This is a genomic window from Natronomonas salinimetallica (assembly GCF_013839515.1).
Classification (GTDB): Archaea; Halobacteriota; Halobacteria; order Halobacteriales; family Haloarculaceae; genus Natronomonas.
In genome coordinates, this window is record NZ_JACDNQ010000003.1 from 110689 (window position 1) to 155936 (window position 45248).

49 protein-coding genes, 1 tRNA gene and 1 pseudogene are annotated in these 45248 nt (G+C 65.7%); 24 read left to right on the forward strand and 27 right to left on the reverse strand.

Going from position 1 to position 45248, the window contains the following annotated elements; genetic code table 11:
- Window positions 1–23 precede the first annotated feature (23 nt).
- The 6 genes and pseudogenes from HZR14_RS03130 to HZR14_RS03155 form a co-directional block, all read left to right on the forward strand.
- Window positions 24–314: a hypothetical protein gene (locus HZR14_RS03130; RefSeq protein ID WP_181691413.1), complete on the forward strand. Its 291-nt coding sequence runs from the start codon at window positions 24–26 to the stop codon at window positions 312–314.
- A 212-nt stretch (window positions 315–526) separates the two neighbouring features.
- Window positions 527–2353 carry a cation:proton antiporter domain-containing protein gene (locus HZR14_RS03135; protein WP_181691535.1) on the forward strand — a complete coding sequence of 609 codons (1827 nt, stop codon included), beginning with the start codon at window positions 527–529 and terminating at the stop codon, window positions 2351–2353.
- Between the two features lie 206 nt (window positions 2354–2559).
- Complete coding sequence (locus HZR14_RS03140) at window positions 2560–2853, forward strand: DUF433 domain-containing protein (protein ID WP_181691414.1); 294 nt, start codon at window positions 2560–2562, stop codon at window positions 2851–2853.
- Window positions 2840–3178, forward strand: a complete 339-nt coding sequence (locus HZR14_RS03145) for a DUF5615 family PIN-like protein (RefSeq protein WP_181691415.1) — start codon at window positions 2840–2842, stop codon at window positions 3176–3178. The genes HZR14_RS03140 and HZR14_RS03145 overlap by 14 nt, the downstream gene beginning before the upstream one ends.
- Window positions 3179–3204: 26 nt before the next feature.
- Complete coding sequence (locus HZR14_RS03150; protein ID WP_181691416.1) at window positions 3205–3366, forward strand: hypothetical protein; 162 nt, start codon at window positions 3205–3207, stop codon at window positions 3364–3366.
- A gap of 107 nt (window positions 3367–3473) precedes the next feature.
- Window positions 3474–3806: pseudogene (locus tag HZR14_RS03155) on the forward strand (hypothetical protein); the annotation flags it as partial.
- Window positions 3807–4505: 699 nt separating this feature from the next.
- On the opposite strand, the gene HZR14_RS03160 reads toward HZR14_RS03155, so the two are convergent.
- The 6 genes from HZR14_RS03160 to HZR14_RS03185 all read right to left on the reverse strand — a co-directional run bounded on the left by HZR14_RS03160 (window position 4506) and on the right by HZR14_RS03185 (window position 8421).
- Complete coding sequence (locus tag HZR14_RS03160; RefSeq protein WP_220132421.1) at window positions 4506–4727, reverse strand: PadR family transcriptional regulator; 222 nt, start codon at window positions 4725–4727, stop codon at window positions 4506–4508.
- Between the two features lie 86 nt (window positions 4728–4813).
- Entirely contained in the window at window positions 4814–5908 is a 1095-nt protein-coding gene (locus tag HZR14_RS03165) for a restriction endonuclease, SacI family (protein ID WP_181691418.1), read from the reverse strand.
- Between the two features lie 75 nt (window positions 5909–5983).
- Complete coding sequence (locus HZR14_RS03170) at window positions 5984–6868, reverse strand: DNA adenine methylase (RefSeq protein WP_181691419.1); 885 nt, start codon at window positions 6866–6868, stop codon at window positions 5984–5986.
- A 342-nt stretch (window positions 6869–7210) separates the two neighbouring features.
- The gene (locus HZR14_RS03175; protein ID WP_181691420.1) at window positions 7211–7504 is read right to left on the reverse strand and encodes a hypothetical protein; all 294 of its coding nucleotides are present in this window, start codon (window positions 7502–7504) and stop codon (window positions 7211–7213) included.
- Window positions 7497–7658, reverse strand: coding sequence for a hypothetical protein (locus HZR14_RS03180; RefSeq protein ID WP_181691421.1), 162 nt, complete (start codon window positions 7656–7658; stop codon window positions 7497–7499). The genes HZR14_RS03175 and HZR14_RS03180 overlap by 8 nt, the downstream gene beginning before the upstream one ends.
- A gap of 689 nt (window positions 7659–8347) precedes the next feature.
- A tRNA-Tyr gene (locus tag HZR14_RS03185) sits at window positions 8348–8421 on the reverse strand.
- Between the two features lie 130 nt (window positions 8422–8551).
- Here HZR14_RS03185 and HZR14_RS03190 point away from each other — a divergent pair.
- The 3 genes from HZR14_RS03190 (at window position 8552) to ftsZ (ending at window position 10715) form a co-directional block, all read left to right on the forward strand.
- The gene (locus HZR14_RS03190) at window positions 8552–9112 is read left to right on the forward strand and encodes a double zinc ribbon domain-containing protein (RefSeq protein WP_181691422.1); all 561 of its coding nucleotides are present in this window, start codon (window positions 8552–8554) and stop codon (window positions 9110–9112) included.
- A gap of 226 nt (window positions 9113–9338) precedes the next feature.
- Window positions 9339–9512 carry a transcriptional regulator CdrS gene (gene cdrS, locus HZR14_RS03195; RefSeq protein WP_181691423.1) on the forward strand — a complete coding sequence of 58 codons (174 nt, stop codon included), beginning with the start codon at window positions 9339–9341 and terminating at the stop codon, window positions 9510–9512.
- Window positions 9513–9515: 3 nt separating this feature from the next.
- Window positions 9516–10715: a cell division protein FtsZ gene (gene ftsZ, locus HZR14_RS03200; protein ID WP_181691424.1), complete on the forward strand. Its 1200-nt coding sequence runs from the start codon at window positions 9516–9518 to the stop codon at window positions 10713–10715.
- A gap of 197 nt (window positions 10716–10912) precedes the next feature.
- Here ftsZ and ncsA read toward each other — a convergent pair whose 3' ends face one another.
- Window positions 10913–11896: a tRNA 2-thiolation protein NcsA gene (gene ncsA / locus HZR14_RS03205; RefSeq protein WP_181691425.1), complete on the reverse strand. Its 984-nt coding sequence runs from the start codon at window positions 11894–11896 to the stop codon at window positions 10913–10915.
- Window positions 11897–12033: 137 nt separating this feature from the next.
- Here ncsA and HZR14_RS03210 point away from each other — a divergent pair, with 137 nt between their 5' ends.
- Window positions 12034–12693, forward strand: coding sequence for a DUF7095 family protein (locus HZR14_RS03210; protein ID WP_181691426.1), 660 nt, complete (start codon window positions 12034–12036; stop codon window positions 12691–12693).
- 52 nt (window positions 12694–12745) lie between these two features.
- Here the strand turns inward: HZR14_RS03210 and HZR14_RS03215 are convergent, their stop codons facing one another.
- On the reverse strand, window positions 12746–12886 hold the full coding sequence (locus tag HZR14_RS03215; protein WP_181691427.1) for a hypothetical protein: 141 nt from the start codon (window positions 12884–12886) through the stop codon (window positions 12746–12748).
- Between the two features lie 123 nt (window positions 12887–13009).
- Between HZR14_RS03215 and HZR14_RS03220 the strand changes: the two genes are divergently transcribed.
- Window positions 13010–13774: a nucleotide-binding protein gene (locus tag HZR14_RS03220; protein ID WP_181691428.1), complete on the forward strand. Its 765-nt coding sequence runs from the start codon at window positions 13010–13012 to the stop codon at window positions 13772–13774.
- Window positions 13771–14301, forward strand: coding sequence for a DUF8054 family protein (locus tag HZR14_RS03225; protein WP_181691429.1), 531 nt, complete (start codon window positions 13771–13773; stop codon window positions 14299–14301). The genes HZR14_RS03220 and HZR14_RS03225 overlap by 4 nt, the downstream gene beginning before the upstream one ends.
- A gap of 54 nt (window positions 14302–14355) precedes the next feature.
- Here HZR14_RS03225 and HZR14_RS03230 read toward each other — a convergent pair whose 3' ends face one another.
- Window positions 14356–15306, reverse strand: a complete 951-nt coding sequence (locus HZR14_RS03230) for an alpha/beta hydrolase (protein WP_181691430.1) — start codon at window positions 15304–15306, stop codon at window positions 14356–14358.
- A gap of 86 nt (window positions 15307–15392) precedes the next feature.
- On the reverse strand, window positions 15393–15752 hold the full coding sequence (locus HZR14_RS03235) for a response regulator (RefSeq protein WP_181691431.1): 360 nt from the start codon (window positions 15750–15752) through the stop codon (window positions 15393–15395).
- A gap of 176 nt (window positions 15753–15928) precedes the next feature.
- Here HZR14_RS03235 and HZR14_RS03240 point away from each other — a divergent pair, with 176 nt between their 5' ends.
- Window positions 15929–16339 (forward strand): DUF8159 domain-containing protein, encoded by a 411-nt coding sequence (locus tag HZR14_RS03240; protein ID WP_181691432.1) that lies wholly within the window; start codon window positions 15929–15931, stop codon window positions 16337–16339.
- A gap of 99 nt (window positions 16340–16438) precedes the next feature.
- Here the strand turns inward: HZR14_RS03240 and HZR14_RS03245 are convergent, their stop codons facing one another.
- Entirely contained in the window at window positions 16439–16609 is a 171-nt protein-coding gene (locus HZR14_RS03245) for a DUF5786 family protein (RefSeq protein ID WP_181691433.1), read from the reverse strand.
- A gap of 390 nt (window positions 16610–16999) precedes the next feature.
- On the opposite strand from HZR14_RS03245, the gene HZR14_RS03250 reads away from it, so the two are divergent.
- From HZR14_RS03250 to HZR14_RS03260, 3 genes are all read left to right on the forward strand, one after another.
- Window positions 17000–17995, forward strand: coding sequence for a DUF5784 family protein (locus HZR14_RS03250; RefSeq protein ID WP_181691434.1), 996 nt, complete (start codon window positions 17000–17002; stop codon window positions 17993–17995).
- 135 nt (window positions 17996–18130) lie between these two features.
- Window positions 18131–19645 (forward strand): phenylalanine--tRNA ligase subunit alpha, encoded by a 1515-nt coding sequence (gene pheS / locus HZR14_RS03255; RefSeq protein ID WP_181691435.1) that lies wholly within the window; start codon window positions 18131–18133, stop codon window positions 19643–19645.
- The gene (locus tag HZR14_RS03260; RefSeq protein ID WP_181691436.1) at window positions 19645–21465 is read left to right on the forward strand and encodes a tRNA ligase subunit PheS family protein; all 1821 of its coding nucleotides are present in this window, start codon (window positions 19645–19647) and stop codon (window positions 21463–21465) included. The genes pheS and HZR14_RS03260 overlap by 1 nt, the downstream gene beginning before the upstream one ends.
- A 20-nt stretch (window positions 21466–21485) precedes the next feature.
- On the opposite strand, the gene HZR14_RS03265 is transcribed toward HZR14_RS03260, so the two are convergent.
- The 6 genes from HZR14_RS03265 to HZR14_RS03290 form a co-directional block, all read right to left on the reverse strand.
- Window positions 21486–22997, reverse strand: coding sequence for an MATE family efflux transporter (locus tag HZR14_RS03265; protein ID WP_181691437.1), 1512 nt, complete (start codon window positions 22995–22997; stop codon window positions 21486–21488).
- 154 nt (window positions 22998–23151) lie between these two features.
- Window positions 23152–25182, reverse strand: coding sequence for a DNA mismatch repair endonuclease MutL (gene mutL, locus HZR14_RS03270; protein ID WP_181691438.1), 2031 nt, complete (start codon window positions 25180–25182; stop codon window positions 23152–23154).
- Window positions 25183–25228: 46 nt separating this feature from the next.
- Complete coding sequence (gene mutS / locus HZR14_RS03275; protein WP_181691439.1) at window positions 25229–27985, reverse strand: DNA mismatch repair protein MutS; 2757 nt, start codon at window positions 27983–27985, stop codon at window positions 25229–25231.
- A 229-nt stretch (window positions 27986–28214) separates the two neighbouring features.
- Complete coding sequence (locus HZR14_RS03280; protein WP_181691440.1) at window positions 28215–28598, reverse strand: VOC family protein; 384 nt, start codon at window positions 28596–28598, stop codon at window positions 28215–28217.
- A 104-nt stretch (window positions 28599–28702) separates the two neighbouring features.
- Window positions 28703–29965 carry a bifunctional hydroxymethylpyrimidine kinase/phosphomethylpyrimidine kinase gene (thiD, locus tag HZR14_RS03285; protein WP_181691441.1) on the reverse strand — a complete coding sequence of 421 codons (1263 nt, stop codon included), beginning with the start codon at window positions 29963–29965 and terminating at the stop codon, window positions 28703–28705.
- Window positions 29966–30143: 178 nt separating this feature from the next.
- Window positions 30144–30431, reverse strand: coding sequence for a DUF5789 family protein (locus HZR14_RS03290; protein ID WP_181691442.1), 288 nt, complete (start codon window positions 30429–30431; stop codon window positions 30144–30146).
- Between the two features lie 151 nt (window positions 30432–30582).
- Here HZR14_RS03290 and HZR14_RS03295 point away from each other — a divergent pair, with 151 nt between their 5' ends.
- A complete protein-coding gene (locus tag HZR14_RS03295) occupies window positions 30583–31512 on the forward strand; it encodes a sulfide-dependent adenosine diphosphate thiazole synthase (RefSeq protein WP_181691443.1) in 930 nt (309 codons plus the stop codon).
- A gap of 13 nt (window positions 31513–31525) precedes the next feature.
- On the opposite strand, the gene HZR14_RS03300 is transcribed toward HZR14_RS03295, so the two are convergent.
- Genes HZR14_RS03300 through dcd form a run of 3 tightly spaced genes read right to left on the reverse strand, consistent with a single transcriptional unit; the run spans window position 31526 to window position 33701 of the window.
- On the reverse strand, window positions 31526–32224 hold the full coding sequence (locus tag HZR14_RS03300; protein WP_255479153.1) for a class I SAM-dependent methyltransferase: 699 nt from the start codon (window positions 32222–32224) through the stop codon (window positions 31526–31528).
- On the reverse strand, window positions 32209–33108 hold the full coding sequence (locus HZR14_RS03305; protein ID WP_181691444.1) for a thiamine-phosphate synthase family protein: 900 nt from the start codon (window positions 33106–33108) through the stop codon (window positions 32209–32211). The genes HZR14_RS03300 and HZR14_RS03305 overlap by 16 nt, the downstream gene beginning before the upstream one ends.
- The gene (gene dcd / locus HZR14_RS03310) at window positions 33105–33701 is read right to left on the reverse strand and encodes a dCTP deaminase (protein ID WP_181691445.1); all 597 of its coding nucleotides are present in this window, start codon (window positions 33699–33701) and stop codon (window positions 33105–33107) included. Before dcd ends, HZR14_RS03305 begins: the two co-directional genes overlap by 4 nt.
- A gap of 120 nt (window positions 33702–33821) precedes the next feature.
- Here dcd and HZR14_RS03315 point away from each other — a divergent pair, with 120 nt between their 5' ends.
- Together HZR14_RS03315 and HZR14_RS03320 are read left to right on the forward strand one after the other, a co-directional pair.
- Window positions 33822–34286 (forward strand): DUF7109 family protein, encoded by a 465-nt coding sequence (locus HZR14_RS03315; RefSeq protein WP_181691446.1) that lies wholly within the window; start codon window positions 33822–33824, stop codon window positions 34284–34286.
- 21 nt (window positions 34287–34307) lie between these two features.
- Entirely contained in the window at window positions 34308–34907 is a 600-nt protein-coding gene (locus HZR14_RS03320) for an NUDIX hydrolase (protein ID WP_181691447.1), read from the forward strand.
- 88 nt (window positions 34908–34995) lie between these two features.
- Here the strand turns inward: HZR14_RS03320 and HZR14_RS03325 are convergent, their stop codons facing one another.
- Window positions 34996–35703, reverse strand: a complete 708-nt coding sequence (locus HZR14_RS03325; RefSeq protein WP_181691448.1) for an HNH endonuclease — start codon at window positions 35701–35703, stop codon at window positions 34996–34998.
- A 34-nt stretch (window positions 35704–35737) separates the two neighbouring features.
- On the reverse strand, window positions 35738–37906 hold the full coding sequence (locus tag HZR14_RS03330) for an ATP-dependent DNA helicase (RefSeq protein ID WP_181691449.1): 2169 nt from the start codon (window positions 37904–37906) through the stop codon (window positions 35738–35740).
- A gap of 228 nt (window positions 37907–38134) precedes the next feature.
- Between HZR14_RS03330 and arcS the strand changes: the two genes are divergently transcribed.
- Genes arcS through HZR14_RS03355 form a run of 5 tightly spaced genes read left to right on the forward strand, consistent with a single transcriptional unit; the run spans window position 38135 to window position 41251 of the window.
- The gene (arcS, locus tag HZR14_RS03335) at window positions 38135–39886 is read left to right on the forward strand and encodes an archaeosine synthase subunit alpha (RefSeq protein WP_181691450.1); all 1752 of its coding nucleotides are present in this window, start codon (window positions 38135–38137) and stop codon (window positions 39884–39886) included.
- 43 nt (window positions 39887–39929) lie between these two features.
- Entirely contained in the window at window positions 39930–40316 is a 387-nt protein-coding gene (locus HZR14_RS03340) for a DUF7971 family protein (RefSeq protein WP_181691451.1), read from the forward strand.
- Window positions 40313–40630 carry a ubiquitin-like small modifier protein 1 gene (locus tag HZR14_RS03345; protein WP_181691452.1) on the forward strand — a complete coding sequence of 106 codons (318 nt, stop codon included), beginning with the start codon at window positions 40313–40315 and terminating at the stop codon, window positions 40628–40630. Before HZR14_RS03340 ends, HZR14_RS03345 begins: the two co-directional genes overlap by 4 nt.
- The gene (locus HZR14_RS03350) at window positions 40630–40890 is read left to right on the forward strand and encodes a MoaD-like domain-containing protein (protein WP_181691538.1); all 261 of its coding nucleotides are present in this window, start codon (window positions 40630–40632) and stop codon (window positions 40888–40890) included. Before HZR14_RS03345 ends, HZR14_RS03350 begins: the two co-directional genes overlap by 1 nt.
- Before the next feature lies 1 nt (window position 40891).
- The gene (locus tag HZR14_RS03355) at window positions 40892–41251 is read left to right on the forward strand and encodes a DUF8048 family protein (protein ID WP_181691453.1); all 360 of its coding nucleotides are present in this window, start codon (window positions 40892–40894) and stop codon (window positions 41249–41251) included.
- A gap of 162 nt (window positions 41252–41413) precedes the next feature.
- Here HZR14_RS03355 and gatD read toward each other — a convergent pair whose 3' ends face one another.
- The 5 genes from gatD to rimI form a co-directional block, all read right to left on the reverse strand.
- The gene (gatD, locus tag HZR14_RS03360) at window positions 41414–42658 is read right to left on the reverse strand and encodes a Glu-tRNA(Gln) amidotransferase subunit GatD (protein ID WP_181691454.1); all 1245 of its coding nucleotides are present in this window, start codon (window positions 42656–42658) and stop codon (window positions 41414–41416) included.
- A 61-nt stretch (window positions 42659–42719) separates the two neighbouring features.
- On the reverse strand, window positions 42720–43313 hold the full coding sequence (locus tag HZR14_RS03365) for an NUDIX hydrolase (RefSeq protein ID WP_181691539.1): 594 nt from the start codon (window positions 43311–43313) through the stop codon (window positions 42720–42722).
- A gap of 44 nt (window positions 43314–43357) precedes the next feature.
- Complete coding sequence (locus HZR14_RS03370) at window positions 43358–43888, reverse strand: DUF5809 family protein (protein ID WP_220132422.1); 531 nt, start codon at window positions 43886–43888, stop codon at window positions 43358–43360.
- On the reverse strand, window positions 43875–44489 hold the full coding sequence (locus HZR14_RS03375) for a DUF5810 domain-containing protein (protein ID WP_181691455.1): 615 nt from the start codon (window positions 44487–44489) through the stop codon (window positions 43875–43877). The genes HZR14_RS03370 and HZR14_RS03375 overlap by 14 nt, the downstream gene beginning before the upstream one ends.
- A 46-nt stretch (window positions 44490–44535) precedes the next feature.
- The gene (rimI, locus tag HZR14_RS03380; protein ID WP_181691456.1) at window positions 44536–45000 is read right to left on the reverse strand and encodes a ribosomal protein S18-alanine N-acetyltransferase; all 465 of its coding nucleotides are present in this window, start codon (window positions 44998–45000) and stop codon (window positions 44536–44538) included.
- Window positions 45001–45248 lie beyond the last annotated feature (248 nt).

Sequence of the window (45248 nt, forward strand, 5' to 3'; positions counted from 1 at the left end):
CCCCGCCCCTCAACCGTCTCTCAATGGCGGAGCGAAACGGGAGCCGATTCGATACGCGGATCGAGACGAACCGCTGGGAGTCGTTCACCCGATTGACGTTCACCTACTTCGCCGACGAGGGCTACGACGTCGAACAGTCCCTCGAGGACGGCCACTATCGACTCGTCTTCGAGGACGACGATCGGGACGAACGCGCCGTCTTCGTCTACGAGGGGGGGCCACCGGATATGGCCCAAGAGAGCCTCCAGGGGATGCGGGCGCTGTTGGAGGGAACGGACGAGATGGCGCAGTTCTGGGCGAACGTCCTGGAGTGATCCGGCCCCCGCCGGAGCACCCCTCCGTCAGGGATAGCCACCTGAGCCGAATCCGGTCGTCTTCGTCGGGGACGTCTCCGACCGCAGCCACGACACGCTTTGCTGTGGTGTCCTGTGCGTTGTGAGCGGACGCATTCCGTGGGTTTATTCGTTCGTTCTCCGAAGCCGACCGCAGTGGACGGTCGAACGTGACAAGCCAGTTGATCCCCCTCGTGGCGGCGATCATCGCTATCGGGATTCTCGCGCAGTTGCTTGCCGATCGCTTCGAGGTCCCGAGTATCGTGTTCCTGCTGATTGCGGGGATCATACTCGGCCCGGAAGGACTCGGTGTCATCACCTCGGACACCTTCGCGTCACTTCCGGCTATCGTCGGCCTCTCGGTTGCCATCATCGTCTTCGAGGGGGCCTTTCACCTCCGGATAGAGAACATCCGGCAGGCCACGAAGGTGAGCCTTCGTCTCGTCTCGGTCGGGGCGGCCATCTCGCTTCTGGGAACGGCGTTCGTCGTTCGGTTCGCGCTCGCTACCGACTGGGACGTGGCATTTCTCATCGGCGCGTTGCTGGTCGCGACCGGCCCGACCGTCATCACGCCGATCCTCGACGTCGTTCCGGTCCGTGATCGGGTGGCGACGGCGCTGGAGACGGAGGGCATCGTCAACGACGTGACCGCGGCCATCCTCGCCGTCGTGGTCTTCAAGATCATGCAGTTGGAGGAACCGACGGTGACAGCGTTCCTCGAGCTGTTCATCGAACGGATCGGGACGGGGGTCGGAATCGGCACCATCGTCGCCGTCATCATCTGGCTCGTCCTCCGACATATCGACCTCTCGCCGGGTGACGCACCGCGGAACGCCCGGCTCGTCGTTCTGGCCGGCGCACTCGTTGCGTTCGGCGCTGCCGACACCGTTGCCAGCGAGGCTGGCGTCGCCGCCGTCGCGACGGCCGGCATTCTGCTCGGCAACGCCGACATCCCGTACGAGGAACAGATCGCGGATTTCAAAGGCGATATCACACTCATCGTACTCTCGTTCGTGTTTATCGCCCTGGCGGCGCTACTCGAATTCAGTGACCTGCTTGCCCTCGGTGTCGGCGGGCTGGTCGTCGCCGCATCGGTCATCTTCCTCATCCGCCCGCTGGACGTGCTCGTTTCGACCAGGGGGGGCAACTTCACCGCCGCCGAGCGGCTGTTCGTCGGTTTCGTCGGGCCGCGCGGCATCATTCCGGCCTCGGTCGCGACGCTGTTCGCGGTGGAATTACAGAACGCGGGCGAGTCGGAGGCCGCCACGCTCTTGGTCGGGACCGTCTTTCTCGTCATCGTTTCAACCGTCGCGCTGCAGGGTGGGTTCGCCCGCCGAATCGCGGAATACCTCGACGTGATACCAATGCGTGTACTCATCATCGGAAGCGGGCAGGTCGGCCGCGAGGTCGCTGCTCGACTCGAAGACAGGGGAGAGAACGTCGTCGTGATCGAGAACGACGAAGCAGCCATCGAACAGGCTCGAAGCGAGGGGCTCACCGTACACATCGGTGATGGGACCAACGTAGACGTTCTCCACACGGCCGGCATCGAGAACGCCAAGACCGTCATCGCGACAACGGGTGACGATGAGGTGAACCTGTTCGTCGGTCAGCAGGCCACCACGAACTTCGACGTCGAGCAGGTGGTCTGTCGTGCCAACGACCCCAGCAACCTCGAGGCGTTCAAAGACCTCGGCGTCGACACCATCTCCTCGACCTACGCAACGGCTCAGGCCATCGACGACTTCATCGAGCGTCCGTCGATGGCTCGGTGGACCGATATGCTCGGCGAGGAGGGGGACGTCCAGGAAGTGACACTCGAAAACGAGGCGTTCACGAACCAGCCGCTCAACGAGGTCGGCCCCAAACTCCCCGGACGTTGTCTCATCGCCCTCGTCACGCACGACGGGGAAACGTTCGTGCCGGAGGCGACCTACACCCTCGAACGGGACGACCGTCTTACGCTCATCGGCGAACACCAGGCCGTCCGGTCGGCGATGTCGCTCATGCGCGGCGAGTGACCGGGGTCCCGACGAGCGGATGGTACAGGTAGCAGACTACCCCCGGTCATCCGCCGGGTTTCTGCACCGGTACCGATTGCGGCATCTGAGTGTTGTATCTGAATCTAGAAAAGTCCAACGCCGAGCACCTGCCGCAGCCGAATCCGCACGCAGTTTGAAAGAAACGGGCAAGGGATTCAAGTCGTTTCCAGACAGATATTCCGTTGATGTCGAAGACTGAGTATCGGATCGTCTCCGGCGAAGAATCGGAGATACACGACGAGCCACACATCGAGGGGCGGCGTCTGACTGTCCGATTCGTTCACGATCGCGTCGAAGGGCGGGGGCTGGATCCGGGGACGGTCGCGGACCGGCACGACCTCGACGTCGCCGACGTCTACCAGGCGTTGGCGTACTACCACGACCATCCGGAGGAGATGTCGAAGGTGGAACGTCGACGTCGCGAGGCGATCGAGCAGCACGAGGATGAGTTAGTCGATCCTGAAGATGTCGAGTCGTAGCTACCGTATTCTGGCCGACGAGAACGTCGAGCGAAAGGCCGCACGCTATCTGGAGAAGCGCGGCCACGACGTGGAGATGGTCGTCGACGTCCTCGAGCCGGGCGTGACGGACGAAACGGTTGTCGAGTACGCGACCGAGACGAATCGCTTGGTACTCACGGGCGATGACGACTTTCTGTCGAAGGGGTTCCCGACGCTGTTTCAGGAGGACGGCCAGATGTCCGCGTTCGAAGTCGCCGAAATCGTCGACGCCGTCGCGGACGCGATGTCGCAGTCGGATCTCGAACAGACTGGCGGGACGAAGCTCGTCGAAGGGTGGATCTAGAGGCCACCCGACTTTCTGGCGCTCTCGTGTCTGCACGGAAGGGTGCGGTTCCTGAGACAGTAGTATGTATAAACAGCTATCAAGAGTACGACACGGTCGTCGTTCGCGAGCTGTCACGGTTCGGTCGGGATCCGCTGACCGTCCTCCAGGACGTCGAGGAGATCGTCGATTCATACTGTCGGACGTAATTTCGTGAATACCTGAATCGTTCAGATAGACGAAACCGTACTGTGACACGACGCTCAGAGATTTTCGATTCAAGTAGTTACGTCCGACAGTATCAGACACGGAGTTCGTTTCGATCACCGAGGACTTCGACACGTCCTCGGCGATGGGCAAGGCCTTCGTCCGGATCGTCGCCGTCATCAACGGGATGTACGCCGATCTTCGCCGCGAGCAGGCAGTGCGGGCTGCTGAACGTCGACGGGAGAACGGCGAACCGGTCGGCCGTCCCAAGAAACTGAACGATGAACTGCGGGCTGAGGCCTTCGACCTCCGGCGGAAAGGCGTCAGCTACCAAGCTATCGCCCGTGTCGTCGAGTCGAAGCCGAACGCGCCAGAATCGATCAGTCGTGAGACGATCCGGCGGTACTGTAATGAAGCCGATGTGACGCCGACAGAAAACTAAATCTGTTCACCCACCTCGGGGATCCGTTCGGCGACGAGACAGCCGGTCATCTCCTCGCGGTTCGGACCGAAGTGGTACGTCCCAGTTCGACGGCACTCGACGCAGCGGTACACCTCCCAGTGCTGCCGCTGTCCGGATCGCTGCCTTCCTCGATCTCAACCGGCGCACCGCACTCACAGCGGAGCGTCATCGGCACCCCTCCGTTTCAACTACAACTTTCGCCCGAGGGCGTCGACCCCCGACTTGTTCCAAGCTCCACCCCGGTTTTTCGGCCCCGTATCGGAAACGACGAATCGGCGAAAAACGCGAAGCTCGGGGCTGTTTACCGGGTCGTTTTTCGATACTTGTAACTTCTGCATTGAGCGATACAGAGGGTTAGAAGATGGGTGTGCCAACCGTTCTATGACACCCTGGCTGCATTCAAGAACTCGTCGACCGAAGTTACGTTCTGCAGGGCTTTGGAGCTGGTGGACACAGTTTCCAAACCCTGCCGCTTCGTACGTGACGCTTTCTATGACAGGCTCCTCAAGGCTTGTACCCGAGGAATCAGGGACAATCTGTCACATCGAAGTACCCATAGATGTGATTAAAAACCGCTTGTATCCTCACATATGTTATCAGAACATAGGTGCTGGTCTTCTGGTGACAGACTGCCTCTGATTCCTTGGGCACGAGGTTTGTGGAGTTCCAGAATCTACTTCACTCGTCTTCTGAAAGAAGCTCAAGCAATTGATGGCCTTTCTCAGTAATGCGGTATTCCGTCCGATTGCGAGTATCGCCTTCGACTAAACTGGATTCTACCATACCTGCTTCTTCAAGTTCGTCAAGATGTTGATATATTGTTGACGTAGTAACGCCAACCTCCTTGTGCATCTTATACCCGTGGGATGGAGATTCATCAAGAAGACGGAGAACCTGCATCTTAGTATCACCAATTAGAGACACGCTATCTATACGGTTCAGGCGTATCCCCTATTTGCATTATATCGGCTAAAACCGACATATGCTCACTTGATGGATTCAACCATCTCTGTGAAGGCGGTCTTATTGGACTGATTGGCCCGCATATCGTTCAAGAACTTGCCAACGGCTTCGAGGAAGAAGACTCGCTCGACGTCGTCAACAAGTTTCAGAGAGCTAATGAGTTCATCGGGAGTAATGAATATGAGTTCGATAGGTGCATCTTCCGCTTCTTGATGAGCATCACCTTCCTCTCCCGGTTTGAATCCTGCACCAAGGACGTACAGATATTCACCAAGTTCGTTTATACGCCCCTTCTCGATAGCGTGTTGAACTGAACTCTGGGTGGCTGGTTTGTCCTTAACTTCCATCGCCTTGTGCAACTCATCATTGTAGAAGATTTCAACGTCACCTGCCGCCTTCGAGAACTCGTCAGAGACATTAGCGTGTTCGCAGTCTACTCGCCAATCGCCTTCGCCCGCGTGTTCGTAGTAGGTCTGCATAATACCTGCAACGACAGCAGGTAGACGCTCCCCGTTACCTGACTCTCGCAAATACTCTCTGATTTTGAGAGCGATTACGTCGTATGGTGCGTCAGATGGTGACTCGAACTCGACCGTCTTCGATTCCAATTCTGAGACTGCTTGCAGGGTCTGCCGAAGAATGTCGGTTGGGTCGAGTTCTCCCTCTTCGACTTGTTCTTGCATCCGTTGTAACAATTTGTAGAGCCGTTCTTGCTTCTGACTTGAGCGGGCGCGATTGCTGGTATCAACCTCAGGATGACGAGCAGGATTGTTCACGAAGGGTTCAGGGCTTCCCCCAAGACGCTCACCGTGCCCTTTTTCCCAAGGAACCAGAGCATCGTGTGCGACAGAACGTGCATCGTATGCCCCACCAAGTGAAGAGCCTGCCTGCAAAGCCCGGTAGTGGATGTTTGGGTTAACCGCCTTCGAGAGTGCGGCATTCACCAAGATGTAACGATACGTCTTGTTGGAGTCGGTTAGAACTTCCTTGATTTTCGTCCGAACAAGGTCGTTGTCTATGTATTTTGTTTGGTCATCAGATTGAACGTTTTTCCATTCTCGGTTCAGAATCTTCGAGGCTTCCTCAGAACTGACATTCTCTTCCGCCAAGTTAGACACCGAGACGTACTTCTAATATAACGCATAAATGTCATATATCGCAAAAAAGCGATATGAAGGGAAAAACCGATATGATTACTCGTCTGACGCCTCGGAAAGCGTTTGTTGATTAGCGTCTTTGTCGAGACCGGGATTTACGTCACGGTTCGGAGGTTCGTAATTCAACCAGAGACTCTCCTGCCGCTTGTCTTTCGTCGTGTGCATCGTCTTCTCCTCGGCGTCAACACGGTTCCAACCGTAATCCTCGAAGACTTCTTCATACAGGTCACACTTGTATCCCGAGACAGCAACTTTCCCCTCTGCGTTCCGAAGAACCTCGGCTAATTCCCGGTGTTCCTCATCACTCATCTCGTGACCATACGAGTTAGTGTCTCCTCTTGTTCCGTGCGGATATGGTGGGTCGCAGTAGAACAAGGCGTCTTCATCATCGTGGCGCTCAATAACCTCAATAGCCGGTTTGTTCTCGATTTGAACTCGACGGAGCCGGTCTGCAACGTCGTATAGTTGTTCGAGTCTTCCGTGCCACCGTGAAACTGCACCGGACATATCTCGACGCGAGGTTGATTTGCAGTATGCCCATCGTCCGGGCGTTGCTTCTTGGGCCAATCCAGAGCGCGTCTGACCTGCACGGACGAAGAACAACCGAGCCTGCTCCATATCGCTTAGTTCATCGTTGTCCTTCTGCTCGACTGCGTGAGCGAGTTCTTCACGGCTAAATGGAGTGAGTGCTATCTTTTCGAGAAGTTCATCTCGGTTCTCACGGAGAACCTTGAAGAACGTCACCACGTCCCCGTCTAAATCGTTGTACGTCTCTACGGGGCTTGGTTCTCGGTTGATTAGAACTGCGGCGCTTCCGCCAAATGGCTCTATGTATTGGTGAGTCTTCGGGAGCTGTGCCAGTATAAAGTCAAGATGACTGTATTTACCACCGTACCAGCGGAATGGAAGCGCCTTACCCATACGTGGAGTAGATGGTTCGCTATCGCTTATAAGGATTCACTTCTCGCTGAATTAGCGACTACGACAAGGGATTGAGCCTACTCGAACCGCTTTCCGGTTGTCGAACCTCAATCTCACCAGACGGAAGGGGAATCACTTCCGTATCTTCCGTAACCTCGTACCCCTGCTGTCGTGCATATTCCCGTAGTGCCAACTCCAGAATCGCTTGACTCTCGAAGGTGCGATTAAGCGAGTAGCGACGAGAATCCAATTCACGGCGTTCCTCACCTGATAGGTCTTGCCGAATCTCTGCGATTACGTCCGCAGGAACGTGAATGGTCACATCCTCACTACGCGCCATATTCACTTACTCCCGTGAATCTTCGAGCGTAGTTCCTCACGCTTCAATTCGGCTTCGGAAAGCCCCCTGTCGACGTCGTCGGGTTCGACGGCTTCCGACTCGCGCGAGTTGCCGGTTATGTTCTCGCGCAATTCCTCCTGCTTCGCTCGAATCTCCTCCTCCGAGGCAGAAGCCTCCTCGACGTCGAGGCGTTCGCGTAGGACGGATTCAATCACTTCGACAAGGGAATCACCTTCCTCGAAGTTGCCGGAGCCTCGAACCTTCTGAGCAAGGCTAATCCAATCGTCGTTACTCATCGCTGGAGCCTCCGAGATAGTCGTCTGCCATCATCGAGACGAGCGTTCCGAGGGGAACCCCGCTTGCCTCTGCGCCAAGGGCTTCATCTCCCACTTGGCGAATCTTCTGCTTAGTCGACTGCGTTACCATAATATATTTGTCACGTTCTGTCATCATATTCACCGCGCGATTTGAGATATAAATTCATCGCGCAAATCCCGAAGTGAGGAAAGCCCCCACATTCGAGGTAGGGTTATGTCGGGTAGTTACCCGAAGTTGGGAAAGTGAATTGAACTTCTCAAAGTACGACGCCCCAACTTGGACGCAAGTAGGAATCTCAACCCCTTGCGATTAATATGTTTATTCTCCAACTATTTAAAACTTTCGGTTTTCTGACAGTTTGACTTGCTACTTCTCCAAGTGCCGGAGAAACCGTAATGACAGAAGTTCACCTTCATAGACTATTTTCTATATATGCACATACTTGTATGAAATCGCATTTATCCCCACAATATATTGAACATATTTTCAATCGCCGGTGGGAGGCTGAGGAGAGCGCATATATGACCGTTTTTAATAAAAACTACGCTCTCCGAATTGTACGTGGTGACGAGCCTTGCTTGCTGGCGCAGGAATCCCCTCCCGACTCTGCGATTGTCTCCTCTAATGGGAAATTCTCGCGGTAGATGGCTCAATACGGCAGAAATCCCAAGATTTACTTCCACCGAGAACGTTCAACTATACGCGAATCAACGGACGGCGTTGACCCGAACAAGGGGACCAATTCAACTCACACGGGCGCGGGCAAAATCGCACGACGGCGTCTATCCCGTCAACCTCAAAGCGTTATGCGAGAAACTGAGTCCGCCCTCCCCGATTTGAACGGGGGACAAGTCGATCTACAGTCGACTGCTCTACCAGTCTGAGCTAAGGGCGGTCGTACTTGAACGGAGAGGGCTGTCCGACTTAACGGTTTTGACCTTCGGCCGTCAGGCCGCGTCAGACAGGCGGCTGTCAGACGGCGCGCGAAGATTGAAATACTGTCACACACAACTGTCGGACAGTCAATGAGCAAGATTACCTTCCGGGCGGACGACGAACTCATCCACCAGCTCGAGGAGTTCGACGCCTCGAAAAGTGAGGTGATGCGGGAGGCGCTCCGGAGGTACCTCGACGAGAACAGTGATACCTCCGTAAACGCGGCTAAGAGCGGATCGAGCGGTGAATCGGACGGTCGGATCGCCGGCGAGTCGCTCGATGACCTCATCGCCGACCGCGTCGACGCCCTCGTCTCGGATCGCCTGGAACGGGCGTATACGCCCCGAGAACCCCAGGACGTGAACGTAAACATCACGCTCGATGGTGATTCCGGCGACGTGTCACACGCTTCCGGGGACGATCGTAAGACACCGACCGCCGAACGTGAAAACGCGTCCGACGAGTCGGGGCATACGTGTAAACAGTGCGGGGAAACCCTCCCGCAGTCCGCCGTTTACTGCTCCAACTGCGGCGAGAAAGCGAGCCACCGTGTCTTCTGTGAATGCGGCGATGAGATCCGATCGGACTGGGGATTCTGCCCGAGCTGTGGCCGCCGGACGCCTGCCGCCGACGTCCTTCGGGATACGTAAACGCCGAAAACAGACGCTTTGAGCCGTTAAACACGGTCGGGAGCCATGTGTCTTACAAACGGGGGAAGATTTAAGTATACTGCATTTGTGCGTTCAGCTGCGTAAGACGACGCGTCTTACATACGGCGGGGACCGGGTATATCCCGGCTTGGGACGCCCTGTCGGTGTAAACGTGGATCGGTCGCGTGTGCAACGTCGTCTTACTCACAACCAGAGGGGAAATACTATGGAGCGTGTGACACTACGAATCCCGAAACAGCAGATAGAGGAAGTCGAACGCATGGTCGATACGGGGCAGTTCCCGAACCGGAGCGAGGCGATTCGCTCCGCCGTGCGTGAGATGATAAACGAGCAGGAGACGGAACCTGCGGAAAAAAACCGCCCCTGGGCGAAGGTGTAGACGATGCAGGACATCGTCAACTCCGCGTTGGAGAACGCCGAAGCCGAACAGCGCGAGATGGACTCCGATCTGGGCGAGGACGACGAGTTCGGTGACCCCCGAATCGTCATCGTCGGTGCGGGCGGCGCGGGCAACAACACGGTCAATCGGCTGTATAACATCGGCGTCGATGGCGCAGAAACCATCGCGATCAATACCGACAAACAGCACCTCAAGATGATCGAAGCCGACACCAAGATCCTGGTCGGCAAATCCCTGACCAACGGACTCGGAGCCGGCGGCGACCCCTCGATGGGCGAGCGCGCGACCGAGATGGCCCAGGGGACGATCAAGGAGGTCCTCGGCGAGGCCGACCTCGTCTTTGTCACCGCGGGCATGGGTGGCGGTACCGGGACCGGCGCGGCCCCGGTCGTCTCGAAGATCGCCAAAGAGCAGGGCGCGATCGTCGTCGGGATGGTCTCGACTCCGTTCAACGTTGAGCGCGCACGGACGGTCAAGGCCGAGGAGGGGCTCGAAAAGCTCCGCAACGAGGCCGATTCGATCATCGTCCTCGACAACAACCGGCTTTTGGACTACGTCCCGAACCTGCCGATCGGCAAGGCCTTCTCGGTGATGGATCAGATCATCGCGGAGACGGTCAAGGGGATCTCCGAGACGATCACTCAGCCGTCGCTGATCAATCTCGATTACGCGGACATGACGTCGATCATGAACCAAGGCGGCGTCGCCGTCATGTTGGTCGGCGAAACCCAGGACAAAAACAAGACGAAGGAGGTGGTCAACGACGCGATGAATCACCCACTCTTGGACGTCGACTACCGCGGTGCCTCGGGCGGGTTGGTCCACATCACTGGCGGCCCCGACCTCACACTGAAAGAGGCCGAGGGGATCGCACAGAACATCACGGAGCGCCTCGAGGCCTCCGCGAACGTCATCTGGGGTGCCCGGATCCAAGACGAGTACAAGGGCAAGGTCCGCGTCATGGCGATCATGACCGGTGTCCAGTCGGCCCAGATCCTCGGCCCGACGACACAGAAACAGGCAGACGCCTCCAGGCAGGCGATAGAGGGCGTCGACGACGATGAGTTTTCCTCGACGGCACCGGAGGGATCCCGTACCCAAAACAGCGGGTTTGGCGTCGGTGAGACCGACGGCGGGCGCTCGGAGATCGAACAGAACAACGGTATTGATGTCGTCAGATAAGTCAGTTTACGTATAATACTGACTCAGCCGGAGCCTTCCGATTTTTATCTTAACGGTCGATTCAGCTGTATTGACATATATCGCGTAAACAGCGTGTATGACGCCCGGCTGACGCTCGCGACCGAACGGTCTGCTGTTCCGTCTGAACGGCCCGCTATCTCACTCGAACAGTCTGCCGTCTCACCCAACGATCCGTATCAGTCGTCCCCCGGCAGTTCGCCGCCGACCGCGTCGACGAGTTCACACTTCCGGCAGATATCGTTGTTCGTCGGTGCGCCACAGCGATCACACGTTCCGTGCGGGCTGTCCTCGCCGCCGCGATAGGCCTCCGCGGCCAGCCGTGCGAGTTCTTCGTACCCGGACATGATCGAATGTCTGGTTCCGGGATGGCCCTCCTCGAGGCCGTAGAGCATCTCTTGGATCTCGCCGCGATACGCCTCATCCGAGTGAGGACACTCGGCCATGTGTACCGGCAGGTCGGCCAAGTGCGCATAGAGGGCGACCTCCTTTTCGGGAACGTCCCGGAGCGGTTTCGCGCGCGGGACGAACGGGGCGTCGTCGATTTCGCGCTCGTCGAACCCCCCCAGGGAGGCATCGAAGTGTTTTGCGACCTGTCTGACGTCCCCCGAGAGGACGTTCATCATCGCTGTCTGGGCCTCGTCGTCGAGATTGTGGCCGGTCAGGAGTTTGTCGGCACCGTACTCCTCGGCATACCGTGACAGCGCGTCGCGTCGGAAGACCCCACAGTACGCACAGGGAGCCATCCCCTCCGGGTCGTCCTCGGCGACCGAATCCATCTCCACGTCGTACTCTTCGGCGTAGCTGACGACTTCGTGCCCGATATCGAGGCCGTCGGTGAGTTCGAGACACGCATCCAGCGAGGCGTCCCGGTATCCCTCGATCCCCTCGTGGATCGTGAGTGCGACGAGTTCGACCCGCGGATCCTCCGAGAACGTCTCCTCGAGAAGTTGGGTGAGGACGACGCTGTCTTTCCCGCCCGAGAGGCCGATGAGCCAGATCTCGGGGTCGTCGGCGGTGGCGGTATCCGAGAGGAGTGCATCGTCGCGGATCCGTCGCCGGACGCGGGTCTCGACCGACCGGCGGAAGTGCTTCGAGCACAGATGGAGCCCGGAGTAGGCGGCGTGCATGACGGCCTCCGAACCGCATTTATCGCACTGCATCACCGCATCCTTGCCGGGTCGGTCGGATACCCGTTTCGACTCCGGGCGTCCGGTACGGACGCGTCAACACCGCCTCCGCGTTCGGGGAGCGATACGACGCGACAACCGTTTGTTTCATCGGACCGTTGTACCGCTCGATGAGCTACACCCGAGCGGAGGCGGTCGATCGACTCCGAAGCGTCGTCGAAACCGTCGAGACCGAGCCGACCCCGGTTCCCGTTCGTGAGGTGTGGGCCTTCGGCGACGTCGTCCTCGGGATGGACCCGATCGACCGTCTGGGTGTCTACGTCACGAAGGACCTCCTGTTCAAGGACGCCCCCGAGCGGGAGGCCGAATTCGAGGCCGAACTCGGGGTTTCGGGGGTCGGCAAGACGGTCTCGGCGACGTGGGCCGAAGCCTTCCCCGAGCACGTCCGGGCGAACGCCTCGGGACACGCCGCACCCGAACGGTGTCTGGCGGCACACCTCTTCGAGGACGAACCGGTCCACCTCGAAGTCTGCAATACCGGCTTCGAACACAACGTGACCCAGCGGCTGAACGGGGCACGGGCCAGAGGGGACTACACACAATTGCTCGACCCGCGTGCGGCCTGTCTGTGGGTCGACACCGACGAGGGCGGGACGACGAGCGAGGAGGCGTTCCGGAGGCTCGAATCCGGCGAGTTCGTCCTTCCGACGCTCTCGGCCAGCCTCGGGATGCTCGGCATGGACGACACCGAGGCCGAAGCCGCCGCCGCCGAACTCGAACGCTACCGCAACGGTATCGAGGGCGTTAGCGTCCGCGGCGACGTCGTGTGAACCGGGCGCTACTGCTCGTGGGCGGCGATACGGGAAAAGAACGGATCGGTTCCTACCGAAGGTCCGGAACGACAGGCGAAGCTACTTCCTCCGCGTCGTAGCGTTTGCGGACGCCGCCGTCCGCTCGGATATCGTCGGTCGTTTCCGCTCGCGGCATCATCGGAACCATCGGTTCGATTTCGTCTCGCGTCATCTACTCCACTCTCTATCCTACATGGTCTTAAATGTTAATGATCGTTAGTGCATATCGGGGGGCGGACCGACGGACGGCGACCCAAATCCTTATATATAAAATCGGCACAGGCTCAACCAACAGATGGTCGAAGCGTTCGCCGTCGCCTCCGGCAAGGGCGGCACCGGCAAAACGACGAGTACGATGGCGCTCGGGATGGCGCTGGCTGAACGCTACGACGTGACGGTCGTCGACGCCGACACGGGGATGGCGAACCTGCTGTTTCACGCGGGACTCGCCGACGTCGAGACGACGCTCCACGACGTCCTCGTCGAAGGGGGCGTGCCCGTCGAGGCGGCGACGTACGACCGGTTCGGCATGTCGGTCGTTCCCTGTGGCACGTCGCTTGCGGCTTTCGAATCCGTCGAACCCGACCGGCTTCGTGACGTCGTCGCCGAACTCGCCGCCGACACTGACGTGTTGCTCCTCGATTCGCCCGCGACGCTGAACTCCAAGAGCGCGGTGTTGCCGATCGTTCTCGCCGACCGCGTCGTCGTCGTGCTCAACCCGACGGTCCCCGCGATATCCGACGGCCTGAAGGTACAAGAATACGCCCTGTCGTACGGTTCCGATATCGCGGGGACGGTGTTCAATCGCGTCCGTGGCGACATCACGGGGGTCAAAGCGAAGGCCGAACGCTATTTCGAGGGGCCGACGCTCGCGTCGGTGCCCGAGAGCGACGCCATCCAGGCCGCCCGCTCGGCCGGGGTTCCCCTGCTCGATCACGCCCCTGAGAGCCCGGCAGCGGCGGCGTTCCGGACCGCCGCCGGACGGCTGTCGCCGAACGACGGCGACCACGAGGACGTCGCCGAACGGTTCCGGACCGCGGTCATCCCCGACCCGCCATGATCCCCGATGGGGAGTTGCTCCGGTCACGGGTCGTCTCGGCGCTATCGCCCGCGCTCGAGGACGCCCTCGACCGCGAACTCGACGGCTACGCGCTGGTATCGCCCCGGAACGCGCTGCTCGATTCGGGAAACGACCGGGGCGTCATCACGTTCGAATCGGGTGTTGCGACGCTCGCCTACCACACGGGGACGGACCGAGGTGGCCCGCCAGCGCTCGCGGATATCGGTTCGCCGCCGTATCAGTTCGAACTGTACGCCCTCGCTGCCGAGGCCCTGGAGTTGCCCCACCGAACCGAGACGCTTCGGATCCCGCCCGGCGCGGCCGCAGAGCGGCTCGCCGGCGACGCTGAACTCGCCGCGCGGGTCCGCGCGGCCGTCGCCGACGACGGCGACGAACGGAGCGAACGGGACGCCGTCGAGGCGTTCCTCGAAAACGAGGCAGCCGTTTCGGACATCCGGGATGCCGCCCGCACGGATGCGCTCGAACGTGCCGAGGAGTGGGGCTTCTCCGAGGCGCTCGAGGAGTGAGACGGCCGTCCGCCGGGGCCGCCCGTTCTCACCGTCCACCGGGGCCGCCCGTTCTCACCGTCCGTCGAGGCCGTCCCGAAGCCGGGCGGCGACGTCGTCGATCGCTTCCCGCCCCTTCTCGACGTATTCATACAGGCTGAGAAAGGCGTGGATCTGGGCGTCGTAGCGGAGATGCGTGGTATCGATCCCGGCTTCGGAGAGCCGATCGACGTACGCCTCGCCCTCCCCACGGAGCGGATCGTAGCCGGCCGTCACGACGGTCGCCGGCGGCAGCCCCGAGAGGTCCCGCGCCCGAAGCGGGAAGGCGTAGTGGTTGCCGACGTCGGCGGGGTCGCAGTACTGCTCGAGATACCACTCGACGCTGTCCATCTCGAGGAAGTAGCCGGCCCCGTTCTCGTCGTAGGAGTCGAACCACCGCACCGAGGGCGGATTGAGCGCCGGATAGACGAGCAGCTGATGGGCGAGGTCGGGTCCAGCGCGGTCCCGGGCCGCGAGTGCGACGGCCGCCGAGAGGTTCCCGCCCGCGCTGTCGCCACCGACGGCCACCCGGTCGGGATCGCCGCCGAGATCGGCCGCGTGCGTGGCCGCCCACTCGGTTGCCGCGTAGCAGTCCTCGAAACCGGCCGGAAACGGGTGCTCCGGCGCGCGGCGGTAGTCGACCGAGACGACGACCGCCCCGGCACGGTTCGTCAGCCGTCGACAGAGACCGTCGTAGGCGTCGAGCGAGCCTCGAACCCACCCGCCGCCGTGAAGAAACGAGAGCACGGGGGCCGGCCCGTCGACCTCCGGCGCGTAGATACGAAGCGGGATCGGGCCGTTCGGTCCCTGGATCTCGATGTCGACGACCTCGTCGACGGGTTCGGGGTCGGCGACGGCGAACAGTTCCTCGAGGATCCGTCGGCCGCTCTCGACGGACAGCGTCGACGAGGGGGCCGAGATCCCCGATTCGAGTTGCTCGAGCAGCGCGGCGGCCTGGGGGTCGAGTCCGTCGTCTCGCGTCGGCATATCCCGAGGTCGCAGCGCAAGCGAGTTAGTCCTCCGGTTTCTCGCCTCCGGCCCTTCCCCCGCTGACTCCGTCGCCCGCGGCTGTCTCAATTCAATAGCATCGTCGCCGTATCGAGCAGTTCGTCCTCGTCGAAGGGCTTTGTCACGTACTCGTCGGCCCCCGCCCGGACGGCTTGTTTCATCTTTTCGGCCTGCTCGACGCTGGTGCACATCATCACTTTGGTCTCGTCGGTCAACCCCTTGATCCGGCCGGTGGCCTCGACGCCGTCCATCTCCGGCATCATGATGTCCATCGTGACGAGGTCGGGCCGCTCGGCTTCGAACAGTTCGACCCCCTCCCGTCCGTTCTCGGCCTCGCCGACGACCTCGAAGCGGTCGCCCAGCGCGCCGGAGATGATCGTCCGTTGCAGCGAGGAGTCGTCGACGACGAGTACTTTCGGTGGCATTGTGATCAGCCCGTGGTGTCCGTCCGTACCGGCGTTCGGTACATAATCGTATGACCGGTTTCGGGGGTCGATACACGGCCCGCGCCGGCCGACGGCCGTCCGTATCGCTCGAACGACGACCGTGCCGACCGCCCGCGGCGGCAGGTTCTTTTCTCGGGCGGCCCTCACGTCCCGGTATGGAGTCGGTACCCCGGATCGTCGATCGGCTCGAACAGCATCTGATGAGCCTCGGCGTCTACGTGGAGCGTCACGCCCGCGAGTCCGGAACGATCCACGTCGAGTACGAGACGGCCGCGCCGGGGCTGACGACCGGCGACATCGGTAACGTCTGCTCGGAACTACGGGAGGCCTACCAGGACGGATGGGAGCCGCACGACTGTACGTTTTGGGCGTTTCACACGGAGGGCGGGTATCACGGCCGGTGGGCCGTCGAGGCCGGATGGTTTGACGCGCTCGACCGGGAGTACATCTCCGAGACCGACTTCTCGACGCTCGTGCTCTCGACGAGGGACCCCGCCTCCGAATCTCCGGCACCGGACCCGGCCTTCGGCGAGGCCGAGCCTCCGGGGACGGGTGGATCCATGTGACGTACGAGGGACGGACGGTTTCGGCTGTACGGGGGGACGGTTTCGGCTGTACGGGGGGACGGTTTCGGTCGTTGGACCGCTACTGCGGGCCTTCGAGAGTCACTCCCGCATTTGTTTGAACTGATCGATGAGCGCCTCCGCCGAGTCACCGGCGTCGTACTCAACCTTGCCCTGGTAGGTCGTCCGCTCGTCGTCGAAGGCGGCGTCGACCGTCGATGTCTTCTTTTCGCGGCGCTCGTGTTCGGCTTCGTCATAGGCACCCATTGACATGGTATACTTCCTCTTTGTGGTTATTCATCATGAATGTATCGGGGCCACCGGCGGTTTCTGAGCGGTTCGGTGGCTTCGAGGTGGATCTCTCGTTTTCCCGGTCTCCCGGTCACCCGGTCTCCCGGTCCCCCGGTCCCTCGGTCCGTGCCGGTTTTTTTGCATCCCCACCCCAACCCAAACCCAAACCCAAACCCCAACCCAAACCCAAACCCAAACCCAAACCCAAACCCAAACCCAAACCCAAACCCAAACCCAAACCCAAACCCAAACCCAAACCCAAACCCAAACCCCAACCCAAACCCAAATCCCCACCGCCTCCCCACCGCCTCCCCACCGCCTCCACAACCGCGAAAACGCAACCAGTAAACGACTCGGGACCGAAACCACGGTGTGGCAGGCCCTCTTCGCTTCCGCCGGTCGAATGGAACGTGGTCCCGCGATCGCGTCCGAGAGCAGCTTTTGGCCCCGCTGGACTCGCAGTTCGGTGCGCGACTCGAGGACCCATGGTTCTCGGTCGGCGACGACCGCTACGATGCCGTCCGCCTCGACATGCAAAACGGCGACGTCGCGCTGTTCGCGTTCCGGCCCGGCCGGGCCTACTGGCTCGGCAACACCGAGACGCCGGAAGCGCTCTGGCGCACTGACAAGGAGACGTTCGCCGAGGCTCCCTACGCGGTCTCACGGTGGGCCGAGCGCGAGCTCACCGCCAGACTCGAGGTCACCGATCCGTGGCTCGCCGAGTTCGAGTACGTCACGTGGTTTTTCCTCCCGGTGTTCTTCTCGAAGGACGGCCGGAACACGACCCGGACGTTCTTCGCCGAGGACGCCGCCGGCTTCCCCGACGCGAGCCGCGAGGCCGGCCTCGGGTTCTACGAGTCGCTGCTCGCGACCGGTGTCCTCGACGACCACCGCTACACGATGGCGTCGAAACTCGGTACGTCGCCGGGATACGACCTCACCCGGATGCGCGCGACGATGTCGGAGTTCACCGTCGCGAAGGTCCTCGCCGACGCCGGCCTCGGGTTCGTCCCGGAGGTCGAGCAGGCGAGCGGCCACGCCCTCGATTTCGCCGTCGGCGATCGGCTTGTCGAGGTCACGCGACCCGAGCCGCCGGCCCGACGCTCCCACGCCGACCATCCCGTCGCGGCGGTCAAAGAGACCGGCGGCGCGAAACGCACCGACCAGCTCGCCAAACACCCGAACGCCGTCCTCTTTGTCGACTGTACGTCCTTTAGCGACGCCGAGTGGTCGGCCGTACGAGCCGAACAGCCGGGGGTCGGCCACGAGCCGACCGTGGTGTTTCGGGCCCGCCCCGACGGTCGGGTCGAGGGGTATCTGTACGGGCGACTCCCGTTCGATCTCGACGGCGCTATCGGGTTCGTCTGATCGGCGGACGCACCCGCGAGCCGGTGTTGACCCTCGCGGTTGGCGGACGCACCCGCGAGCCGACGCTCCCTCGCGGCCCGGAGCCCCGTCCGCGAGTCGGAACCGCTAACAGCCAGCCGTACGCAACCCGACACAATGAAACTCCCCGAAACGCAACTCGCGCTGCTGGAGGCGGCCAGCGCGACGGATCCGAAGACGATCGGAGCGCTCACCGAGGAGATCGGCGAAGACACGGCGGCGGTCACGCGGGCGGCGTTCGAACTCGCCGAGTCCGGTCTGTTGGCCGTCGAGGAGCGCGTCCTCGAGGACGCCTCGCTCACCGAGGAGGGCGAACGCTACCGGGCGTCGGGACTGCCCGAACTCCGGCTCAGAGCCGCCGCCGTCGAGGCGGGTGCCGACGAGTCGTCGGTCGAGATGGGCCGACTCATCGACCGGTCCGATCTGGGGGGCCCCGAGGTCGACGTTGCGCTGTCGAATTTCGCCAGAAAGGGGTACGGCGAGATCGACGGCGGGATGATCGCGCTCGGCGACGCCCCCGAGTACGACCCCGAAGCCGACCCCGAGGCCGAGGCGCTCGACGCCGTCGGAGTCGGAGACGCCGATGCCCCCGACGACGCGATCCTCGACCGCCTCGAGACGCGGGGGCTCGTCGAACGAACCGAGACGACCGTCCGGAGCGTCACGCTCACCGACGAGGGCGTGACGGCGCTCATGGAAGGCGTCGAGGCGACGGAGACGGTCGGGGCGCTCACGCCGGAACTGCTCACCTCCGGCGAGTGGGAGGAGGTCGAGTTCACCGAGTACAACGTCGAGGCCGACGCCGAGACCGTCCACGGCGGCAAAGAACACATCCTCCGTCAGACCGCCAACCGCGTGAAAGACGTCCTCGTCGGTATGGGCTTTCGGGAGATGGAGGGTCCCCACGCGGACGCCGACTTCTGGATCAACGACTGTCTGTTCATGCCGCAGGACCACCCCGCCCGGACCCACTGGGACCGCTTCGCCCTCGACGTGGCTCCGATGGACGACCTCCCGGCCGATCTCATCGAGCGCGTCGAGGACGTCCACCGAAACGGCGTCACCACCGAGGGCGACGGCTATCACTCCCCGTGGGACGAGGATTTCGCCCGTGCCGTCGCCCTGCGTGGCCACACTACCTCGCTGTCGATGCGATATCTCTCCGGGCACGCTGTCGGCGACCTCGAACCGCCCGAGCGGTACTTCAGCGTCGAGAAGGTCTACCGCAACGACACGCTCGATCCGACCCACCTCCTGGAGTTCTTCCAGATCGAGGGATGGGTGATGGCTGAGGAACTCTCCGTGCGGGACCTGATGGGGACGTTCACGGAGTTCTACGAGCAGTTCGGCATCACGGATCTGGAGTTCAAACCCCACTACAATCCCTATACGGAGCCGAGTTTCGAGCTGTTCGGCAGGCACCCGGAGACGGACGAACTGATCGAGATCGGCAACTCCGGGCTCTTCCGCGAGGAGGTGCTCTCGCCGCTCGGCGTCGAGTGCGACGTGATGGCGTGGGGGCTGGCGCTCGAACGGCTGCTCATGTTGATGTACGGCTTCGAGGACATCCGCGACGTCCACGGGACGCTGTGCGATCTTGACCTGTTGCGAAACGTGGAGGTGGTGTACTGATGCCCGTCGTCGAGGTCGATCCCGACGAACTGCGGGCGCTGGCGGGTGCCGAGGACAAACCCGATTCGGAGCTGAAAGGCGACCTCTTCTCGCTCGGCTTGGAGTTCGAAGGCGAGACCGATGACGGCGACTTCGAGTTGGAGTTCGCCCCCGACCGGCTCGATCGGCTCTCCGTCGAGGGGATCGCCCGCTCGCTGCGCTACCAGTACGGCCACGACCGGGGGCTTTATCTCCCCGAGACAAACGATGCCCAGTGGGCCATCGAGGTCGAGGGGTCGGTGCCCGAGGAACGCCCGTACGTCACCGGCGCGATCGTCCGCGGGCTGGATCTCGACGAGAGCCGGCTCGAATCGCTCATCCAACTCCAGGAGAAACTCCACGCCACGATGGGCCGTGGTCGAGCGAAGGGCGCGATCGGCGTCCACGATCTGGCGATGCTGAAGGGCCGGCGTGCCGGCGACGACGACCACGGCCCGGCGACGGCGACGAAAACGATCACCTATCGGGGCGTCGAACCGGACGGCGATCGGTTCGTTCCGCTGGACGACGACTCGGACCGAAGCCCCGCCGAGGTGCTGGAGACCCACCCGACGGGCGAGACCTACCGCGACCTCGTCGATGGGTTGGATTACTATCCCGCGATCTACGATGACGTCGGTCTCTTTTCGTTCCCGCCCGTCATCAACGGCAAACGGACCGAGGTCGACGAGGGATCGCGTGACCTGTTCGTCGAGATGACCGGCACCGACCAGTGGACGATCGATCGAATGCTGTCGATCGTCTGTTACGCGCTCGATGCCCGCGGCGGCCGGATCGAGGCGGTCGAGGTTCGCTACGACGACCGCGAGTTGCTCCGGCCGGACCTCTCGACGGACACGAAACGCGTCGCTCACGACCGCATCGAGCGGACGCTCGGGGTCGACATCCCCGGGACCGAGGTCGTCGACCTGCTCGAACGGGCCGGCCTCGACGCGGAGCCGTCCGGGGGCGATGGATCGGTGCGACCCGGAGCCGCTCCCGCCGACGGGAGGGCGGATCCAAGCGGCCTCGGGGACGACGCCCCCGACCGTGACGCGTTCGACGACGCGTTGAGCTACGACGTCGAGATCCCGTCCTACCGGGTCGACGTCCTCCACCCCGCCGATGTCGTCGACGACGTGGGGCGTGCGTACGGCTTCAACGAACTCGAACCGACGTACCCGAACGTCTCGACCGTCGGCGGCCGCCACGGGACCTCTCGGCTCGAGGACGCCGCCCGCGACGCGCTCGTCGGTCTCGGCTTCGAGGACCTGTTGAACTTCCACATGACGAACGAAGAGGCGCTTTTCGACCGGATGGGACTCGCCCCCGATGACGACGCCCTCGGCGCTCGGGAGCCGCCGACCATCACCGGACCCTATAGCGAGGCCTACACCGTCCTGCGGACGTGGGCGCTTCCCTCGCTGTTGATGGTCCTCGAAAACAACACCCACCGGAGCTACCCACAGGACCTCGCCGAGATCGGCCTCGTTGCGGGCGTCGATCCCGACGAGCCGACCGGTGTCGCCGAACACCGTTCGGTCGCCGGCGTCGTCGCCCGGACCGACGCCTCCTATGAGGACGCCAAGGCCGGACTCCAGGCGATCGCACGCGCGTTCGATACGGCGCTTTCGACGCCGCCGACGGCACATCCCTCGTTTATAAACGGTCGGACGGCCGAGATCGTCCTCGACGGCGAGTCGGTCGGCGTCGTCGGCGAACTCCACCCGAACGTGCTCGTCGAACACGACCTCGAACTCCCGGTCGCGGCCTTCGAGTTCCGCCTCGACGGGCTCCGGTGAACGTCCGGACCGCCCCCGCCTCAATCGTCTACGTCGAGATCGACGTCCACGTCCGGTTCCGTGGGATCTCCGTTCCCCCCGGCTCTGACGTCGCCGTCGCGCCACGTCCCCCGGCGGAACCACGCGTACGTGATGCCCGCACCCGCGACGTTCGAGACGACGAACCCCCACCAGATGCCGGGCGGCCCGAGGGCCCCGACGAGCGCCGGTAGTTCGACCGTGACGCCAACGACGTCGAACGTGTACGGGCCGACCCCGTAGGCCAGCGCCGCCGCGACCGGCAGACGGATGCCCCCGAGGAACGCGAGCGCGATGGCGGCGGCGATGAGTGTCTGTCCCGCCCCTCGGAACGCGCCGGTGTAGGCGCGTATCACGCCGATGAACCCGAACGTGAGCGAGACGTACCGGAGGAACTCCGCGCCGACGTCGAGTACGGCGGGATCGTCGGTGAACACCGCGGAAATCGGCTCCGGAAACGAGAAGATCAACACGCCGGCGGCCCCGAGGATGAGAAACATCGCCTTCGAGGCGAAGTGGGCCGCCTGGCCGGCCCGGTCGGGCTTTTCCGCGCCGATGTTCTGTCCGGCCATCGTTTCGACGCCCTGAGAGACGGCGATCGCCGGCAGGAAGATGACCGAGAAGATCCGAACGCCGATCCCGTAGCCGGCGACGACCGCCGTCGGAAAGCTTCCGACGACCAACAGCATCGCGTTGACCGAGGCGGCCCGTCCGGTCCCCTCGATCGACGCCGGGACACCGACGTCGAGCATCGTCTTGAAATACGCGGCGTCGGGGCGCATGTCCGCGAGCCGGATTTTGACGCCCCGGGTTCCGGCGAACATGATCGCGAGGCCGACGGCCATCGCTAGTCCCCGAGCGACGATGGTCGCGTAGGCGGCTCCGACGACGCCCAACTCGGGGAAGGAGACGGTCCCGACGAGCGGGGCGTCGGTGACGAGTGTCCACCCGAAGATGAGAAACGGATCCAACGCGAGGTTGACGACGACGGTGCCGAACATCACGAGCATCGGCGTGACCGTGTCGCCGTACCCCCGCATCAACGAAATGAAGACGAAGAAGCCGAACATCAGCGGCAGTCCGAGCGAGATCACCTGCATGTAGGCGGTCGCGGCCGCGAGCGTCGCCGGTTCGGCCCCGAACAGACGCAAGAGATCGTCGACCAGCACGTACCCCGCCGCCCCGATCACGACGGCGACGACGACCGCGAACAGCACCGTCTGGGAGGCAGCGTACTCCGCGGCGCGTTCGTCGCCCGCCCCGACGTTCTGGGCGACAAGCACGGATCCGGCGACCGAGACCCCGAGCCCCAGCGAGATGAGCAAAAACACCATCGGAAACGCGAAGGATATGGCCGCCAGCGCCGTCGTCGAATACTGGCCGAGCCAGAACATATCGACGAGGTTGTAGGCGGTCTGCAACAGGTTCGTAATGACGATCGGAACCGAGAGATAAAACAGCGGCTTCGCGATCCCGCCCTCGGTGAGCTCGAGATCGTCCGGGCCTTTGAACATCAGCGCCGTCCCTCCCGACCGATCCCCTCGTCCAGTCTCCCTTCGTGACCGCGCACTACCGAGAGTACGCCCCGGCCGGGCAAATGGATTCCGTCTCGACGCCGCGCCCTCGTTCAGCAGTGGCCGTGCTCGCCCTCGTTCAGCAGTGGCCGTGCTACCTTCGCCGGCCGCCGTGGCCCGGATAGTCGCGCTCGAAGCGCTCGTCGATCTCCGACGTGGACACCTCGATCACTGTCGGCCGGCCGTGCGGGCAGGCGTAGGGGTTTTCACAGCCGTCCAGGGCCTCGAGCAGCCCCTTGACGGTCCCCTCCCGCAGCGAGGTGTTCCCCTTGATCGAGGGATGACACGCCAGATCGCCCAGGACGTCGTCGACGACCGACTCGACGGTGCCGTCGGGGTCGCCGCCGACGAACTCCCCCAGCAGGTCGCGGGCGAGCTTTGGTGCGGTCTCGCCGACGTGGTCGGCCAGAAACGCCGGCACCGTCGTCACCGCGAGCGTCTCGTCGTCGTCGAGCCGCGTTCTGAACCCCAGCCGCGAGAGCGCCTCGCCGTACTCGGAAACGAGCGCCGCCTCGCGGGCGGTCACCCCGACTGTCACCGGGTCGGCGAGCGTCTGGGTCGTGACATCCCCGGCGAAGCGCTCCCGTAACCGCTCGTAGTTCACCCGCTCGTCCGCGGCGTGTTGGTCGATCAAGACCAGACCGTCATCGGCCTCGGCGACCAGGTACGTGTCGTCGAACTGTCCGAGGACGCCCAGGTCGGGGAGCCGATCGAAACGCTCGGGCGTACCGGCCGTTTCCCCGCCGTCGAGCGTCCGCTGTGTCGTGGCCCCGGACGGGGAGTCAACACTCGGGGACGCCGTCGTCGAGGACTCCTTTCGCGTCGACGCACCGGCCTTCGAGGTGGGGACTTCCCCGCCGGTGTCGGTCCCCGTCCCGGTCCCCGGAGTGCCGTGGTTTCGCGCTCGTCCGCCCGTCCGGTCCGTCCCGGAGGTGCTCGCCTCCCCGGTTTCGACGTCGGTCTTCTCGCTTCGGCTTCCGGTTTCGACCCCCTCCGTCCCGGCGGCGTCATCCCGATCGCCGTGGCCGTCCGAACCGCCCCGGTCCCCGTCTCGGGGGGTTCCGGGCGATACCGCCGTCTGTTCGGGGGCCGACCGTCCACGTGGCGCGCGCGAACGAAGCAGTCCCGCCTCCGAGAGCGCCGACTCGACCGCCTCGGCGACGCCGGCTTTGACCGCCGCCTCCTCGGCGAAGAGTACCTCCAGCTTCCGGGGGTGGACGTTCACGTCGACCCCGCCCGGCGGGAGCGACAGATCGACGACCGCGAAGGGGTATCGATCCGGCGCGAGCCGGTCCCCGTAGGCGTCGACGACCGCCTCCCTGACCGTGCTCGCGGTCACGTACCGGCCCTCGACCAGCGTCGTCACGTACTCCCGGCCCGCGCGGTTCGTCTCGGGGTGGCTAACGAGCCCCTCGACGCCGGCCAGCGGGCCGTCGTCCCCCTCGGACTCGACGGGGATCATCGACGAGGCCACGTCGCGGCCGTAGACCGCCATCACCGCGCTCTTTCGGTCGCCGTCGCCCGTCGTGGCGAACGTCTCGCCGCCGTCCCGCGAGAGCGATATCGCGACGTCGGGGCGGGCCAGCGCGTAGCCGGTGACGATCCGGGCGACGTGGTCGAACTCCGTCGCCTCGGTCTTGAGATACTTCCGGCGCGCCGGGACGTTCCCGAAGAGGTCTCTCACCTCGACGGTCGTCCCCTCCGGACAGCCCGTGGGGCCACACGAGACGAGCTCGCCGTGTCCGACGATCAACTCGGTGCCGTGGGAGCCGCCACGCGGCTTCGTCCGAATCCCGAGACGGGCGATCGACCCGATCGCGTGCAGCGCCTCCCCACGGAAGCCGAGCGTGCCGATCGCGGCGAGCTCCCCGACGTCCCGGAGCTTGCTCGTCGTATGTTCCTCGATCGCCAGTCTGGCGTCGGATTCGGCCATCCCGACCCCGTCGTCCGAGACGACGATCCGGTCGGTCCCGCCCGCCTCGACCGTCACGTCGACCCGGCTCGCGTCGGCGTCGAGGGCGTTCTCGACGAGCTCTTTGACGACGGACGCGGGGCGCTCGACGACCTCGCCCGCCGCGATTCGATCCCGCGTTTCGGCGTCGAGTTCCCTGATTTCCGGTGGCATCGCTGGTCGATTCGACGATGTATCGGACCGGGGGTAACCGTTTCGCTCACTCTCCCTCGAGGCGGCGTTGCCACTCCCGGACGCGGTTCATCAATTCGACGGGCGAGGTCTCCGCGAGTGACGCTTCCCGGATCTCCCCGAGGACGGCGGCGGTTTCGGGGTCGATCCGGCGTCCGTCGCCCCCCTTCGGCCGGTCTTTTGGCTCCCGTTTCGAAACCGACTGGTCACCGTCCGCCGGGGCCGATCGGTCGCCGTTCGCTTCGTTCCCCCCGTGTTGGAACTCCCCGCTCCCGAGGTCAAACACCGTCTGGACCGGCCCCTCGGAGCCGCCTTTCGCCTCGATCGCCCGCTCCTCGCGGAGCCGTCGGAGGACCTCGCCGGCCCGGTCGACCACGGGGGCCGGAACGCCGGCCAGGTCGGCGACGTGGACGCCGTAGGAGCGGTCCGTCGCCCCCGGCTCGATCGTCCGGAGGAAGGTGACGCCCTCCCCCGAGCCTCCGTTTCCGTCGGGTCCCGTTTCCGCCCCCGTTTTCGCCTCCGCTCTTGCTCCCGTTTCCGCCCCCGGCTCTCCCGCGACGGCGACGTGAACGTTCTCGACGCGGGGCAGTTCCTCGGCCAGCGACGTCAGCTCGTGGTAGTGGGTCGCAAACAGCGTGAACGCACCGACCTCGTTGTGGAGGTACTCGGTGGCCGCCCAGGCGATCGAGATCCCGTCGTAGGTCGCCGTGCCGCGGCCGACCTCGTCGAGGATCACGAGCGAGTCCTCGGTCGCCGAGTGGAGGATATTCGAGAGCTCCTCCATCTCGACCATGAACGTCGAACGCCCGCCAGCGAGTTCGTCGAGCGCGCCCACGCGGGTATAGATCCCGTCGACGAGGCCGACGCGGGCCGCGTCGGCGGGGACGAACGAGCCGACCTGTGCGAGCAGCGTCACGAGCGCGGCCTGTCGCATGTACGTCGACTTCCCCGACATGTTCGGACCGGTGACGAGCAGGAACCGGCGATCGCGGTCGAGATACAGGTCGTTGGGGACGAACCTCGTTTCGGTCTCGACGACGGGGTGTCTGCCCGATTCGACGTCGAGGACGCGATCGTCGGTCAGCTCCGGCCGCGCCCAGCCCTGCCGTGCGGCGTGCGTCGCAAGCGAGCAGTAGGCGTCGAGTTCCGCGAGCGCCCGGCCGACCGCCCCGAGCAGGTCCGCCCGATCGGCGACCGTCCCCCGGAGCCGACAGAACGCCTCGTACTCGCGCTCACCGCGTTCGTCCTCCAGCCGAAATATCTCCCGTTCCTTCTCGCGGAGCTCCTCGAAGACGTACCGCTCGGCGTTCTTCAGCGTCTTGATCCCCTCGTAGTCCTCGGGGACGTCGCCGGCCTCCGATTTGGGTATCTGGACGTAGTAGCCGTCGGTCTTGTTCCGCCCGACCGTCACCCGCGAGAAGCCGTGTCGATCCTTCTCGCGGGCTTCGAGCGTCTCGAAGAACTCGACCGCCGCCTCGTGACGGCCGACGAGGTCGTCGAGTGCCTCGTCGTAGCCGCGTTTTATCAGGCCGCCCTCGTGGAGCGTCTTCGGGGGATCGTCGGCCAGCGCCGAAAGCTCCGACCGGAGGTCGGCTATCGCGGCCCGGTCGAGGTCCGCGAACAGCGCCGCGACCGGCGAATCGGTGAGCTCCGGCGATCCATCGATGCGCTCATAGAGGTCCGGAACCGACGCGAGCGTCTCCCGGACGCGCAACAGGGCGTCGGCGTCGGCGCTCCCCGAGACAGCCCGGGCGGCGGCGCGCTCGACGTCGTAGACCCCCGAGAGCGTCTCCGCGATCCCTTCTCGGACCAACGCGTCCCCGAGGAGCGCCTCGACGGCTTCGTGTCTGGTCTCGAGGGTCTCCGCCCGTCGGAGGGGGCGCGTAAGCCACTCCTTGAGGAGTCGCCCGCCGGCGCTCGTCTCGGTGTGGTCGATCGTTCCGAACAGCGTCCGTCCTCCCGGCGTCATCGGCTCCGTCACTTCGAGGTTCCGTTGGGTCGTCGCGTCGACGGCGACGTGGTCGTCGGGTTCGTACGCGCCGATCCGCGTGACCGAGGCGAGCGCGCCGACGCCAGTCTCCTCGATGTAGTCGATCGCCGCCCCCGCCGCTGTGATGGCGATTCCGGAGAGGCCGACCGTCCCCGCGGCTTCGCCGAACTGCTCCGTGAGGCGGTGGCGAGCCCGCCCCGGTGCGAACGCCTCCGTCTCGTGCAGCGTCAGCCGGGCATCGAGGTCCTCGCGGATCGCGGCAAGGACGTCGTCGTCACCGCGAACCCTCGGTCCCGGCAACACCTCGACGGGGTCGAACCGGTAGAGTTCGGACAGCGTCCGGCCCCCAGCGTTCTCGCCGGACAGCGTCGTCGCCCGGAACCGTCCGGTCGTCACGTCACAAACCGCCAGCCCGTAGCCGTCGCCATCGCACGCGACGCTCGCCAGGTACTGCGCATCGGCGTCGTCCGTCTCGATGAGCGTTCCGGGGGTGACGATCCGGACCACTTCGCGGACGATCCCCCCGTCGTCGTCGCGCTGGTCGGCGACCGCGACCCGGTAGCCCCGTTCGGCGAGCGCTTTCACGTACGGCGTGAGATCGTCGACCGGGACGCCCGCCATCGCGTAGCTCTCGCCGCCCGAGGCCCGCTCGGAGACCTTCAGGTCGAGTTCTTCGCCGACCAGTTCGGCGTCCTCGCCGAAGAACTCGTAGAAATCGCCCATCTGCATCGCCAGCAGGTCGGCCCCGCTGTCGGCCTTCAACTCGAAGAACTCCCCGACGATACCCGAACTCATGCCCGAATCGGGGGGTGCAGGCCGTTAAAACGTGACGGGTCGGGGCGGTCGTGACGGATCGGGGCGGTCGTGACGGGTCGGGGCGGTCGTGACGGGTCGGGGCGGTCGTGACGGATCGGGGCGGTCGTGACGGATCGAGGCCGATGGATCGTCCGCGCGTGGAGGCGACGGCCCGTCTCTCGCGTGGGTGCTTATCGACGATCCGCCCGCCGCGACGGCCACGGCCGGCTCACAGCTCCTCGAGCAACTCGAGCAACTCCCCGTCCGGCCCGTAGACGAACGCGATCTTGAGATCGCCGAACGTCTCCGGCGGCATGAGCAACTCCGTCCCGACCGATTCGAGCTCCGCGACCGCGCTGTCGACGTCGGGGACGACGAACCCGAAATGGAGGATGCCCGTCGGGAGGTCCTCGACGAGGCCGTTGATCTCGTAGGGCGGCCGTTCGAAACAGTAGATCCGCTTGTCGGCGACCGAGAGCGCGACGTACTCCGAGCCGCCGCCGGCGTCGCCCGACTCAAGCACTTCGCCGCCGAGGACGTCCCGATAGAAGGCGGTACTGGCTTCGATGTCGTCGGTCTTGATCGCGACGTGAAAGAACCGTTCGAGTTCCATATCCCACCAACGTACGGACGTTCATAAACCACTTGTGCTCACCCGTCCCTTCCTTTCGGTGAATCGCCGGCGGCCGCTCACGCGGGGCGGTTCACGGCGGCCGCTTACGTGGAGCGGTTCACGGCGGTCTCGACCGCGTCGAGCGCGGCGTCGACGGTCTCCGAGAGGACGACGATGCGTTCGCCCGGACCGTCGGTGACGACCCCCGCCGACGCGTCGAGCGCGGCGTCGATGCCGGCGTCGGGCCGACACTCGATGCCGACACGGAGTTCGGGCCGACGTTCGCGTCCCCCGAGTACCGCCCTCCCGAGCGCCGGGTCCGCGCCGAACCGGACCCACCCGCCGGCGGCCGAACCCTCCCGCGACGGCGGCCACCCGCCTTCGACCGCCGCGACGTCGTCGACCGTCTCGGCGTAGGGTGTCGCGACGGCGACGTTCTCGACCACGTCCGCGGGCGTCCGGTCTTCGTTCGGGCCGTCCCCGTCGCCCCCGGTCCGCGCGAGCCGATCGAAGGCCCCCTGGACGGCCTCGATCGCTCCGCCCCGACCGGCGTCGTTCCGCAGGTCGACGAGGTGGTGGACGGCTCCCGCCCCCTCGCCGGCGGCGTGGTGGTACCGAACCGCCCGCTCCATGAACGAGACGCTGCGCTCGACGGCGTCCTCGATCGACGCTCCCCGCGCGAGCCGGGCGGCGATCGCCGCCGAGAGCGTACAGCCGGAGCCGTGCGTCGCCTCGGTCTCGATCCGCGGGTGTCGCATCGTCTCGCTGCCGTCGGGGGTGACGAGCACGTCGAGCACCGACGCGCCCGGAACGTGCCCGCCCTTTATCAGCGCGGCGTCGGGACCCAGAGAGCACAGCTTCCGCCCCGCCTCGCGTGCACTCGTCTCGTCGCTCGGCTCGATGCCCGTCAGCACGGCCGCCTCGTCGGCGTTCGGGGTCACGAGCGCCGCCTCGGCGATGAGGTCCTCGTAGGCCGCCTCGGCGGCCTCGGTCAACAGCCGATCCCCGCTCGTGGCGACCATCACGGGGTCGACGACGACGGGCGCTTCGAACGCCGCGGCGTAGTCGGCGACCGTCCCGACCACCTCGGCGGTGGCCAACATCCCGGTCTTGACTGCCCGTACGTCGAAGTCGGCGCGGACGGCATCGATCTGTGCTGTGATCTCCTCGATCGGGAGGACGTGGCTCGATTCGACGCCGGTCGTGTTCTGGGCGGTGACGGCGGTTATCGCGGAGACGCCGAACCCGTCGGTCGCCTCGATCGTCTTCAGGTCGGCTTGGATTCCGGCGCCGCCGCCGGAGTCGCTGCCGGCGATCGTCAACACGACCGGCTTCTCCGTCGGCGCGGGAGCGCGTGCGTTCGTCATATGCGGGGGTATACCCGGAACATACAAACCGGTAGTGGTACACCCGATACGTCTGACACGTCCGGCAGTCTCGGTGTTGTACCGATACGTCTGACACGTCCGGCAGTCTCGGTGTTGTACCGATACGTCTGACACGTCCGGCAGTCTCGGTGTTGTACGAGCCGTCGGGACGCCGGCGTTACGCCTCCTCGGTCGGGATCGGCCCGGTGCCGATCACCTCCCGGACGGCGTTCTCGAAGGCACGTCTGGTATCGAAGTATACCTCGTCGGTCTCCTCCAGTACCGACGCGAGTTCGCGGGGGCCTTCGGGGGTCCGGATGACGGTGTCGCCCTCCCGGCGGACGACGTCGTTCTTTCCGATGGCGTAGTGAAGCCGCGATGCCACCCGCGCGACCGGTGCGCCCTCGACGGGATCGCCCTCACCGAGCGGGACGGCCGGCCCCTCCTCCTCGTCAGTGTCGCTCATAGGGTCGCCTTCCGCGCGCGGTGTTCTAACCCTTACGGAAGGGGGCGGTCGCTGTCGCCGTCTGTTTCCTCCCGGCCCGCGTCCCCGTTCTGCGGCCGAACCCGCCCCGACCGGGGGTTATTAGTATCCCCGCGAGATACCACTGGGTTGTATGACTCAGTTTAGCGAATTCAGCGACGTCGGCGAAGCGGAGGTAACACGCGCGATCGGCAGCCAGTGGACCGAGGAGTTCATGGACTTTACGGACTCCGACGTGATCATCGTCGGTGGCGGCCCCTCGGGGCTCGTCGCGGCGAAAGAGCTCTCCGAGCGCGGCGTGAAGACGATGGTCGTCGAAAAGAACAACTACCTCGGCGGGGGCTTTTGGCTCGGCGGCTTCCTGATGAACAAGGTGACCGTCCGCGACCCAGCCCAGAGCGTCCTGGATGAACTCGACGTCGATTATACCGACACGGACGAGGCCGAGGGCCTCTACGTCGCGAACGGTCCCGAAGCCTGTTCGGGGCTGATCAAGGCCGCGTGCGACGCCGGCGCGAAGATGCAGAACATGACCGAGTTCACCGACATCGTCATCCGCGAGGATCACCGCGTCGGCGGCATCGTGATGAACTGGACGCCCGTCCACGCGCTGCCGCGGGAGATTACTTGCGTCGACCCGATCGCCGTCGAGGCCGACCTCGTCATCGACGCCACCGGCCACGACGCCGTCGCCGTCTCGAAACTCCAAGAGCGCGGCGTCCTCGAGGCCCCTGGCATCGAACACGCAGACGAACACAACACCGGAATGGACAACACCGCCGACGGCCAGTACGGCGCGCCCGGCCACGACTCGCCCGGCCACGACTCGATGTGGGTCGCCGAAAGCGAGGACGCGGTCGTCGAACACACCGGCGTGGTCCACGACGGCCTCATCGCGACCGGGATGGCGACGGCGACGACCCACGGCCTCCCGCGGATGGGGCCGACGTTCGGCGCCATGTTATTGTCGGGCAAACGCGCCGCCCAGGCCGCGATGGACGAACTCGGCGTCGACGGACCCGACGTCGAGATGACCGCCCGTCCCGAACCCGCCGACGACTGAGACGGACTGTAAATCAGTCGATCGCGCCGTCCCGAACCGTTCCGGCCGTCAGGCCGACGAACCCGAGTCCGAACTCGCCGTAGCGGCGCTCGGCCGTCCGATCGGTCAGCGTCGCCCGTGCCGCCCCGACGCGGCGCGAAAGCGCCCCGCTGACGCCGCCGAACGGCGCACAGAGCACGTCCCGGAGGCCGCCCGTGGGAGCCCCGGCGGCGACGAACGCCCTAAAGAAGGGATTGAGCAGCCGTCCCCGCGGATCGTCGCTCGCGCTCGCATCGAGGAGTACGACGCGGCCGCCCGGGCCGACGAGGTCACACCACCGATCGACGACGCCCCCCGGGTCCTCGAGGAGCCCACAGACGAACGTCGCGAGGACCGCGTCCGCCTCCGCGACCGGCGGGGCGGTCGCATCGCCCCGGACGACGGAGACGTTCGCACACCCCGCCGCGCGCTCGCGGCCCCGATCGAGCAGCGGCCCGGTCAGATCGATCCCGACGACGCGGCCCGTGGATCCGACGCGCTCGCGGAGGTACGGCAGGTTCGCCCCGGTTCCACATCCCATCTCGACGACGGTGTCGCCCGCCGACGCGGTTCGTCGCGCGGCGGCGCGTCGCCACCGTTCGATCCCCGGCGCGGTCGCGATCCGATCGTAGAGGGCCGCTCGTCGGCCGTAGAACCCGGTGACGTCGCCGACGTCGGTCATCGAGTGACGCATCGGACGGCCTCGACGACGGCCGGGGCGTCGGGGCCGAGCACGTAACAGACCGGCTCGATCCCGAACCCGCCGGTCTGATACAGTACGTCGGCCTCGGGTGTCTCGTCGACGGCCTCGGCGACGGCCGCCTCGACGTCGGCCTCGGCGTCGAACGCCGCCGTCGTGTAACCGGCCGCCTCCAGGGCCTCGACCGTCTCGGGATCGTATCGAACGTTGAGCGCGGCACGGGCCTCCGAGCCGGCCCCCCGGGCCGCGAGCAACAGCGAGGCGACGTGTTCGGAGACGCCGAACTCGGGATCCCCCGGGACGGTCGCCCGCCCCTTGATATCGAGGATCCGCCCCGGTACGCCCGCGACGCCGTCGATCGTCGTCGCCTCCGGGAGGGCCTCGACGAGGTTCGAGCCGACCGCCGGGATGTGGGTGGCGAACCCGCTCGTGTTCTCGAGCGCCCGAACGCCGCGGCGAACCGACGAGCGGACCCGTTCCGTCATCCGGAACTCCCCCTCGGGGTCGTGGACGTCGAGCGGACCCTCGTAGTCGGCGATCGGCGGGTACGCCGCCTCGTGGAGCCGCGAAAGGACGCCGCCGTGTTCGAGTTGCCTGATCAATACCTCGGCCTCGACGAGCGCCTGCGCGCGCGTCACCTCCCCGCTTGTGAGCCCCTCACCGAGCCGTTCGACCAACTCCACGACGCCGTCGTCGGTCGCGATCTCGTCGTTCGTTTCCACCTCGCCGTGGGCGTACTTCGACACCGCGCTCTGGCTGATTCCTAAGAGCTCCGCGACCTCGCTTTGGGTGCGGCCCCGCTCGCGGAGTTCCCCCGCAAGCATCGTCCGGAACGTCGGCAGGAACTCCTCGACGACGATCTCCTCTATGAACCTCATCGCTCCAGTTGCGCCCCGCCGAACTCCTCGTCCGACTGGATGCGCGAGGCCTGCGGCCCGGTTTGATCTTGGTACTTCGAGCCCCGATCGCTGCCGTAGGGCTCCGAGGCAGCCGTCTTGAGTTCGGTGAAGATCACCTGCGAGATCCGCATATCGGGCTGGAGCGCCACGGGGGCGGTCCCGAGATTCGACAACTCGAGGGTGATCTGCCCGCGGTAGCCCGGATCGACGATGCCGGCGGTCGCGTGGATGACGACCGCGAGCCGGCCGAGCGAGGACCGGCCCTGGACCGTTCCGAGCAGGTCATCGGGCATCTCGACGCGCTCTTTCGTCGTCCCGAGGACGAAGTCGCCGGGGTGGAGGATGAACTCCTCGCCCTCATCGACGTGGGTCTCCTCGACGTACTCGTCGACCTCCTGTTCGCTGTTCGGGTGAATACACGGGATGTTGGTTCGTTGGAACTCCAAGAACTCCCGGCCGAGGCGGAGGTCGATGCTCGCCGGCTGGATCTGTAACTCCGGGTCGGCAAGCGGTTCGACGACGAGGTCGCCGTCGGTCAACCGCCGCCGGATGTCGGTATCCGAGAGGATCATACACCGACTGGGGACGCCGAGCGGTTAAAACCGAACGGTCGGACCGTCGGTGGGGACTCCGTCTCCCCCCGTCCGCGCCACAACGTTCAGGGTCGTCGGCCGACGAGAGACGACCAACGCATGTTCACTCCCGACGACGTGGCCGGAATCGTCGATCTCTTCGGCGCGCTGACGCGGTCGGAACTCGAGACGGCGCTCTCGGAACTCGCCTACCGGCGCGGTGAGGAGCCTCCGGAGGACGCCGTCGACGAAGCGCTCACGGCGTTCGCGCTCGTCGGGATCGACCGCGACGGCAAACGGCTGCTCGCCCCGGGACCGACGGCGTTCCCGACGGTGCCCGACGGCGCGGAGGACCTCCCACACATCCTCGGGACGGACGGCCGATCGGTCGACCGGGAGCCGATCGCGGCCGCTGCCGTCTCGCGGTTTCGGGAAGCGGCCGTCCGGGCGGCGGACCGCGAGGACGCGGCCCGCGCAGTCGAACTCGTCGACGTCAGCTACGACATCGAGGCCTGGGGCGGCCGGGATCTGGCGGGGATCAGAGATCGACTCGACGCCGTCAGGAACGATGGGACGAACTATTAGCATCGAGTACCTACCGCGAGCATGGACTGGGAGCGGATCGACGCCCACGAGCCGGCCGAAGCAGTCGACGGCGACCGAGAGGCCGCGGTCCTCGTCCCGGTCATTTCACGGTCCGACGGTGCTTCCCTGCTTTTCACGAAACGCGCCGACCACCTCGGTGAACACCCCGGCCAGATGAGCTTCCCCGGCGGGGGGCGCGAACCGGAGGACGAGACCCTCGAAGCCACGGCCAGACGCGAGGCGTTCGAGGAGGTCGGCCTCGACCCCGCCGCCGCCGGGATCGTGGGACGGCTCGACGACATCCCGACGGTCTCGAACTACTCGGTTCGGCCCTTCGTCGCACGGATCCCGGACCGGGAGTACGTCCCCAACGAGGGCGAGGTCGCGGAGATCGCCGTCCTGCCGATCGCCGAACTCACGGACCGCGACAACTACGAATCGGAACGCCGCGACCACCCCTACTACGGCGACATCCGCATCCACTACTTCCGGGTCGGCGGCTACACCGTCTGGGGAGCGACCGGCCGGATGTTGGCACAGTTTCTCGAACTCGCGACGGAGTGGCGGATGCCGCCGGAGCCGGACCGGGTCGTCGACCCCGACGCGGAGTATCCCGTCTGATACCGACCGCCGGACGCCGTCGTGGGCCGATCCCGAAGCCGTGGTTGATTCGGCTGGGGCCGCGCCGGGGACCGTTGCCTGGGAGCGCTCAGAACAGATACAACGACGCGAGCACGCCCAGGATCATGAACAGTACGGTGACACCGATCGGGTTGGCGGCGTACCGGATCGGGGTATCGTGGACGAACCGTTCGGTCGCCGTCCGGGGCGGGCGCGTCGCCCGTACCGGCCCCGACGCCAGAAGCGACGGGCGGACCGGCGCGCCGGACGCGCGTGCCCGCAGCGCGTCGACGTCGAGCGCGCCGGCAGTCTCGAAGGCGTCGGGGTCGTAGCCGGCCTCGAGCAACGCGCCGGCACAGGGCTTACACAGGACGTACGGACGTTCGGCCGCGGTGTATGCGGCCAGTTCGGAGGCGTCGTCGGCCACCAGTTGACACCGCTCGCAGACGTGTTGTCGTTCCGAGCGCATCGTCGCCACCGTCGGCGGCGCGTCGGGTCGCGGAAACATCGGCGCGTCGTCGCCGAGATCGCCGTACGCCGGATCGTCGCCGTGCAGCGTCGCATGGCAGGGCCGACACAGCGTCACGAGGCGGTCGAGTTCGCCGAGCGACGGGGAGTCGAGCGCCGCGGTATTGTGTACTTCGAGGTCCCGATCCGGGCTCCGCCCCCGCCGTTCGTAGCCACAGCGCTGGCAGGTGTAGCCGTCGCGCTCTAGGACGTCGCTTCGGATGACGTCCCACCGGGGGCCGCTTCCGTCGCGCGTGTCTCGTGTTTCGGCTCGTGGGTCGAAATCCATGGTCGTGTTTCGGCTCGCGGTTCGGAATCGATGCTCACGGACTGGGCTGCTCTTCGTTCCAGGCGTCCATGTCCCCGTAGAAGTTCAACATCGCGAACTTCAGTTTCTCCGGGGCGACGTCGATGTGTTCGCTGCGCTCCTCGGGCGGGAAACTCGGGTAGACGCTGTATTCGCCCAACTCGGCGCGCTTCGATCCGGTATAGCGTTCGTCGACGAGTACGCGGACGCCGAAGTCCTCGGGGGCGCGGACGACTCGCCCGAGCGCCTGCCGGGTCTTTCGGACGGTCGGGATCTCGACGGCGTAGCGCCAGCCGGCGTCCCCCTCGCCGTCCCCGAACGCGCCCTCGTAGGCCCGCTGGACCGCCTCGATCCGGTCGTCGAGGTGCGGATACGGCACCCCGACGACGACCACGCTGCGCGCGTCGTCGTCGTCGAAGCTGACGCCCTCCGCGAGCGTTCCCCAAAGCGAGGTGAACAACACCGCGTCCTCGGCCGCGACGAACTCCTGGCGGAGGTCCTCCGCACGCGTCCCCGGCTCGTCGAGAAACGGCGTCGATTCGCCCGAAAACCGGTGGTAGTACCGTTCGGCCTCCGCGTAGCTCGGGAAGAACGCCAGCGTGTTTCCGGGGGTGAACCGGACCGCGTCCTCGACGACGTCGCCGACCGACCGCTGGACGTCGGGGTCGTCGCGCTGGCTCGCAAACAGCGCGGGCGTCTCGACGGCGTAGGTGCGCCGCCGCGACTCGGGGAACTGTTCGCCGTAGGCCATCGTGAGGGGATCTTCGAGACCCAACACGTCCTCCGTGACGTCGAAGGGACGAAGCGTCGCGCTCATCAGGATCGTCCCGTGGAGCTCCTCGAACAGCGGTTCGGTGACCTGTCTCGGCAGGCAGGTGTATAGCTCCGCCCGTCCGACGACGCCGGTTTCGCTCCGCCGGACGCCCGCGACCGGATACTGCCCGGCTTCGACGCCCGACTCCATCCAGCGTTCGATAAACCCCGCCGCAGTCAGCGTCGGACACTCCTTTCGGGACGTCGTCTCGCCTTCCTTGTAGGCCCGCTCGTAGCGCCGGTCGAGTTCCTCGCCGAGCGCGAGCGCTTCCTCCAGGTCCGCGGCGAAGCCCTGCCCCGTGTAGGTCCGCAAGAAAGCGACCGAGAGGTCGTCCCGCCCGGTCTCGTTGTCGATCGCCACGTCGGTCCACTCCTCGTCGACGGCCTCGCGCTCGCCGAACCCGAAGGAGCCCTCGTAGGTCTCGACGAGCGCGTCGCGGAACGCCCCGACGACGTTCGCCGCCGCCGCCGCCCGGGCGTCCTCGACGCCCTCGAGTTCGTCGAGCGCGCCGTCGAGAGTCCGTTCGGCGAGCGTCCGCGTCGCGTGATCGCGGGCCGCGTCGGCGATGTTGTGGGCCTCATCGAAGATGACGACGACGTCCTCCGGATCGCGACCGATCCACCGGAAGAACTGCTCTCGGATCATCGGATCGAGCAGGTGGTGGTAGTTACAGATCACGAGATCGACCCCCTCCATTCCCTCCTTCAGCAGTTCGTATCCACAGCGGTCCCGCTCGTGGGCGTACTCGTAGATCTCGTCGGGGGTCCGGACGTCCTCGTAGAGCCACCCGTAGAACGCGTCGGTGTCGGCGGTGAGGTTGTTGTAGTAGCGCTCACAGACGTTCTCCCCCTCGCGGATGGCCTCGGCACCGGCTTCGAGGTCCTCCAGTTCTTCCAGTACCGTCCCGCGAGCGCCGGCGGCCTCCCCGTTGCCCGCCTTGCTCGCCTCGAGCAGTTCGTCCTCGCGCTGTTCGAGTTCGGCGATATCGCGCTCTTTGTCCACTAGCTCTCGGGTCGTGTCCCGAAGCGCCTGACACTCCTCGTAGCCGACGTCGATGTGACACATCGAGGCCTTTCCGCGGAAGACGACGGCCCTGATCGGTTCGGCCTCGGCGATCGCGCGGGCCTCCTCGATGAACTGCCGCATCTGTTGGTGGACGTTCGTGGTGATAACGACGGTCTTGCCCGCCGCCCGGCCGTACTCCAGTGCCGGCACCAGCGATGCGAGCGTCTTTCCGGTGCCACAGCCCCCCTCGAAGAGCACGTCCCGTTCCTCGACGAGGGCCTCCCGAATCCGCCCCATCGCGTCGACCTGGTGGTCGTAGGGCTCCTCGTAGGGAAAATACCGCCGGTGATCGTCCGATGTCGACACGGGAATACGTTGGTCGCTTTCGGATAAAAGGGTTCGGCGGTCTGGCGGCTACGGCCTCTCCTCTACGGTCCCGGCCTCTCCTCTACGGTCCCGGCCTCTCCTCTACGGTCCCGGCCGTTCGGACACGTCCGGTATCGCCCCGCCCCAGACCCCGTCGAAATACGCGGATCCGGTCCCCCCGCAACCGGAACCGACGGACAGTTACCGCCCCGGCGAGGACGGACGGGTATGACCGAGTATTTCGAGGTTCACGGCCGCGACGGCGCGGCCCGCCGGGGGGAACTGCGGCTCACGGAGCCGGTTCCGACGCCCGCCCTCGTCGACGACGTCCTCGAGGACGGCGGGAGCCGCTGGCACGCCGAGCAGTCCGTACCCGAGGGCGACGACGCCAGCCTGACTGTCCTTCCGCACCGGGCGCTCCCACCGGGAACCGAACGGCCCGTCGAGGACGCGTTCACGGACGAGTATCCGGACGTCGCGTTCCCGAGCGCCGCGGTCGTCTCACCGACGACGGCCGACGACTACGGGGCCGACGCGTACGTCCTCTCGAACGCCGGCGGCTACGTGGGCCACGCCGAGGCGTTCGTCGGGGCGCTGTTGTCGGTTCGGGCGGCGGTCCCCGACGACACCGCCCTCTATTGCCCCGCGGCCGCGACGCCGGCGAACGTCGCCACACTCGCGTACGCGGGTGTCGACCTCTTCGACGAGAAACGCGCCAGGGCGAGGGGGCTGGAGGGGTTTTATCTCACGACCGACGGCGAGGCGTTCCTCGAGGATCTCGGGGAGCGGCCGTGTCCCTGCCCGGCCTGTCGCACCCCGATCGAGGCGTTCGATCGGACGGACTGCGCCGAACACAACGCCAACGCGCTCGCCGCCGAACTCGCCCGCGTTCGGGGCCGGATCGGGCAGGGCCGCCTCCGCGATTACGTCGAGGGGCAGGCCCGCCACGAGGCGTGGCTGACGGCGACGTTCCGCCGCCTCGACCAGCAGTACGGCTACCTCGAGGAGCGAACGCCCGTCTTCCGGCGCAACGAACTGCTGGCGACGACGGACGACACCCTCCGCAGACCGGAGATCCAGCGCTTCGCCGAACGGGTGACGAACCGGTATCGCCGCCGCCTCGACGCGCCGCTCGTGTTGGTGCCGTGTTCGGCGCGGAAACCCTACAGCGACTCCCAAAGCCACGAGCAGTTCACCCGCGCGATCGGCTATCGGGGCCACATCGTCTCGATGACGTCGCCGATCGGCGTCGTCCCGAACGAACTCGAGACGACGTATCCAGCCCAACACTACGATAGCGTCGTTACCGGCGAGTGGACCGAGACCGAAATCGGGTTCGTCGCCGCCGTCCTCGAACGCTACCTCGAACGCGCCGACTACGACCGCCACATCGCGCACGTCCCGACGGAGTACCGCGAGATCTGCGAGCGCGTCGAGGCGTCGCTCGGGATCGACTTCGAGTACACCGTTTCGGACCACCCGACGACAGACGAGTCCCTCGCCGCCCTCGAGGACGCCCTCGGGGGCGAACCGAGCTATTACAAGCGCGAACGCGAGTCGGCGACGGTGCGGGCGATCGCCGATTTCCAGTTCGGCGACGGTGCCGGTGACGCGGTGTTCGGCCCCGACGCAACGACCGAGGGGATCTACCCCAAACTGCGGGTCCGAAACGGCGACGGCGACCATCTGGCGACGATGGTTCCCCAGTACGGCACGCTCTCGTTGACGCTGGCCGGCGCGCGGGCGTGGATCGACAGCGACGCCCCGACCAAACGCGTCGACATCGACGGCTTCGTTCCGAGCGGGAGCGTCCTCGCCCCCGGCGTGACCGGAGCCGACGAGTCGATCCGCCCCGGCGACGAGGTCGTCTTCGAGGGGCCGAAGGCGTTCGGCGTCGGCCGAGCGGCCTCTCACGGCCGGGCGATGGCGGAGGGCTCACGCGGCGTCGCGGTCGACGTCCGACACTGTGCGGAGCGCTGACACTCCTGGCCATCTTTTTATTCATGGCGCGCCACTACGCGGTATGGACGAGATCCAACTCGGCGTTCCGAAGCCCCTCCTCGATTCGCTGCCCGAGGACGACGCGGGCGCGAAACAGGACATGCAACGCGCCGTCGAGGGGTACAACGCGCGGGTCGACGGTGCCATACGGGCGACCGACGACGACGGCGAGGCTGCCGCCCGGATCCTCGATATCATCGAACACTTCGAGGACCGAATCGAACGGTTCCACGCGTTCGTACCCGAACTCCGGGCGTGGGGGCAATCGCCCATTTTCGCCATCGCGTGGCGGAACCTCTATGCGGACCTCATAGAGCAACTGTACGACCACGAGTGGCTCGCCGCACAACTCGATCGAGAACGCAACGCCCGCCTCGTCGAGGACGGAATCAGGCTCTCGGACCTATGAGCGACGCACGCGCCGAAGACGACGGCGATCGGCTCTCCCTCGAACTCCGGTTTTTCGCCACGTTCCGGGCGGCCGTCGGCCAGAAGGTACTGGAACGCGAGTTCGAGGCCGGGACGACGGTCGGCGACGTCCTCGCGGCGCTCGAGTCGGAGTTTCCCGAACTCGCGGGCGATATCCTCGACGACGCGGGCGATATCAAACCGCAGTTGAGCGTCCTGAAGAACGGCCGGGAGGTGGTCCACATCGACGGGGCCGACACCCCGATGGGCGACGGCGATACGCTGAGTGTCTTTCCGCCGGTCGCGGGTGGATGATGGAGGAGACACGCGAGTTCCGCGGGATCTCGAAACGCCTCGCCGCCCAGTATCTCGAAACCCTCGGCGGCGAGCGGATCGACGAGGCCGGCGACCGGATCGAGGCCGACGACTGGTCCGCGGAACTCTCCGAGCGGAAGGTGAACCCGATGGGGTCGATCACGCTCAACGAGGTCGAGATCCGCTTCGAGGGCGAAGCGGACACGCTCCGACCCACCATCGAGCGCTTCGCCCAGAAGGCCATGCGCGCCGGTGGGTAGCGTGTCCGACGGCCCACTCGACGGCAACGCAGTCGTCCTCGCGGCGGCGAAAGCCTCCGTTTCCGGCGAACTCCTGCCGGATCTCGTCGGCCGGGCCCAAGAACTGCTCGACTCGCGCCGCGACCGCTACGAGCGCGGCTACGAGTGCATCCACGAGGACGGGGAGGCGGCGGTCTTTCTCGTCGAGGAGGGACACTGGGCCGACCTTGGCGAGGCGTTCGACCTCGAGCGCCGCGAGTGGGAGGCGCTGCGCCGCGCCCACGGCGAGCACCTCAAACAACTCGGCGGCGATCTCGGCCGTCGTACGGAGTTCGAGACGGCCCTCGACGTCCGCGAAGTCGTCGTGATCGGATCGGCGTAGCGACCCTCGATTCCCCGTCCGCGCTACGGGCGCTCCCGGTAGCCCCGAGCGACCGGAGTGCCTCGGCGAGTGCCCACGCGCCGACGCGGAGCGCCTCGGCGGAACCGCCAGTCTCGCCGCCCCCGTCCGTGTCGCCGGTGTCCGAGCCGCGTCCTCCGGCCATCAGGTCCAGGGGACCGACCGCTCCTGTAGCTCCCCGGCGATCGGCCGACGCATCGTTTCCTCGACGCTTTCGACGTTTTCGAGCGCCCACATCAGCTTGACGTAGGCGGTCTCCGGCAGCGTATCGCCCGCCTCGACGACGCCGGCGTCGAGGAGGTCGCGACCGGTGTCGTAGACGCGATCACAGACCCGTCCCTCGATACACTGACTCGTCATCACGACCGTCGTACCGTCGTCGACCAGGTCGCCGATCCGGCCGATCCACTCGGTGTTGACGTGGCCCAGCCCGGTCCCCTCGATGACGAGCCCCGAGGCCCCCTCGACGGTGTCGAGGACCGCGGGATCGGTTCCGGGGACGAACGTGCGCAGTTCGACGTCGGTGTCGAGTTCCGGGGTGAGACGGAGGGCGTCCTCGTCGCGCGCTCGGACCGGCCGGCCGAAGAAGACGTCGCCGGTCGCCCATTCGACGCGCCCGATCGGCTCCGCACCGACGGTCTCGAAGGCGTCGCGTCTGGACGTGTGGTTCTTCCGGACGCGGGTGCCGCGGTGCAGCGCACACGCCTCGTCGGACTCGGATTCGTGCATACAGACGAGCGTCTCGGAGTGGTCGGCGATCGCGGCCTCGACCGCACAGACCGCGTTCATGACGTTGTCCGAGGAGGGCCGATCTGCCGACCGCTGGCTGCCCGTCAGGACGACCGGGACGGGGGTATCGAGGGTAAACGACAGCGCGGCGGCGGTGTACTGCATCGTGTCGGTGCCGTGCATCACGACGACGCCGTCGGCTCCTGCCTCGATCTCGTCGTGGACCGCCTCGGCCAGTTCCGTCCACACCGTCGGTGTCATGTTCTCCGAAAGGATGTTCGCTACGACGCGGCCGCGGTAGTTCGCCCGCCCGGCCAACTCCGGGACGGCACGAAGGACGTCCTCGGCGTCGAACTGGGCGGTGACCGCACCGGTCCGGTAATCGACTGTCGAGGCGATGGTGCCGCCCGTCGAAATGAGCGCTACGGTCGGAAGGGTCTCGTCGAAGGTGATCTCCGACCGTCCCTCCGAGTCCCCGCCGGAGTCGATGTCGTAGGTATCCCGCTCCAGTACGTCGGCGCTCGCGTCGTCCCGGTCGATCCCGACGTTGTAGCCGCCGTCGAGTTTGACGACGAGTTCCTCCGCCGTCGTCGAGGGCAACAGGACGCCCTCGTAGGTGGTCCCGGTACGGTCGACGCGGACGCGGTCCCCAGGGTTCATACACCGACGTATCGGCCGGTCCGACTTGAAAGGCTCCCTTCGCGGTCCGGCGCGTCCGCAGTTATAAATACCCGTCGGCCCGCGCCAACAGCAGCCCCTCGATGGTGGCGTCGTTTGCCGGCTTCGTCCGCGCGAGGTCGAGCGCCTCCCCGACCGGGACGGTCACGACGTTCAAGAACTCGCTGCCGTCGAGTTTCCGCTCGCCGCGGCTGAATCCCTCGGCCCACACGATCCCCCGCGGGTGTCGCAACACGCCGGTCGAACACCAGAACTCCTCGAGGAGTTCGACCCTCTCGGGGACGAGGCCGACCTCCTCTTCGAGTTCGCGCGCACCCGTCTCGGCGTAATCCTCGCCGTCCTCGACGATCCCCGCCGGCAGTTCATAACAGAGCCGCTCGATCGTCGGTCGGTACTGTTCGACCATCACCACGGAGGGTCCGGTCGGCTCCCCGCCGCCGACCGCGTCCACGAGGCCGAGGCTCGCCGGATCCTCGACGACGGCGACGATGACGACCGCGGGCGGTAACTCCGCCCAGTAGTACCGTTTCGTGCGCCCGTCGGGCAACTCGACCAGGTCGTACCCTCCGGCGTACCAGCCCGTCTCGTACTCGGTTTTCGATTCGAGGATCGGCCACCCGTGATCCGCCGGGCTCAGGCCGGTGACGCCCTCGCTGGGGTCGCCGACAGACCCGTCGTCGGTCACGCCGCGTCCCCCGTCGGCGAGAGCCGGTCCCGATAGATCCGGTTGAACGCCATCCGCCGGACGGTTCCGACCGCCGCGTCCGGTTCGCTTTGGAACGTCGCGGCGACCGCGGTTTCGGCGGGGGGTGAGACGTGCCAGGCCACGCGGTCGACGCTGTCGCTGCCGGCGATCCGGACGTCCCCCGGATACGCCTCGCGCCACGCCTCGAACGCCTCGCTGTCGGCCACCCGGACCGCGAGCGTCTCGGCGAAGAGCGCCTGCCGGGCCGTCTCGACCACGTCACCCGTCACCCGGTCGTCGTACTCCGCCTTCTCGAACGCCATCGCCCGCGCGGTCTCGCGCACGACGGACTGGGCCGTCGTCCCGAGGGCCTCGTATCGGGCTTCGGCGTCCGCCCACGACTCGGGGGTAAAGCGCCCTCGCGTCTCCGCGTCGGCTTCGTCGGGGTCGTCGTCCACGCTCGGCTTTCGGGCTTCGCTGGATTCATGGTTCCGTTTCGCCCCGTCGGCGCGGTCACCGCCCGGCATCGTCTCCGTTGCTGTTTCCGCTGCTGTTTCCGTTGTCGGTGTTTCCGTCGTCGTTCCCGCTGTCGGTGTTTCCGTCGTCGTTCCCGCTGTCGGTGTTTCCGTCGTCGTTCCCGTCGGCCCCGTACATCCGGCGGGTCATCTCGCGGGCTTCCTCGAGCACCTCTGCGGTCTCCCCGTCGACCGGGCCGGACGTGTCGACGACACCGCCCCGGGCGGACGCGTGGTCGCTTTCGGACCCGCGTTCGGTGTGGCTGTGGCCGTAGCCGCCGTGGTCGTGGCCGGCGTGACCGCCCCCGCCGTGGCCGTGGCCGGCGTCGATGTCGTCGAACAGCGCCCCGGATCGTTCCTCGGGCGGATCGTTCGGACCGTCCTCGAGGCCCCCGGCGGTGTCCTCGAAGAGCTGCGGGAACTCCGTCTCCTCGACCCGTTCGGCGACGACGTCGGCGAGTTCGGACTCACCCATTTCGGCCCACGCCGGGGCGCGGTCGTCGAGCCACGCCTCGTGGTCGGTATCGCCCAGCATCGCGGTGAACGCGAGGTGGTTCGCGAGATGTCCCGCGTCGGCCTGTGGGTCCGAACAGACGGGGCAAGCGTATCCCATACCCGACGTCGGGCCGCCAGCGTCAAAACGCCTGCGCCACGCCCCTTCACAGGCGTTTGATCAGCACGTAGGCGTCCTCGCCGTCGTCGTAATAGTCCGGGACGACGTGGTGTCGCTCGAAGCCGAACGACGAGTACAGTGCCCGCGCCGTCTCGTTCGTCCGCCTGACTTCGAGTTTGACCTGTCGGACGCCCGACGCCGCGAGCGACCCGACCGCGCGAGTGAGGAGCCTCTGGCCGATACCCTGCTGGCGGTGTGTGGGCGCAACGGCGAGGTCCTTTATGTGTCCGATCCGCGTACCGCCCCCGTCGACGGTGTCGGCGATGACGTAACCGACGATCCTGTCGTCGGCCTCGGCGACCAGAAACCCCGGTCCCCCGAGAAACCGCTCGAAGGCCGCGTAGGGCCACGGCTGGTCGAAAGAGCGCTTTTCGATCCGGAACACCGACAGGAGATCGGCCCGGCCGACCTCCCGGATCTCGATCCCGGCGCGTGGATCGGTGTTCGTCACACTACGGCGTACCCATGACGGCGATTTATGCCTGTCGGCACCCGCCGTCTCGACGTCGGGACGCCCCACGTCACGTGATCACATGCGCCACTGGATGCCAGAAGATTCATATGTGCGTGAATACAACCATCATATGCACCCGTTTGGGTGCAGGGGGGGGGGGGGGGGGGGGGGGGGGGGGGGGGGGGGGGGGGGGGGGGGGGGGGGGGGGGGGGGGGGGGGGGGGGGGGGGGGGGGGGGGGGGGGGG

Bases quoted from the DNA above. Each gene is read 5' to 3' on its own strand.
- HZR14_RS03170 (WP_181691419.1), bottom strand. From the start codon at position 6,868: ATGGGTAAGGCGCTTCCATTCCGCTGGTACGGTGGTAAATACAGTCAT.
- HZR14_RS03375 (WP_181691455.1), bottom strand. From the start codon at position 44,489: ATGGGATACGCTTGCCCCGTCTGTTCGGACCCACAGGCCGACGCGGGA.
- HZR14_RS03260 (WP_181691436.1), top strand. From the start codon at position 19,645: ATGCCCGTCGTCGAGGTCGATCCCGACGAACTGCGGGCGCTGGCGGGT.
- HZR14_RS03295 (WP_181691443.1), top strand. From the start codon at position 30,583: ATGACTCAGTTTAGCGAATTCAGCGACGTCGGCGAAGCGGAGGTAACA.
- HZR14_RS03140 (WP_181691414.1), top strand. From the start codon at position 2,560: ATGTCGAAGACTGAGTATCGGATCGTCTCCGGCGAAGAATCGGAGATA.
- HZR14_RS03340 (WP_181691451.1), top strand. From the start codon at position 39,930: ATGGACGAGATCCAACTCGGCGTTCCGAAGCCCCTCCTCGATTCGCTG.
- ftsZ (WP_181691424.1), top strand. From the start codon at position 9,516: ATGCAGGACATCGTCAACTCCGCGTTGGAGAACGCCGAAGCCGAACAG.
- HZR14_RS03215 (WP_181691427.1), bottom strand. From the start codon at position 12,886: ATGACGCGAGACGAAATCGAACCGATGGTTCCGATGATGCCGCGAGCG.
- HZR14_RS03130 (WP_181691413.1), top strand. From the start codon at position 24: ATGGCGGAGCGAAACGGGAGCCGATTCGATACGCGGATCGAGACGAAC.
- HZR14_RS03175 (WP_181691420.1), bottom strand. From the start codon at position 7,504: ATGAGTAACGACGATTGGATTAGCCTTGCTCAGAAGGTTCGAGGCTCC.
- HZR14_RS03230 (WP_181691430.1), bottom strand. From the start codon at position 15,306: ATGCCGACGCGAGACGACGGACTCGACCCCCAGGCCGCCGCGCTGCTC.
- HZR14_RS03220 (WP_181691428.1), top strand. From the start codon at position 13,010: ATGGTCGAAGCGTTCGCCGTCGCCTCCGGCAAGGGCGGCACCGGCAAA.
- HZR14_RS03225 (WP_181691429.1), top strand. From the start codon at position 13,771: ATGATCCCCGATGGGGAGTTGCTCCGGTCACGGGTCGTCTCGGCGCTA.
- mutL (WP_181691438.1), bottom strand. From the start codon at position 25,182: ATGCCACCGGAAATCAGGGAACTCGACGCCGAAACGCGGGATCGAATC.
- dcd (WP_181691445.1), bottom strand. From the start codon at position 33,701: ATGATCCTCTCGGATACCGACATCCGGCGGCGGTTGACCGACGGCGAC.
- HZR14_RS03160 (WP_220132421.1), bottom strand. From the start codon at position 4,727: ATGCAGGTTCTCCGTCTTCTTGATGAATCTCCATCCCACGGGTATAAG.
- HZR14_RS03345 (WP_181691452.1), top strand. From the start codon at position 40,313: ATGAGCGACGCACGCGCCGAAGACGACGGCGATCGGCTCTCCCTCGAA.
- HZR14_RS03235 (WP_181691431.1), bottom strand. From the start codon at position 15,752: ATGCCACCGAAAGTACTCGTCGTCGACGACTCCTCGCTGCAACGGACG.
- HZR14_RS03325 (WP_181691448.1), bottom strand. From the start codon at position 35,703: ATGGATTTCGACCCACGAGCCGAAACACGAGACACGCGCGACGGAAGC.
- HZR14_RS03240 (WP_181691432.1), top strand. From the start codon at position 15,929: ATGGAGTCGGTACCCCGGATCGTCGATCGGCTCGAACAGCATCTGATG.
- HZR14_RS03315 (WP_181691446.1), top strand. From the start codon at position 33,822: ATGTTCACTCCCGACGACGTGGCCGGAATCGTCGATCTCTTCGGCGCG.
- HZR14_RS03320 (WP_181691447.1), top strand. From the start codon at position 34,308: ATGGACTGGGAGCGGATCGACGCCCACGAGCCGGCCGAAGCAGTCGAC.
- arcS (WP_181691450.1), top strand. From the start codon at position 38,135: ATGACCGAGTATTTCGAGGTTCACGGCCGCGACGGCGCGGCCCGCCGG.
- mutS (WP_181691439.1), bottom strand. From the start codon at position 27,985: ATGAGTTCGGGTATCGTCGGGGAGTTCTTCGAGTTGAAGGCCGACAGC.
- pheS (WP_181691435.1), top strand. From the start codon at position 18,131: ATGAAACTCCCCGAAACGCAACTCGCGCTGCTGGAGGCGGCCAGCGCG.
- HZR14_RS03370 (WP_220132422.1), bottom strand. From the start codon at position 43,888: ATGCCGGGCGGTGACCGCGCCGACGGGGCGAAACGGAACCATGAATCC.
- HZR14_RS03305 (WP_181691444.1), bottom strand. From the start codon at position 33,108: ATGAGGTTCATAGAGGAGATCGTCGTCGAGGAGTTCCTGCCGACGTTC.
- HZR14_RS03280 (WP_181691440.1), bottom strand. From the start codon at position 28,598: ATGGAACTCGAACGGTTCTTTCACGTCGCGATCAAGACCGACGACATC.
- HZR14_RS03245 (WP_181691433.1), bottom strand. From the start codon at position 16,609: ATGTCAATGGGTGCCTATGACGAAGCCGAACACGAGCGCCGCGAAAAG.
- HZR14_RS03145 (WP_181691415.1), top strand. From the start codon at position 2,840: ATGTCGAGTCGTAGCTACCGTATTCTGGCCGACGAGAACGTCGAGCGA.
- cdrS (WP_181691423.1), top strand. From the start codon at position 9,339: ATGGAGCGTGTGACACTACGAATCCCGAAACAGCAGATAGAGGAAGTC.
- thiD (WP_181691441.1), bottom strand. From the start codon at position 29,965: ATGACGAACGCACGCGCTCCCGCGCCGACGGAGAAGCCGGTCGTGTTG.
- HZR14_RS03350 (WP_181691538.1), top strand. From the start codon at position 40,630: ATGGAGGAGACACGCGAGTTCCGCGGGATCTCGAAACGCCTCGCCGCC.
- HZR14_RS03180 (WP_181691421.1), bottom strand. From the start codon at position 7,658: ATGACAGAACGTGACAAATATATTATGGTAACGCAGTCGACTAAGCAG.
- HZR14_RS03210 (WP_181691426.1), top strand. From the start codon at position 12,034: ATGAGCTACACCCGAGCGGAGGCGGTCGATCGACTCCGAAGCGTCGTC.
- HZR14_RS03300 (WP_255479153.1), bottom strand. From the start codon at position 32,224: ATGCGTCACTCGATGACCGACGTCGGCGACGTCACCGGGTTCTACGGC.
- ncsA (WP_181691425.1), bottom strand. From the start codon at position 11,896: ATGCAGTGCGATAAATGCGGTTCGGAGGCCGTCATGCACGCCGCCTAC.
- HZR14_RS03290 (WP_181691442.1), bottom strand. From the start codon at position 30,431: ATGAGCGACACTGACGAGGAGGAGGGGCCGGCCGTCCCGCTCGGTGAG.
- HZR14_RS03190 (WP_181691422.1), top strand. From the start codon at position 8,552: ATGAGCAAGATTACCTTCCGGGCGGACGACGAACTCATCCACCAGCTC.
- HZR14_RS03265 (WP_181691437.1), bottom strand. From the start codon at position 22,997: ATGTTCAAAGGCCCGGACGATCTCGAGCTCACCGAGGGCGGGATCGCG.
- gatD (WP_181691454.1), bottom strand. From the start codon at position 42,658: ATGAACCCTGGGGACCGCGTCCGCGTCGACCGTACCGGGACCACCTAC.